The sequence below is a fragment of the Nocardioides sp. YJ-D4 genome (assembly GCF_054031495.1).
In genome coordinates this window covers 3108524-3155000 of sequence record NZ_CM132932.1, presented here as the reverse complement: position 1 = coordinate 3155000, position 46477 = coordinate 3108524, and the positions used below count along the sequence as shown (strand labels likewise).

The following is a 46477-nucleotide window of genomic DNA, read 5'->3' as shown; positions in this document are numbered from 1 at the left end:
ATTTTTGTTCTGCTTGTTTCTGCTTCGTGCTGAACCTTATCAGGCCTTCTTTCGCTTTCGCAATTCGCCGCTCTCGCGTTTCCTTGCCAGCTCCAGAAGCCTTACTTCCGGTCCTGCCCCGCAGACTTTATCAGAGCCACTCTCGCTTTACCAACTCGGCGCTTTCACGCTTTCCGCTGGATTAGCAGTTGTGTTTCTGCTTTGTCTTTCAGTACTTTAGCGGAGCTATTCTCGCTTTCGCAATTCGGCGCTTTCCGCGCTTTCCTGCTGAAAGTTTGAAGCCTTATCCGCCTCAGTCCTGGAGGACTTTAGTGGCTTTCGCTCTAATCACCAATTCGGGAAACCCGCGGTGTTTATCGCTTCAACCGGGCCCACTCATGACCGTGCTGGTCTGGTTGAACCAGACCCTGAGGTTCTTTCGCCGATTCGAAGATCAACATCTAGAACACCCTGGCTCGAGCGATGCTCGAAGAGTGGAGGTGGCCGCTCCGGGGCCGGAAGCCCGCCCGAAGACTCGCGCTTGCTTCCCGCCGCACCCTGGCGACTCGGAGAACACTACACACACCCTGACGCCGTTTCAAATCGCCAGGGCAACTTTTTTCGTGCGATGTTCTGGGCCCCACTCTAGACCCCCGACACAAGGCCCCGTGGGCCGTTTGCTCCACCCGGCACCAGGGGCCTCGTGAGCACCGGTCAGGCGGGCGTGAAGAGCTCGACCGGGTTGCCGGCCGGGTCCTCGACCACGGCCTGGGCGCCGCCCCGGCCATCGATGCGGCTGGTGCGTACCCGAGCTCCGGCCTCACTCAGACGACGGAGCTCCTGGTCGACATCGGCCACCTCGAGCTGGATACGGCTCCAGCCACCGGGGCTCGGCACCTTGCCGTCGTCAGCGGCCTGCCCTGCGCCGCCGGCACCAGGGGTGTTCAGCATCAGCCGCAGCCCGTGACCCTCGAGCATCGCGAAGCCGCCGGCTTTCGGACCGACGTCCTCGAACCCGAGCTCGCGGTAGAAGGCGACGGCGGCGGTGATGTCGTCGACGATGTAGCGGAATCCTGGAATCATCTGTCTCCCCTCTCTGCAACACTACTGTTGCATAGTAGGCTCCGCACATGGCTTCTCGTCAAGGGCGTACGGATCCCCGAGTGGTGCGCAGCCGGGAGAGGGTGCTCGAAGCGGCGCTCGCGGAGCTCGCCGAGCGGGGATACGGCGGATTCAGCATCGACGGGGTGGCGACCCGCGCCGGCGTCGCCCGGAGCACGATCTACCGACTGGGGCACGATCGGCTCAGCCTGGTCGCCGAGGCCATGGAGACGCTCAACGTGCAGCCCCGCCCGGACGCAGGCGGGCAGGACCCGCGCGCCGATGTGGTCGCGATCGTCGCCCATCTCGCCTCTGCCATGCAGTCGTCACTCATGTCCGACTGCCTCCCCGCCGTGCTCGACGGCGCCGAGCGCGACCCGGGCCTGCGGGAGCTGCACCACCGCTACAGCGCGCAGCGGCGTACGCGGCTGGTCGATGCACTCACCCGGCTGCGGGAGTCGGGGCAGGATGTCGGGGATCCGGAGCGGGCGGCAGAGGCGTTGGCCGGCGCGGTGTTCTATCGGCGGCTGATGACGCCGGTGCCGCTGCGTACGGAGGAGGTCGAGGGACTCGTCGCGACCGTTCTCGGGGAGAAGTGAACCGGCGGCCGGCTCAGCCGACGCCGATGTGCTGGTAGTCGAGGTCGATCAGGGCGACGGCGCGGTCGCCGTACGCATCGACCTCGCGCGGATAGGGCGCGCCGGTGTATCGGGTGGCGAGCTCGTCGATGATCTCCCAGCGCGTGTCGTCCTCGACCCAGCCGACGACGCGGCCGCGGAGGATCACCGGCATGAAGTCGTTCTCCGGCGGCGCCAGGGAGAGCGCGATCCGCGGGTCGGTATGGAGATTGCGGTACTTGCGGCCGCGGTTTCCGGTGAGGAAGACGACGTGGTCGCCGTGGGTGCCGATCCAGACCGGGGAGGTGCGCGGGGCGCCGTCGGGTCCGATGGTGGCGACATGGGCCAGGGCGGTCCCCTCGAGGAAGGGGCGTACGTCGGGGTTGATCATCGGTCTTCTCCTTGCTGTGGGTCAGCGGATGCCGCGGTAGTGGAGGTGGGTGACGCCGGGTGCGGGGACGACGTCGACGATCTCGAGCGAGATGTGCTCGGGAAGCTCGTGGAAGAAGCGGCGGCCGGCACCGAGGAGCACCGGGACCTGGTGGAGGACGATCTCGTCGACGAGGCCGGCCCGCAGTGCTTCGGTCACGACGCCACCGCCCATGAGCCCGACGTCCTTGCCGCCGGCCTGCTCCTTGGCGAGAGCGATCGCGTCCTCGATGGTGGTGGCGAAGGTCTGGCGGTCGTGGGTCGCAGGCGCCGGACGATGGGAGAGGACGACCAGCGGAGCGGTGGGATGCGGTGCTCCTCCCGTGTCCCAGCCGGAGTCGTCGTAGGTGTTGCGGCCGGCGAGGCTGACCCCGTCGCGAACGGCCAGGGCGTCGAAGACGCGGGCGCTCTGCTCGGAGAGCTTGAAGCCGTCGAAGACCTGACTGGGGGTGTCACCGTCGAAGTACCAGTCGAAGAGGACGCCACCGTCCCCCAGGCCGCGACCGGGTCCGGGACCACGTCCGGTGATGAAGCCGTCGACGGAGACCGAGAGTGCTGCGAGGACCTTGCTCATGATCGCTCCCTGAGGTCGGAGTTTCCTGAAGAGACTCTGTGACCGTAACACTCCGAGTTCCTTCAAGGAACCCCAAATGGTAGATTCGGTTCATGCAACGTACGAACTTCGGTGACATGGCCTGCTCGATCGCGCGGACGCTCGATGTGATCGGGGAACCGTGGTCGCCTCTCGTGCTGCGCGACATCTGGGTCGGCATGAACCGCTTCGACCAGATCCAGGCGGATCTCGGGATCTCGCGGAAGGTGCTCACCGAGCGACTCGGGCATCTGGTCGAGCACGGGGTGCTGGAGAAGCAGGCGTACGACAACCGGCCGCGCTATGAGTACGTGCTGACGGAGAAGGGGCGCGAGCTCGTCGACGTGCTGATGGTGATGGTCGGGTGGGGTGACAAGTGGCTCGCGGGCGAGGCCGGGCCGCCCGTGCTCTACCGGCATCACGCGTGCGGGGAGATCGGGCGGGTCGATCTGCGGTGCTCCCACTGCGGCGAGCCCATGCATGCCGACGACATCGAGGTGCTGCCCGGGCCGGGGGCTGCCCCGGAGCCGGCCTCAGCGGGGTAGCGGACCGGTGTAGGCCTGCCGCGCCGTCTCCACGGCCGGCATGTTCGCCTCCGACCAGTTGCCGACGGCGGCGAAGACCGGCTGGAGGCTGCGGCCGAGGTCGGTGATGTCGTACTCCACCCGGGGAGGCACCTCGGCGTGGTAGCGGCGCTCGACGAGGCCGTCGCGCTCGAGCTGGCGTAGACGCTGGGTCAGCACCTTCGAGGAGATCGTGCCGAGGCGGCGCTCCAGCTCCACGAAGCGCTGGGTCCCGAACTCGTGCAGCGTCCACAGGATCGGGGTGGTCCATCGGCTGAAGATCAGCTCCACGGCGGGGGTGATCGGACAGGCCGCCACCGGCTCGTCTGTGCTCGGACGCCAGGTCATCTCGCTCCAATACTTACCTTGGGGAACCCACTGTATCGAGGGATCTAACGTCGTTCCATCACCAGATCCCAATCACGAATGGAGACCTCGATGATCGTCATCACCGGAGCGACGGGGAATGTCGGGCAGCCGCTCGTCGAGCTGCTGGCCGACGCCGGGCACGCCGTCACGGCAGTCTCGCGCGCGACGTCCGGCGCCCTGCCCTCCCGTCCCGGAGTCGTCACCGCGGTGGCCGACCTCGCCGACGTCGCGACCCTGGCGCCGGCCCTCGCGGGTGCCGAGGCGCTGTTCCTGCTGGTCAGTGGCGCCGGCGCTCACGTCGACGGGCCGGCGCTGATGAAGCATGCCGAGGCGGCAGGCGTACGCCGTGTGGTGCTGTTGTCCTCGCAGGCCGTCAGCACCCGGCCGGGGACGCCGTCGCACGCACCGCTCGCCGAGCTCGAGGAGGCGGTGCGGGGCTCGGCGATGGAGTGGACGATCCTGCGCCCCGGTGGCTTCGCGAGCAACGCGCTCGCGTGGGTGCCGATGATCAAGGAGATGAACGCCGTCCACGCGCCGTACGGAGATGTCGCGCTTCCCGTCGTCGATCCCCTCGACATCGCCGAGGTCGCCGCGGTGGCTCTGACCGAGGACGGTCACTCGGGGCGGACGTACGAGATCACCGGCCCCACCGCGACCACGCCGCGGCAACGGGTCGAGGAGATCGCCGCGGCGATCGGGCGTCCGCTGGAGTTCGTCGAGCTGACTCCGGACGAGGCGCGCGGCCAGATGGCTGAGTTCATGCCGCCGGCCGTCGTCGAGGGGACGCTCGCCATCCTCGGGCAGCCGACCGCCGGCGAGCGGGCGGTCAGCCCGCACGTCGAGGAGGTGCTGGGCAGGCCGGCACGCGGTTTCGGGGAGTGGGCTCGGCGGTTCGCCGCTGCGTACGCCTGAGGTCAGCTACCGCCGGCGGCGCTCAGCTCCTTGAGCGCGGCGCCGTCGATGCGGTGGACCTCCCACTCGTTCTGCGGGACCGACCCGAGGGAGCGGTAGAAGGCGATCGACGGTTCGTTCCACGTCAGCACCCACCACTCGAGGCGGCGCCAGTCGTTCTCGACGCAGATCTCGGCGAGGCGTACGAGGAGAGCCTTGCCGGCGCCGGCGCCGCGGTGGGCCGGGTCGACGAAGAGATCCTCGAGCCAGATGCCGTTGCGGCCGGTCCAAGTGGAGAAGGTGACGTACCAGACCGCCATGCCGATGATCGTGCCCTCGACCTCGGCGATGAGGCAGCGGGTGGTCGGGGTGCCGGACTCGGGGAAGAGCGCCGCGGTGAAGTCGGCCTCCGTGGCCTCGACGGCGTCGGGCTCCTTCTCGTAGACGGCCAGGGCATGGACGAGGCGGAGGATCTCGGGTACGTCGGCGGGAGCTGCATCGCGGATGGTGACGGTCACGGATCGATCCTAGGACTACTCACCAGTTCAGGAATGCGCATTCCAGCGAGACGCAATCGCAATCGCGGTGCAACAAAGGCTTCCTACGTTTCGGGGCGTCCCCAACAGATTGGATACCCCCACATGACGCAGACTCAGTCACGTCGGAACTTCCTGCGCAATGTCGGCCTCGCCGGTGGCGCGGGAGTCATGTTGCACAGCATGGGTGCTCTCGGGCTCACCTCGGCTCACGCCGCGGAGACCCCCAGCTTCACTCCTCCCAAGCCTTCCGATCTCGCCCGGGCCGGCAGCAAGTCGGTGGTCATCCTCGGCGGCGGCATCGCCGGGCTCACCGCTGCGTACGAGCTGCTCAAGGGTGGCTACAAGGTCACGGTGCTCGAGGGGCGCGAGCGGCCGGGCGGTCGCAACTTCACCGTGCGCGGCGGGACCCGGGTGACCGATCTGAACGGGGTCACGCAGGTGGCCGGGTTCTCCAAGGGGCAGTACATGAACGCGGGGCCGGGGCGGCTGCCGCAGAGCCACATCACGCTGGACTACTGCAAGGAGCTGGGGGTCCCGATCGAGGCGTTCACCAACCAGAACGCCAACGCACTGCTCTACTACCCCGGCGACCACGGCATCGGCGCGGTGCAGATGCGTCACGCGAAGGCGGACACGTACGGCTATGTCTCCGAGCTGCTCGCGAAGGCGACCGACAAGGGTGCCCTGGACGAGGAGCTGACCGCCGCCGACAAGGAGGCGCTGATCGCCTTCCTGAGGAACTTCGGCGATCTCGGCTCCAAGGCGGAGGGGTACGCCTACACCGGCTCCAGCCGCGCGGGGTACACGGTCGAGCCCGGAGCCGGGCAGGAGTCGGGCACCGAGGTCGCACCGAACTCGATGAGTGCCGTCCTCGCCGCCGGGCTGGGTCAGTACTTCTCCTTCGAGTTCGGCTACGACCAGGCGATGATGATGTATCAGCCGGTCGGCGGCATGGACGCGATCCCCAACGCCTTCGCCCAGGCCATCGGGGCGCGCAACATCCGCTACGGGGCCGAGGTCATCGAGTGGAACAACACCTCGACCGGCGTCTCGGTGGCCTACAAGGCTCGCGGCAGGACCGAGACCATCAAGGCGGACTTCGCGATCAACTGCATGCCGCCGAACATCGCGGCCAAGGTCCAGCACAACCTCGGCGCCGACATCACCGCGAGCCTGAAGTCCTTCGGGCCCTCGAACGCCGGCAAGATCGGGATCGAGTACGACCGGCGCTGGTGGGAGGAGGACTTCCGGATCTACGGCGGCATCACCAACACCCGCCTCGACCTGCGCAACCTGTGGCACCCGTCGTACGGGTTCAACGGGGACAAAGGCACGATGATCGGCTACTACAACACCGGTAGCGCGGCCGACACCTACGGTGCGCTCAGCCCCGCGCAGCGGCTCTCGCGAGCGGTGGACATGGGCAAGCAGATCTTCGGGGACGTCTACGGCAAGGGCATCACCGCCTCCTACAGCCAGGACTGGAAGTCGCAGAAGTTCTCCGAGGGAGCCTGGGCCTACTCGACGACGGCCGACACCGATCCGCTCTACACGCGGCTGCTGGACGCCACCGGCAACACGTACTTCGCCGGTGACCACCTCAGCCACTCCGTGGCCTGGCAGCACGGCGCGATCACGGCCGCCCGGGCAGCCGTCGAGAAGCTGCACGCGCGGGTGACGGCATGATGTCGCCGCGTACGAAGGTGGTGGCTGTGGTCGGGTTGACCGCGGCTCTGGTCGCTCCGACGGCGGCGGTCGCCGGAAGCAAGTGGTCGGCCTTTCCGCCACGCGGCGGAGAGACGATCTCGGTACTGCCCGCAGGGCAGGACAACCCGTCGATCGCCAACGGCGTCGCGATCGGGCCGGAGGCCGCGATCTACAAGTCCAGCGGGCTCGGTCCGTCCCGGCTCAACACCGCGGCGAGCGGCGAGGCGGCCTACATCGACACCGCGGTGTTCCCCGGTGGTGAGCTGCCGCCGGGCGTGACCATCACCGAGGCCCAGGGGATCAACGTGCTGCGCCGGATCGGGGAGAACCTCGAGGCGGCGGGGCTCTCCTACGACGACGTGATCACGATGCGCGTCTTCCTGCAGAACCCCGCGGGCGAGGCGAAGATGGACTTCGCGGGCTGGAACCGGGCCTACCGGCAGTTCTTCGCGAACACGTCGGTCTCGACCGGCGAGGCGATCCCGGTGCCGTTGGGCACAGCTGCGCCGGCGGCTCCGATGGTCGTCAATCCTGCCCGGCCGTCGCGGTTCGCGCTCGAGATCGAGAACCTGCCCGTCGACGGATGGCTCGTCGAGGTCGAGGTCGACGCGGCCTATCCGGCGAAACGGAGGTAGGTCCTTCACAAACGAGATCGCCCTCTCCGAGCAATGCTCGGGGAGGGCGATTCTCGTGCAGCTCAGACGATTGTCAGAGCTTGGAAAGCTTGGGGAAGGGGCTGGCAATACGCACCAGTCGGGGACCGAAGTCGACAGTGACTGCGGCCGTTTCTTTGTTGACGACCCGACCCAGGCCGAAGGAGTCGTGGGAAACCAGGTCCCCTGACTCGAACTGCTCAATGACCGGCTCGGGATCTGCCTTGAAAGGACTCGCGGCGAAGTGTCGCCGCCGGGGGGTTGAGGTAGTCATCCCTTCGAGTATGTGGCCTCAGACACGAATTAGGGAATGCACAAGATGGTCACAATGACCCATCAGATCGTTTCAGGCCGGCGTGTAGTCGGCCTTGTCGTAGCTGGCGCTGCGGCGGTAGTGGGCCGAGATGCTGGGCCAGTTGGTGGTGATGCGGCCGTTCCGCTCGCGATACCAGGAGGTGCATTTGCTCCAGACGCTGTCGGCCAGCTTGTCCTGGATCCGCGCGTCGTAGGCCTCCTCGACCTCCGCCCGCACCTCGAGCGGGCCGGCGTCGGCGACGTGATCGGCGTACCGGCCGAGGTAGCGGGCCTGGGTCTCCAGGAAGAAGATGATCGAGCCGCCACCGGTGTTGGTGTTGGGTCCGTACATGATCAGCAGGTTGGGGAAACCCGGGACGGTCATGCCGTGGTAGGCGTGGGCGCCGTCCTTCCAATGGGTGTGCAGGTCGCGGCCCTGGGTGCCGGTGATCGTCATCGGGGCGAGGAAGTCGGTGGCCTTGAACCCGGTGCCCCAGATGATCACGTCGACCTCGTGGTGCTGCCCGTCGGCGGTCGTCAGGCCGGTCGGTGTGATCTCGACGATGTCGTCGGTGATCACGTCCACGTCGGGCTGGGCGAGGGCCGGCAGGTAGTCGTCGGCGAAGAGGATGCGCTTGCAGCCGAACGGGTAGTCGGGCCAGACCTTCTCGAAGAGTCCCGGCTTCGCCGCGGTCTGCGCCTTCATGTGGCGCTTGGACCAGGCCCGCATGACCGCACCGAACGGCTTGACGTGGAAGGACGTGGTGAGCCACTCGGCCTGGACCCAGATCTTCGCGCGGTTGAGGAGCTGCGGAATCGGACTGGCGGCGTCGGTGCGCTCGAAGTCCTTGCGCGGGACGATGTAGGGCGCCGAACGCTGGAAGAGGAGCACCTGCGCCGCGTCCTTGCGCACCTCGGGCACGAACTGGATGGCGCTGGCCCCGGTGCCGATCACCGCGACCCGCTTGTCGTGGAGGCTCAGGTCGTGGTTCCACTCGGCGGAGTGGAAGGCCTCTCCCCGGAACGTGTCGGCGCCGGGGATGTTCGGGATCGAGGGCCGGGAGAGCTGGCCGACGGCGGGGACGAACAGGTCGACCGTCTCCGTCTCGCCGGTGCTGAGCTCGAGCTGCCAGGTCTTCGACTCGTCGTCCCAGCGGGCGGCGGTCACCTCGGTGTGGAACCGGATGTGGCGGCGTACGTCGTACTTGTCGACGACCCGGTGGATGTAGTCGAGGATCGCGGGCTGGCGGGAGAACTTGTGGGGCCAGTGCGGGTTGGGCTCGAAGGAGTAGGAGTAGAGGCTGGAAGGTACGTCGCAGGCGGCGCCCGGGTAGGTGTTCTCGCGCCAGACACCGCCGACGTCTCCGGCCTTCTCGAACACGACGATGTCGTCGTGGCCGCGCTTCTTGAGCTCGATCGTGGCGGCCAGGCCGCCGAAGCCGGTGCCGATGACTGCGATGCGCAAGAGATCCTCCGAGGGCCGGGAGCGAGGTGTGACCTGGACCATACCGGGAGAATGTGAATGGTCGCCACAGGACCGAAAGGTAAGAAGTGGGACGCCCGCTCGTCTTCTTGATTAGGTTCGGCTAACCTAATCGCATGATCGTCTGCCAGTGCCGAGTCGTCACGGACCGTGACGTCGACGCCGCGCTGGCCGACGGGGCGCGCACGGTCAGCGCGATCTGCCGCTCGACGGGAGCCGCTCAGGACTGCGGCTCGTGCATCTTCTCGGTGAAGAAGCTGGTCAGCCAGCATCTCGAGCAGGAGTGCACGCACCTCGTGGCCGACGGCGCCGCGAGCTGACGTACGCAACCGGTCACAAACTGAGTCTGTCCTCACTCCCGGGGTGCCGTGCGAGTATCGGGACAGATCCCGTTACCGGAGGTACGTCATGCAGCCAGTCGATCCACGCGTCGTCGAGCTCCTCAACGAGGCGCTCACATTCGAGCTCACGGTCACCAACACGTACTTCCTGCATGCTCGGATGCTCGACAACTGGGGCCTGCCCAAGCTCGGCAAGGTCTTCTACGACCTCTCCATCGACGAGATGCGCGACGCCGACGACCTGATCAACCGGATCCTGATGTTCGACGGCCACCCCAACGTGCAGCGCCTCAACGCCATCCAGGTCGGTGAGACCGCCGAGGAGATGCTCTCCCTGGCCCTGGCGAGCGAGCGCGCCGCGGTCGCGCAGTTCAACGCCGGCGCCAAGGAATGCCACGAGCTCGGCGACCACGGCACCGCGGCCGTCTTCGAGGAGATGGTCCGCGACGAGGAGAAGCACGCCGACTGGTTCGAGGCCCAGCTCGACGCGATCGATCGCGTGGGGCTCCAGGCCTTCCTGGCTCAGCACGTCGGTGCGGGCGAGGGACCCGGCTGAGCCGAGCCCCTCTGTCCCTCTGTCATCCGGTCAGGCAGGCACCGCGTCGTCGATGCAGAGGATGTTGTCCTCGCTGTCCTTGAACCAGGCGGCATGTCCCGCCTCGCCGAGGCCGGCGACGTCACCGTCCCAGGTCATTCCGGGCATGTCGTAGTGCTCGAAGCTGACCCCCTTGGCGCGTAGGGCTTCGGTCTCCTTGCGGACGTCGGCCACGTGGAACTGGGCGATCGTGTGCCCGGCCTTGCCCGCCTGCTCGGTCTCGTAGAGGTGGAACGACGTCCCGCCGGCCGTCGTGTAGACCAGCCAGCCGTCGCTCTCCTCGCTCGGCTCGAGCCCGAGCTTGTCGGCGTAGAAACGGCGTGCCCGCCCGAGGTCGGCGGCCGGGATGTTCGCCCTCACACTGCTGTCGGTCAACATCGCGGGCCTCCTCAGGCGCTCTCGAACCAGGGGCGGTGGAGGTCGTAGTAGGTCGCGCCCTGCATCGCGTAGTCGAGCTCGCGGCGTACGTCCTCCGGGGGCTCGATCTGCTCGCCCTTGCGGGCCTCGGCCTCGCTGGTGAACGCGATGGTCTCGACGAAGCTGCCGTCCGCCTCGATCGCGAGGGTGCCGCCGAGGATCTCGGGGCGCATCTCGTGCAGCTGGGTGGTGTCGGTCGTCATCATCGCCTTGAGTCGGCTCGTGTCGTCGACCCGGCCACGGATGATCTGCACGAACCCGGCGTCGTCGGAGCCGCCGTCGAAGAGCAGCGTGACGTCGTCGCAGTCGTGGAACTCCATAGGCCCGTCCATGACCTCGGCCATCTTCGCGGCCCACTCCCCCTGCTCGGGACGGTCTGAGTTGGCCATCGCCGCCTCGCGGGACTCGAAGCGGACCACTCCGATCAACTGGCCGTCGTCGGTGAATCCGTAGGTGCCGCCCAGCCACCCGGTCGCGCCCGGCGCCAGATCGCGCCGCCACTCGTCGAGCAACTGGTGGGCCTCGTCCTGCTTGGTGCAGGGGCCCTGAATCATCTGGATGAACATCGCTGCCTCCTCGGTCGTCGTGTGCCAACAGACCGGTCGAGGCAGGTCTTGGGCCCCGGCCGGGCCCACTCGCAACGTACGTCCGAAGAGTCGCCCCGCACATACCCCAAACAGGCGGTTTTGAAACGACGCCGTCAGTCGACGTCGACCCAGTCGAGCGTGCGGTCGACGGCCTTCCGCCAGCCGGCGTACCCGGTCTCGCGCTGCTCCTCGCTCCAGGCCGGCGTCCAGCGCTTGGACTCGTTCCAGTTCTGGCGGAGCTCGTCGGTGTCCTTCCAGAAACCGACGGCGAGCCCGGCGGCGTAGGCGGCACCGAGCGCGGTGGTCTCGGCGACGACCGGGCGGCTGACCTCGACGCCGAGGACGTCGGCCTGGATCTGCATGCACAGCTCGTTGGCGGTGATGCCGCCGTCGACCTTGAGTACCTCGAGGCGTACGCCCGAGTCCTTCTCCATCGCTTCGGCGACGTCACGGCTCTGGTAGCAGATCGCCTCAAGGGCCGCGCGGGCGATGTGGCCGCTGTTGTTGAACCGGGACAGGCCGACGATCACGCCGCGGGCGTCCGAGCGCCAGTAGGGGGCGAAGAGACCGGAGAAGGCCGGGACGAAGTAGACCCCGCCGTTGTCCTCGACCGTCTTGGCCAGCGCCTCGACCTGCGTGGCGTTGCTGATCACCCCCAGCTGGTCACGCAGCCACTGCACGGCGGAGCCGGTGACGGCGATCGAGCCCTCCAGGGCGTACGTCGGTGGCTGGTCGCCGAACTGGTAGCAGACCGTCGTGAGGAGGCCGTTCTGGGAGCGTACGAGCTCCTGGCCGGTGTTGAGGAGGAGGAAGTTGCCGGTGCCGTAGGTGTTCTTGGCCTCGCCGGCGTCGAGGCAGACCTGGCCGACCATGGCGGCCTGCTGGTCGCCGAGGATGCCGGTGATCGGGACCTCGCCGCCGATCGGACCGCTCTCCAGCGTGGTGCCGTAGTCGTTGTGATCGGAGGAGGGCCGGATCTCGGGGAGCATCTGGCGCGGGATGTCGAAGAAGCCGAGGAGCTCGTCGTCCCAGTCGAGGGTCTCGAGGTCCATCAGCATCGTGCGGCTGGCGTTGGTGACGTCGGTGACGTGCACTCCCCCGGCAGGGCCACCGGTCAGGTTCCAGACGATCCAGCTGTCGGTGGTGCCGAAGATGGCGTCGCCGTTCTCCGCTGCCTCGCGGACACCGTCGACGTTCTCCAGGATCCACTGGATCTTGCCTCCGGCGAAGTACGTCGCGGGCGGGAGCCCTGCCTTGCGGCGGATGATGTCGCCACGCTCGTCCTTGTCGAGGGCCGAGGCAATCCGGTCGGTACGGGTGTCCTGCCAGACGATCGCGTTGTAGTAGGGCCGTCCGGTCCTCTTGTTCCACACCACGGTCGTCTCGCGCTGGTTGGTGACGCCGAGCGCGGCGATGTCCTTGTCCGTCAGGCCCTTGCTGCCGAGCGCGATCTGGACCACCGCCCTGGTGCGCTCCCAGATCTCCACCGGGTTGTGCTCGACCCAGCCGGCCTTCGGCAGGATCTGCTGATGCTCCAGCTGGTGGCGGGCCACCTCCTTGCCGCCGTGGTCGAAGATCATGCAGCGGGTGCTCGTGGTGCCTTGGTCGATGGCTGCGACGTAGTCGGGCATGTCGTCGGTCCTCTCTGCGTCGGGAGATCTTCCCTATCCTTTCACCCTCCTGCTCCGCGGCCCTGAAAACGCGAGTTCGACACCGGCGAGGCGCAGGTCGCGCTCCGGGGCCGGTGGCGTCACCCGGGTGAACAGACGAACCGTCGCGTACGCAGCGGCGAACCAGCCCACCAGCAGCCCGAGCATCGCGAGTCCGGCGCCGACTTCGAAGAGCGCCAGGCCGGTTGCGGAGGCGAGGGCGCTGCTGCCCGTCGCGACGGTTCCGATCGGGAACGTGAATGACCACCAGGTCGGTGCCATCGGGAGACCGTCGCGGATCTGACGTACGGTCAACGCGAGCGCCAGGATGGTCCACAGCACCGTGAAGCCCCAGACCGGGACGCCGTAGCAGACCGCGAGCATGCTGAGCGCGTGGCCGTAGTCCGGCACCACGGCGGGCGCGAGCTCGCCGAGATGGTGGACCGCCGTGGTCGACTGGCCGAGGAAGCCCAGCACGATCCAGACGGTGGGCAGTGTCGCGGGGGCGAGGGCACCGTGGCGGACGAGTCGCTGCCAGAGCTGGTTGAGCACGAGGAACCCGGCGACGACGGTGAGACCGAAGAAGGCGTAGCAGAGCATGAGGAGTGTCTCGCGTGCCTGGCCTGCCGCGAGGTGCGGCACCAGGGCAGCGCCGGTCGTCGCCGACACCATCGGCGGTACGACCGGCATCAGCCAGCCTCCCGTGGCGCTGTCGTCGCCGACCTGGTGCCGGGTGATCGCCCGGTAGGGCACCGCGATCGCGGTCCAGAGGCCGAGCACCGTGCCGGCGGTCCACAGCACAGCCGCCAGGCCCAGCGCGGTCGAGTCACCGAGGACCTCACGACCGACGCCGACCGCGCCGGCGCCGACCGTCATGAGCGCCATGGCCGGGGCGCCGTAGAAGTGGGACAGCACCGGGTCGTCGTACTGGCGGCGGAGCAGCGAGCGCTCCGTTCGGATCGCAGTCAGCATCACTGTCGCCGTCGTCACCAGCAGGAGGCACGCTGCCAGCCAGAACACCAGCGCGACCGGCGTCGCCCCCGGCACGTGAAAGGGCAGACCGGGAAGGACGAGGGCGACGATGCCGGTGCCCATGGTGGCGGTGTACCAGTTCGGGCCGTAGGGGATGCTCATGAATCCATGCTCGGCGCCGCGGCCTGACGCCGGTAGAACCCCTTTCACTGTGGAGTCACAGGGATATCCTGTGACCATGCTGCCCGATCTTCCGTCACTCCGCCTGCTGGCCGACCTCGCCCGCCTCGGGAGCATCGGGGCCGCCGGACGCGCGGCGGGGATCTCACAGCAGTCCGCCTCGCAACGGCTGCGGGCGATGGAGACGCAGGTCGGCCTGGTTCTCGTGCAGCGGGCCCATCGAGGATCAGAGCTCACCCAGGCCGGGAAGCTGCTGGTCGAGTGGAGCGGTGACCTGCTCGAACGCGCCGACGAGATCGAGATCGCCCTGCAGACGCTGCGCCGCGGCCGCTCCGACGAACTGCACGTGCACGCGTCGATGACGACCGCGGAATACCTGCTGCCGCGCTGGCTCGTCCGCCTGCGCCAGCAGCGGCGGGTGGCGGTGAGCCTGCGCGCCGCCAACTCCGAGGACGTCGTGGCCGCCGTACGCCACGGCGAGGCGGACCTGGGCTTCGTCGAGGGCCCGGTCGCCACCGACGGCCTCTCGACGGCCCCGGTGGGGAACGACGACCTCGTGCTGGTCGCGGCACCCGACGATCCCTGGGCACGACGCCGTTCGGGGATCAGCGCACGCGAGCTCGCGACACGTCCGCTGACGTGTCGCGAGCTCGGTTCGGGCACCCGCGCGGTCGTCGAGTCCGCGCTGGCCGCCGTCGGTGAGCGCCTGGCCGACCCGGAGGTCGAGTTCGCGACGAACGCCGCCATCCTCGCCGCGGTACGTGCCGGTGGGTCCCCGGCGTTCGTGTCGAGCCGGGCGACCCAGGCCGACCTCGACCTCGGCATCCTCGTCAGCGTCCCAGTCGCGGAGCTCGATCTGTCCCGGGAGTTCCGGGCTGTGTGGATCGGCGGCTCGCGCCCTCCCGCCGGTCCCGTTCGCGACCTGCTCGGGATCGCCGGCGCCTGAGCCGGGTCTCGTGGCTGTTCAGGCCATGGACCGAGCCTGGTCCTCGACCACGTTGCCGGCCCGGCGCGAGGCCAGCTCCTCGGCCAGGATCGGCACCCCGACGTTGCACGAGTGAATGCCGACCACGGTGGCGAGCTTGAGCACCTCGAGGATCTCCTCGCCGGTGACGCCCAGCTCCAAGGCGGCCCGGATGTGGCGACGTACGCCGGGGGCGTACATGTGTGTGCAGGCAGCGTCGACCGCGATGCAGAGCAGCTCGACGACCTGCGGTGAGAGGACGCCGTTGCGCCAGGACCGGGTCGCCAGTGCCAGATAGTCCTCGGTCCACTCCGGATCGAGCTCGGCCAGCTCGTCCCACAGGGCATTCCACTGCCCGGATGCACGCATCGCCGATGCCACACCGTTCGGAGGCAGCTCGTCGGGTCGGCCCTCGGGCCGCTTCCCCGATCCGCTCACGACCGCACCAGCTCGGTCCCGCCCGCCCGAGCGGAGCGATGGATCAGGTCCGCCACGAAATCGTCGACCTCGGGCCATGGGCCGTAGCCCGAGGCGGGGTTGAGGTGACCGACCTCGCCCAGGTCGACGAGGCGCGAACCCCAGGTCTCGGCCATACCGGCAACCCGCCGAAAACCGGCCAGCGGATCGTTCCGGCTTGCTGCGACCGTGGTCGGGAAGGGCAGCCGACGTCGTGGCACCGGGGCCCAGCCGTGGGCACGGAGCTCCGGCAACGTGGGATAGCCGTCGGGCAGCGGCACCTCGAAGTCGGGTGGCGCCGCCAGCAGCGCGGCCCGAACGGGCCGCGTCGCGGTCTGCGCCCAGTGCACCGCGATCAGGCAGCCGGCGCTGTGGGCCACGAGGACCACTGGTCCGTCGATCTCGTGGAGCACCTCGTCGAGGGCGGCCACCCGCGCGGCGAGACTCAGCTCGTCGCGCTCGAGGGGCGGCACGATGCGTACGTTGTCGAGCCTTTCGGCGTACAACGTCTGCCAGTGGTCGGCGACGTGGTCGCGGAGCCCGGGGACGATCACGATCGTCGGGGAGTTGGCGGAGGTCATGGGTTGCTCCTCACGGTTCGGAGGTGAGTCAGGGGGTGGTCGTGGCCGTCACGGCCTGCAGCCGTCGTACGCCTGAGGGGTGCAGGCGACGGCCGAGCAGGAGCACCGCGATGGCGGGCAGGTAGACGACCGGGGCGAACTGCAGGGCGGAGAGCAGGCCGAGCCGATCCGCAAGGACGCCCACGACGAACGGTCCGAGGGCCAGACCGAGAAGGTTGTTGGAGAGGGTCAGGGTGCCCATCGCGGTGGCCCGCACGGAGGCGTGGGTGAGGCTTGCGACCATGGCGGCGGTCGGGCCGGAGGAGCCGGCCGCGAAGAAGGCGCCCACACCGACGAGCACCGACGACGCCGTCCCGGCCTCGAGGTGGAAGCCGATCGGGAGACAGACCAGCGAGATCGTGCAGAACGCGACCGCGGCGAGCCACTTGTGGGTGACATCGCGGCGGCCCACCCGGTCGGTGATCATCCCGCAGACGACCATGCCGCTGCCGATCAGCAGGACGAAGACCGCGGCGGCCGCGGCGGCTCGGTCGGTGGCCATGTCGTGGTAGCGGTTGAAGTAGCTGGGCATCCAGGCGAGCATCACCGCGGCGGTGAACATCTGCAGGCCGCCACCGATGTAGGCGCACAGCACCGCGGGATTGGTGTAGAGGCTCGACAACGGTGCCCGCAGCCGCGGCGAGGACGTCTCCGGTTCAGCGGCCTTCTCCGCACTGTGCGCGGCCACCCTCCGCTCGGTCACCACGAGCCGGAAGACGGCGACCAGCAGCAGCCCGAAGACGCCCATGGCGACGAAGGACCATCGCCAGCCGACCTGGACGGCGATGACGCCGCCGAGGACGACCCCGACGACGGAGCCGAACGAGCCGCCGGCCATGAAGGCACCGCTCAGGGTCGCATGCAGCCGCGGCGCGAAGACACTGAGCACCAGCGCGATGCCGACGCTGCCGTAGGCGGCTTCGCCGACGCCGACCAGGAAGCGCGCGCCGAGCATCTGCTCATAGTTGGCGGCCAGCGCGCAGAGCAGGGTGGCCACGCTCCACAGCACCGCCATGATGACCAGGCTCCGAACCCGTCCCCAGCGATCCGCGACGATGGACAGCGGCAGCGTGAGCAGCCCGACCATGAGCGCGACGACGCTGCTCAGCGAGGCGAGGTGCGAGTCGGAGAGAGCCCATTCGGCCTTGAGCACAGGAAACACCGCGCTCAGAACCTGGCGCGACATGTAGTCCGAGAGCAGCAGCCCGAAGGCGAGGGCGAACACGATCCAGGCGTACGTGGTCGTCCGGGTCCGGCCCGAGGCCGGCGCCGGGACGCTCACAGCATTCTGCGTCGTCATGGCCTGTCCCTACGCGTGCTGGGTGAAGCCGACCTGGCCGGGTCGGCGGTTCGGCGCGTAGCCCAGCTTGGCCAGGGTCTCGTCGGCATCCGCGTACGTCTGGCCGATCCGGTAGATGTCGTGAGCGTCCTTGGCGTCGGCGACCTCGCGGCCGAGCTCGTCGGCGATCCGGACCAGCTGCCTGATCTGCTCGACCGAGGTGTGCTTCTCCCCCTTGCGGCCCCAGATCGTGTCCTCGTTGCCGCACCGGGTGTGCAGCCCCATCGCGATAGCCATCGCGTTGACCGGAAGTACGCTGCGCATGAGCGTCTCCAAGGTCAGGCACGCACCGTCGGGGACCCGCTGGATGAAGTTCATGATGTTGTAGGGGTTGGGGCCGTCGAAGCCGCCGCCGATGCCGACCCAGGTCAGGTTGAGCGGCCCGGTGTAGACGCCGCGGCGGATCAGTCGCTCGACGGTCTCCAGCTGGGGGATGCTGGAAAGCTGGAAGTGCGGCTGGATGCCGTTGGCCTGCAGTCGTCGCAGGTGCTCCTCGACCCAGGCGGGACCGGCCGGGACCGTCATTTCGCGGTAGGCCTCGGCGAGCTCGGGGCGCTCCATGGAGGTGCCGGCGATGTCGTCGGCGGTCATCAGCTCCATGATGTTCATCTGGCTGGTGTTGATCGCGATGGTGACCTGGTCGGGCTTCGGGTCCAGCTCGGCGAGCATGTGCCGGGTGTCGTCGGAGAGCCACTTGGCGTCCGCACCCTCGCCCTCGGGGGCGAACGAGATCGAGCCGCCCACCTGCAAGATCATCTCCGGGACGGCCTCGCGCAGGCCGGCGAGCAGCTCGTTGAACTTGGAGAGGCGCTTGGAGCCCTTGCCGTCGAGCTCGCGGACGTGGATGTGGAGGACGGTGGCACCGGCCTCGAAGCAGTCCACCGCCTGCTGGATGTGCTCCTCCATGGTCAGGGGCAGGTCCTCGCGGAAGTCGTCCGGCTCCCACTCGGGGCCGTACGGGGCGGCGGTGATGACCAGCTTGTCCTGGAGCTCGGGGAACAGGGCGTCGTCGTGGAAGTGCATGATCGGTCTCTCTTTCGGGTGAGGTGGTGTCGATTCGGGCAGAGCTCGGAGGAGCTCAGAAGGGGCGGTCGCCGACGATCCCGGCGCGCTCCATCCGCCGGACGGCGGGCCAGTAGTCCTGGACGGCGTAATGCTGGGTGGACCGGTTGTCCCAGATCGCGAAGCTGTTCTTGGTCCAGCGCCAGCGCACCTGGTACTCGGGAATGCCTGCCCGGCTGGTGAGGTAGCGGAGCAGCTCGCCGGCGCCCGGCGCGTAGTCGATGCCGGTGCGTACGTTCTCGGCGGTGTGGAAGTTGGTCAGGTGTGTGGTGAAGCTGTTGACGAACAGGATCTTTTCGCCGGTCTCCGGATGGGTGCGCACCACCGGATGCTCGGCGTCGGGAAACCGTTCCTTGAGCGCGAGCCGGTCCTCGATCGGCAGGCGGGCGCCGAAGGTCGCCTCGATGCTGTGCCGCGCCCGGAGGCCGGCGATCTTGGCCTTGACCTCCTCGGGCAGCTGCTCGTAGGCGAGCGCCATGTCGACCCAGATCGTGTCCCCGCCGACCTCGGGTCCCTCGATGCAGCGCAGGACTGCTCCCATCGGCGGGTTCATCCGCCAGGTGGCATCGCAGTGGTAGGCGTTCTCGAACCGCTCGGGCGGGCTGTCGAGGTCCTTGTAGATCCGGACCAGGCCGGGATGGTCAGGGTCGGAGCCGACGACCGGGTGGTCCTCGAGCCGCCCGAACCGCTCGGCCAGTGCGACGTGGTCGGCGCGAGTGATGTCCTGCTCTCGGAAGAAGACGACCTTGTGGCGCAGCAGCAACGCCTTGAGCTCGCCGAAGAGGGCGTCGTCGTGGGCGACCTCGGCGAGATCGACTCCGGACAGCTCCGCGCCGATGCTGCAGGTCAGCGGCTCGACCTCGAACCTGGAGCCGGGCTCGTCGGCCGTCGCGAGGCGGTCGGGGTAGGTGGTGGACATGGTTTCTCCCCTGTCTGTGGGTAGGGCTGTCTGTGGGTAGGGCTGACCGCCGGCGTGGCGGGGCCACGTCGTGTGCGGTGTGGATGGATGTCGGCCGGGGCCTCAGACCTTGAAGACCGAGGAGCCGACGGTGCGGCCGGCCTCGAGGTCGTGGTGGGCCTCGACGCAGTCGGCCAGGTCGTAGCGCTGGTTGATCTCGACGCGGATCCGGCCGGATCCGACGTGGTCGAAGAGCTCTCCGGCCAGCGCGGCGCGCTCGGCCGAGTCGGCGATGTAGTCGGCCAGCGCCGGCCGGGTGACGAACAGGGATCCCTTGACGGCGAGCTTCATCGCGTCGATCTGGGGGATCGGGCCGGAGGCTGTGCCGAAGCAGACCAGTAGGCCCCGGCGAGCCAGCGAGTCCAGGGATGTCTCGAAGGTGGTCGCACCGATGCTGTCGTAGACCACCGGCACACCCGCGCCGTCGGTGAGACGGCGTACCTCGGCCGCCACATCCTGCTCGCGGTAGACGATGACCTCGCTGCAGCCGTGGGCGCGAGCGACCTCGGCCTTCTCGTGCGTCGAGACGGTCCCGATCACCCGGATCCCGAGCAGCGCGGCCCACTGGCAGAAGAGCAGACCCACCCCGCCGGCCGCGGCATGGAGCAGGACGGTGTCCCCGGCCTCCAGCGGATGGATGCGACGAAGCAGGTAGGCGGTCGTCAGGCCGCGCATCGTCATCGCCGCCGCGGTCTCGAAGTCGATGTTGTCGGGAAGCCTGATCAAGGAGTCGGCCGGCATCACCCGCGCGGTGCTGTACGCACCCAACGGGCTGCCGGTGTAGGTCACCCGGTCGCCCGGCTCGAAGTCGGCGACCCCCGGTCCCACGGCCTCGATCACCCCGGCGCCCTCGACACCGAGGCCGTTCGGGAGCGGAGCCGGGTAGAGCCCGGTGCGGAAGTAGGTGTCGGCGAAGTTGAGCCCGACCGCTGCATGGCGAATCCGGACTTCGCCCGGCCCGGGGTCGCCCACCTCGACGGGCACCCAGCGCATGACCTCGGGGCCTCCGGTCTTCTCGATCCGTACGGCATGTTCCATGTGAAACCTCCTCCGACCAGCAATGTGACGCACGCAACACTAGGGATCGAAGTCGGTCGTCGCTTATCCTGACGGGACATGTTGCTTGTCATTCAGGGACACCCGGAGGACGTGTGAAGCCACTCGCTCGCTATGCAGCCCTCAACGGGTACGCCGACCTCAGCAGGTCGCTCGGGCTCGATCCGAGCGACCTGCTCAGGCGCTGCGGCCTCGACCCGGCCGGGCTCGGAATGCCGGACCGGTGGGTTCCCGCGGTCGCCGTCGCCACGCTCCTGGAGCTGTCGGCGCGGGAGTCGAACCACGCCGACTTCGGGCTACGGCTCGCAGAGCTGCGCCGATTCTCCAACCTGGGACCGGTCAGCCTGGTCGTCCGGGAGGAGCCGGACGTACGCAGCACCCTGCGCATCCTGAGCCGCTACGAGCACATGTACAACGAGTCGCTGCGCACCCGGCTCACCGAGTCCGGCGGGACGGCGACGATCCGGGTCGACCTGGACCTCGGGGAGCCGGCGGAGTCACGCCAGGCGATCGAGCTGGCCGTCGCTGTGCTGCACCGTCTGCTCAGCGGATTCCTGGGTTCTGGGTGGCGTCCGCTCGCGGTCTGCTTCGCCCACCATCCGCCGGCCGACATCGCGACCCATCGGCGCATGTTCGGCACGGCGGTCACCTTCGACCATGAGTTCCACGGCCTGGTCTTCTCCGCGGCGGACCTCTCGACCCCGAACAGGATGGCCGATCCGGGCCTTCACCAGTACGCCCACCAACTCCTGGAGTCGCTCGAACCCTCGCGCGTGGGCACGGTGCCGGACCGGGTTCGCGAGCTGATCGAGGTCTTGCTACCGACCGGACGGTGCTCGATCGAACAGGTTGCGCGCAGTCTCGGAGTCGACCGCCGCACGGTGCATCGGCGGCTCGCGGCGTACGACCTGACCTTCTCCTCGCTGCTCGATGAGACCCGCTCAGCGCTCGCCGAGCGTATGCTCGCCGGCGGGCGCTACACGCTGACCGAGATCTCCGAGCTCCTGTCCTTCTCGGCCCCGAGCAACTTCACCCGGTGGTTCCGCGGCAGGTACGGCTGCAGCCCGAGCAACTGGCGCTCGGACCAGTCGCGGCGTACGTCGTCTATTCCTTGATGCGCTCGAGCTTGGTCCAGCCGGTGTAACCACGCTTCTCGACCAGGCGCATGAGGTCGCGGGCGACAGGGACCTGCTCGACGAACATGGCGTCGAGCAGGGCGGCGAGCTCGTCGGGCATGGCCTGGTCGCCGTCGACGTAGGCGGCCCAGTCCTCGTCGGATACCGCGTCCATCTGGGCGACGATCTGGTCGGCGATGGTCTCGAGACGAGGGTCGCCGGGCTCCCAGTCGAGCATGGCCTCCATCTCGCGATAGGTCTCCACGACGGAGGGGTCGTCGAGCTGGCCGACCTTGTTGCGGATGAAGGCCTCCATGCTCTGCGGCTGCTGGGCGGCGACGAGGATCCAGGCGTCGCGTTCACCCTCGATCATCCGCTCCGGGATGCCGAGCTCCCGCATCCGTTCCAGGTAGGCGACCGCCTCGGGCGGGAGGGCCAGCCCGTCGCCGTGGACGAGCCGGGCGATCCGCTCGCGGTGGCCCTGGCGCTCGCGGATCTCGAGCCGAAGGCGCTTGTCGATCTCGGCGACCGCGGTCTTGAAATCGTCGTCGCCGGCGTCCAGCAGCTCCTTGACACGGGAGAGCGGGACGCCGGCGTCGGCGAGGATGCGGATCTTGATCAGGTCGACCACAGCAGCGGCGTCGTAGCGTCGGTAGCCCGAGTGGTCGCGCTCGGGCTCCACCAGCAATCCTTTGGCGTGGTAGTGGCGCACGGCCCGAACGGTGACCCCGGCGTAGGACGCCAGCTGGCTGATCGTGAGCATCCCCGAATGGTGCCCTCGACCAGCCGTCGCTGTCTTATGAATTTGTCGGATAGTTCGGATGGTTCGGATCGGTCAGGCGAACTTGCGGCGGTAGGCGCTGGTGGCCAGGACGTACGCGACGACCAGGAGGCCGACGCACCAGGCCAGTGCGATCCAGAGCTCGTTGCCCAGCTCCTGACCGGAGAAGATCGCCCGGATGGAGTCGACGATCGAGGTGACCGGCTGGTGCTCGGCAAAGGCTCGCACCGGGCCGGGCATGGTGTCGGTCGGCACGAACGCCGAGCTGAGGAAGGGCAGGAAGATCAGCGGGTACGAGAACGCGCTGGCTCCCTCGACCGTGCCGGCGGTCAGGCCCGGGATCACCGCGAGCCAGGTCAGCGCGAGGGTGAACAGGGCCAGGATGCCGACGACCGCGAGCCAGTCGAGCACGCTCGCGCCGGTGCGGAAGCCCATCAGCAGGGCGACCAGCACCACCACGACCAGCGAGATCATGTTCGCGACCACGGAGGTGAGCACGTGACCCCACAGCACCGCGGACCTGGCGATCGGCATCGACTGGAACCGGTCGAACATGCCGCCGTTCTTGTCCTGGAACAGACGGTAGGCGGTGTAGGCGATGCCGGAGGCGATGGTGATCAACAGGATGCCGGGTAGCTGATAGCTGACGTAGCTCTCGTGCGAGCCGGTGTCGATCGCGCCGCCGAAGACGTACACGAACATGAGCATCATCGCGACCGGTGTGATCGCGGTGGTGACGATGGTGTCGGGGCTGCGGCCGATGTGTCGCAGGGAGCGGCCGAGCAGGACGGCGGTGTCGCCGAAGAATCGGGTGGTCATCGTGACTCCTTCACGTTGTTCGTGCTGGCGGACGTGCCGTTGGACTTGCTGGTGATGGCGAGGAAGATCTCCTCGAGGGACGGCTGCTTCTCGACGTACTCCTGCTTGGCCGGCGGGAACATCGCCTTGAGTTCGGCGAGGGTTCCGTTGGCGATGATGCGGCCCTCGTGGAGGATCGCGATCCGATCGGCGAGCTGCTCGGCCTCTTCGAGGTACTGGGTGGTGAGCAGGACCGTCGTGCCGCCGTCGGCGAGCTCCTTGACCGCCTGCCACACCTCGATCCGGGCCTCCGGGTCGAGACCGGTGGTCGGCTCGTCGAGGAAGATCACCGGCGGGTTGCTGATCAGGCTCATCGCGATGTCGACCCGGCGGCGCATGCCACCGGAGTACGTCGCGACCTTGCGGTTGCCGGCCTCGGTGAGCGAGAACCGGGCGAGGAGCTCGTCGGCGATCGCGCCCGGGTTCTTCTGGCGGAGCAGCTTGGCGATCAGGATGAGGTTCTCGCGACCGGTCAGGATCTCGTCGACGGCGGCGAACTGGCCGGTGAGGCTGATGGAGCCACGTACGTCGTTCGCCTGAGTCGCGACGTCGAAGCCGTTGACCGTCGCCTGGCCGCCGTCCGCCTTGAGCAGCGTGGCCAGGATCTTCACGGTCGTGGTCTTGCCGGCGCCGTTGGAGCCGAGGAGGGCGAAGATGCTCCCCTTCTCGACGCTCATGTCGACGCCCTGGAGGACGTGTACGTCGCCGTAGGACTTGGTCAGTCCGGCGATCTGGATTGCTGGTGTCGGGTTCATGTCGAATAGCGTCGAGGGTTGACGCTGGGTCAAGGTCAAGCGGAAGTTTCGATCTTTTTCCGCTGGGCCTGATCGGACCCGACAGGAACGCGAAATGCGCTGGTCGCGGGGGTCAGCCCTTCTGCAGGCGGCGCCAGCCGCCGGCCCGGTTGTTGGCGACGATGGCGCGCAGCAGCTCGGTCAGCGCCGGACGGTCGATCGGCTCGTCCCGGTAGATCTGGATGGCTCGCCCGGTGGCGTTGCCGTGGCCCTGGTTGATGATCCCCGCCGGATCGGGGACGGTCGGGTCGTAGAGGAACAGGTTGACGTGGTCCTTGGTGGCGAGAAGCGCGCACACGTTGCCCTGCAGCACGAAGTAGGGCTGGACCGTCCGCTTGATCGTCTCCTCGATCTCGGGGTCGGCGTCGTGGATGATCTCGCGCAGCTGGCGGCAGATGTCGCGCTGCCACTCCGGCAGACCGTCGAGGTAGCTGTCGACGCCGGCATGGGTGCGGATGGCCATGATCGCAATGTACGCCCGGCTCTCGGGCGCCCGGCAAGCCAAATACACAAGTCGATAAATCATCCCTTTGACTTCAAGTACTTGAAGTTCTTAGCGTCATCGGCGTGACTGCATCAACGACTCGGACGTACACGATCCGAGAGGTGGCGACGCTGACCGGACTGCCGGCCAGCACCTTGCGCTACTACGAGACGATCGGGCTGATCTCGCCGGTCAGCCGCGGCGCGAGCAGCGGCCACCGGGTCTATGACGAGACCGACCTGGACCAGCTGACCGGCGTCGCCTGCCTGGCCGCGATCGGCCTCTCGATCGACGACATGAGGACGTACGTCACCAACAGCCGCCTCGGTCGCGACGGTGCCGCCGAGCAGATCGACATGCTCACCGAGCACGCCGCACACCTCGCCCGCGAGGCCGAGAACCTCGAGCTGCGTCGGACGTACGTCGGTCTCAAGACCGACTACTGGCGAGCCGTCGCGGCCGGCGACGAGGCGCGCGCCGAGGAGATCGGCGCGCAGGCACACACGCTGGCCGATCAGATCCGCGGCCGCGAGAACCACTGATCCACACCCATCTCAGACTCAGGAGAACCCCATGCGCGTCAACGCGTACGCAGCACCTTCCGCCGGCGAGCCGCTGGCCCCGACCACCATCGAGCGCCGTGAGGTGGGCGCCAACGACGTCCTCATCGCGATCGAGTTCGCCGGCATCTGCCACTCCGACATCCACACCGTCAACGGTGACTGGGGCCCGCAGCCGTTCCCGGTCGTCCCGGGCCACGAGATCGTCGGTCGCGTCACCGAGGTCGGCTCGTCGGTCACCAACCACCAGGTCGGCGACCGCGTCGGCGTCGGCTGCTTCGTGAACTCGTGCCGCGAGTGCGACAACTGCCGCAACGGCGACGAGCAGCACTGCTCGACCCCGGGCGGCGGCGTCGGGACGTACGCCGCGAAGGACCGCGACGGTTCGTTCACCCAGGGCGGCTACTCGACCCACGTCGTCGTCGACGCCCACTTCGCGCTCAAGGTGCCCGAGGGCATGGACGCGGCGGCCGCGACGCCGCTGCTGTGTGCCGGCATCACCACGTACGCGCCCCTGAAGAAGTGGGGCGCCGGCCCCGGCAAGAAGGTCGCGATCGTCGGTCTCGGCGGGCTGGGCCACATGGGCGTCCAGATCGCCCACGCGATGGGCGCCGAGGTCACCGTGCTCTCGCAGTCGCTGAAGAAGCAGGAGGACGGGCTGCGGCTCGGCGCGGACCACTACTACGCCACCTCCGACCCGGCGACCTTCGAGCAGCTGGCCAGCTCGTTCGACCTGATCGTGAACACGGTCAGCGCGAAGATCGACCTCGACGCCTACCTCGGCCTCCTCGCCGTGGACGGCACGATGGTCAACGTCGGCGCCCCCGCGGAGCCGCTGAGCGTCAACGTGTTCTCGCTGATCACCAACCGGCGCAACTTCGCCGGCTCGATGATCGGCGGCATCGCGCTGACCCAGGAGATGCTCGACTTCTGCGCCGAGCACAACATCGGCTCCGAGATCGAGGTGATCTCGGCAGACCAGATCAACGAGGCGTACGCCCGGGTCCTGGCCTCCGACGTGCGCTACCGCTTCGTGATCGACACGGCCACGCTGGCCTGATCCGTCACGACCACGCGAGAGCGGCAGCCGGATCCAGGCTGCCGCTCTCGCCCGTTTTCCAGGGTGTCGTCTATCTCCAGTGCGCCGGGCGGGCGAGGCCGTCCGGCAGGCGCGTGCTCGCGTCTCCACGCATGGCGTTGACCTGCGCCTGGCCGAGGAAGAGCGCGCGGGTCAGGTCCGCACCGGCGACCGCGGCATCGCGGAGGTCGGCGCCGAGCAGGTCGGCATCGGCCAGGTCCACGCGGCTCAGGTCGGCGGAGATGAGGAGAGCGCTCCGCAGGTCAGCGCGCCGCAGGTCTCGCCGGCGCAGGTCCCGGCCGACGAGATCGGCACCGCTCAGCGCAGGGCCGGCGGGGCGGCGTACCTCCGCACTCACCTGCCGGAGCGCAGTCCCGACGACCGTGCGGAGGGCAGGGATGTCGGTGGCGAGGACCTGCTCGGCGGCGCCGCCCGCCGCCGCGGACACCAGCTCGGTCGCCTCGGAGAGGTCGGTCGCGGTGCCGCGCCATGCTGCCTCCTCGAGCAGGGCTAGCATCTCGTGGAGCTGCCGCATCACGTCGAAGACGTCGAACATGCTCTGCCGCAGGTCTGGCTCCGTACGCCAGTCCGCGCCGCCGAAGGTCACCTGGGTGACCTGCTGACCGGCGCCGGAGCACTCGAAGACCGTGCATCCGTTGTAGCCGCGGTCGCGCAGCCGGTCGTGGATCCCGCACCCGAAGTCGGGGCCGAGGTGGCGACACGGATCGCCGGCCGCCTTGTCCTCGGGGAAGTCCGCCGAGCGGGTGAAGGACAGTGCGACGCAGCACAGGCCGGCGCATCGTGAGCAGTCCGAGCGGTACGCGGAGTCGGGGCGGGTCACCTCCCCATCCTCCCTCAGCGCCGGTTCGGTGGTGACACGGCCGCGATGCCACGGACCGCGTGCTCGAGGGCATGCCGAGCAAGCGGGTCGGTGATGCGGTCGGCGTTCAGCAGCAGTGCCCCGGGCAACGTGACCACGCAGTGACGCACACTCGTGACTGCGGCACGGTCGTCCCGCTCCCACAGCGCGGAGGCGAGCTCGACGAGGAGGGCACCGAGCTCCTTCTGGAGGCCGAGCAGCTGCGTACGTCCCTCCTCGTCGAGCTCCGAGGTCAGCAGATCGTCCGCGGTCGCGGCCAGCAGGAGCCGGGCGCCGTCCTCGTCGTCCGTCGCGTACGCCGCGGGGGCGAGTGCGGCCGCGACCAGCGCCTCGGTCGCATCGCCCTCCCGCATCGCCTCCGCGACTCGGTCGCGCTGGAACGTGAGGAAGCGGCCGGCCTCCTCGGCCCAGACCCGGGCCAGGAGGCCGTCGCGCGACCCGAACGCGTGGTAGACCGCTCCGTTGGACGCACCCGACGCCGCGCTCAGCGCTCGGATCGTCAGGCCGTCGACGCCTCGCCCGATCCAGAGATCCCGGGCATGCGCGAGAAGGTCGGCGAGGTCGTACTGCCGTGGGCGCCCCATGCCGGGATCAGGCAGGGTCGCCGTTGCCGGCGCCGAGCGCCGTGACGACATCTGCGAACATCCGGGCCTTGATCGTGCCGAGGGTGGCGCGGTCCTTGCCCGCCAGATCGCGTACGAAGCCGGCGGCCGCCTCGAACAGCTTCTCCGACGAGGCGGTGGCGTCGATGATGCCCACCGCCGCGGCGTCAGCTCCGCCGTAGCGGCGCCCGGTCGCCATCGCGTCGAGCGCCGTGCGCGGGGTCAGCTTGCTGGTGACGAGGGCATTCATCCCCACGGTGAAGGGGATGTGGATGTCGACCTCGGGGAAGCAGAAGTAGCCGCGGTCCTCACGCATCACGCGGTAGTCATGGGCCATCGCCAGCATGGCACCCGCGCCGAACGCGTGTCCGTTGACCGCGGCGACCGTCGGGACCGGCAACGTGAGGATGCGCGCGAAGAGGTCCTGGACCCGGGCGACGTACGCATCGTGCTGGTCGAAGTTCTGCCCCAGCCACTCCAGGTCGAGCCCATTGGAGTAGAACTTGCCGCCGCCGATCGTGACCAGCACCGCCGGCTCGGTCGCCGACTCGATCTGGTCGAGCGCCGAGCCGACCGCCTCGAGCCAGTCGGGCGAGAAGCGGTTCTCGTCGTCCCCGAGGTCGAGTGTCCATACCGGTCCGTCGCTGGAGATGGTGACCACGATGCTGCTCCTTCGTTCGAGACCCGTACGTCATCCCGCCGGGTTCTGGCTGCTCCGACAGTAACAGAGCAGCGCTCTGAAATCCCCCTCGGGACTAAGGTGAGAGACATGAGCATCCCGGTCGCGCTGCCCGATCTCGCCTCGACCCTCGAGCGGTTCGGCAGCGGCTTCCTGCTGACCACCGCGGGCGAGCGGATCAAGGTCGTGGTCGTCGACCCGGTCGTCGAGGGCTCGACGCTGCGGATCTCGGATCCCGGCGGCGGCACCCGTGCCAACCTGGCCGCGAACCCGGTCCTGACCCTGACGTACGCCCCGCTCACGCCGCGCGACCATGCGCTGATCGTCGACGGCACCGGCCGTGTCGAGGGATCCGACGTCCTCGTGACGCCGACCGGCGCCGTGCTGCACCGGCCGGCATCGCACGCCTCTGGACCCGTGCCCGAGGACGGCTGCGGACAGGATTGCCGACCGGTCGACCCGTCGCGTCCGTAGGCTCGACCCCATGGAGACCTCGCCCACCGTGCTCGTCACCGGCGCGACCGGCTTCATCGGTCAGCGGCTGGTCGCGGAGCTGACCCGACGCGGCACCACGGTGCATGCGATGACCCGGCGCCCGGACGACTACGACGGCCCCGGCGTACCGGTGGGGGCCGACGTCAACGACCCCGCCACCCTGACGACCGCGCTCGACGGTGTCGATGTGGCGGTCTATCTGGTGCACTCGCTCGACCACGACGACTTCGAGGAGCGCGACGCCCGGGCCGCACGGTCCTTCGGGGCGGCCGCAAAGCGGGCCGGGGTGCGCCAGATCGTCTACCTGGGCGGCCTCGGCGACGATGACGGGGATCTCTCTCCCCACCTGCGCTCCCGCCGCGAGGTCGAAGCCCTGCTCGGCGAGGCCGGCGTCCCGGTCACGGTGCTGCGGGCCGCGATCGTCGTCGGGCACGGCGGCGTCTCCTGGGAGCTCACCCGGCAGCTGGTCAAGAACCTCCCCGCCATGGTCGTGCCGAGGTGGACCGCCACCCGGACCCAGCCGATCGCCGTCGACGACGTGATCCGCTACCTCGCGGGTGTCATCGACAACGAGGACGCGGTCGGCGAGATCTTCGATATCGGAGGTCCCGAGGCGATGACGTACGTCGACATGCTGACCGTCGCTTCCGAGGTGGCCACCGGCCGAACGACCCCCATCGTCCCGGTGCCGGTGCTGACGCCTCGACTGTCGTCGTACTGGCTGGCGCTGGTCACCGACATCGACCTGACCACCGGGCGCAACCTGATCGACTCGATGAGCACCGAGGTGGTCGCGCGGGACCGGCGCATCCTTGAGGTCGTACCCGGCGAGCCGTTGCCCTATCGCGAGGCCGTGCGACGCGCCCTGGCCGAGCGGCTGGCCGAGGGCAAGGGCGTCTGAGTCCTCAGCCGAAGAGCAGCGGCAGCGCCAGCAGCATCGACAGCGACCACGCACAGTGGGTGAGGATCGGCGCGAGTACGCCGCCGGACGCGCGCCGTTCGAGCCCGACCACGACACCGAGCAGGATCGCGGCGAAGGCCAGCATCACGTTGCCGGTCGCGAGCGTCGCGATCACGTAGGCCACCGACGTCCAGGCGACCGGATGGCGAGGTAGGGCGGCGTAGACCGCGCCGCGGAAGAACAGCTCCTCCGCCACCCCGTTGACGGCCGTCACCACGACCAGGATCGGGAGCGAGCCCTGGTCGGCGAAGTCGAGCACCGAGCGCACCTGCCGGTCCAGCCACGGGATCTCGCGCACGACCAGGCTGCCGATCACGAAGACCCCGGCCAGACCGAGGCCGAGCAGGATCGGCGGCAGCACGGGGCGTACGAACCGGCGCTCTCCCTGCCCCCGCCGGCGCCATGCGTCGATCCGGCCGAGATGGAGCGGCCCTGACGCGAAGGCACCGACGGCCCACACCCCGGCGAGAGCGAAGGTCGCCGGGTAGAACCAGACGCTGCCCGGCTCGATCCGCAGCGAGATCCCGAGCACGACGGCGCCGAGCAGGACGAAGCCGACCGTGACCAGCTGGCGGCGACGTAGCGCGGCGTCACCCTGCCGGTGATCGCGCGGGACGACGTCCCACAAGGACCTGCGCACCCAGCGGCGCACGGCACTCCCCTCGCTCCGGTGACGGCTGCGTTCACCGTCCAACCTAGCGGGCGATCGAAGCACCGATCAGATGATCGCGACGGCGTTCGCCGGTGAGCCGGTGGCGCCGGTGACGTTGAGCGGCTTGACGCTGAGGAAGGCCTCCCACCGCTGCAGCGCGTCCATGCGGCGGGCCAACGGTCCGAGCCGCCACAGCTCCCCGAGCGGCATGCCGAGCTTGGCCAGGAACTCCTGGTGCATCATGCCGCGGTCGTTCGGCGCCGACTGGACGAAGGGCGACCCCGGCACGGGCGGCAGGCACTCGACCGCGAACGTGTCCGCCGCGAGCAGGGCGAGACCGGAGTCCCACGCCCAGTCGAGCACCTCCTCGCTCTGCTCGATGCCCGTGGCGCGGCCGAGGGCCTGCTGAGCCAGCTTCTGCTCGGCGGTGAGCTCGAGGAACCACTCGCACCACCCGGTGTGGAGCATGACGATGTCACCGGCACGCAGCTCGATCGCCTGCGCGGTGAGGGCCTGGTCGATGTAGTCGTACGGGATCGGCTGACCGGCCTCGTGATCGAGCGTCTCCTCGCGCCGGGCGAGGAGGCCGGCGATGTCCACCAGGACTCCCCGGCTGACGATGGGGCGATCTGCCCAGACCTGGATGCCGATCTCCTCGGTCCCCGGGATGACCAGCTCGTCAGCGGTGCCGGCGTAGAAGCCGACGTCGTCGGCCCGCCGGTGACGCAGCCCGTCGACCTGGGTCGAGGACTGGAAGTAGTAACGGTCGAGGTAGTCGGCTCGGTGAGCCGGGTCGTTGCCGTAGATGACGTGCTCGGCCGGCTTCTCGGTCCTCGACATGCCGGGCATGAAGGCGTCGATCGGGTAGTCCAGCCCGTAGGCCTCGCCCAGCTGGACGAGACCGGCCGCGGCTACCACGGCCTCCTCGTCCGCGAAGGACGGCGTCCCGCGCGACGGGTCGTCGAAGAGCTCCCAGGAGGTGCCCCGCAGCGATCCGGGCCGGTCGTGGAGCTCGGCCCTGCTCGGGCGGTCGTGCGTGGTCATGGTGGTGTCCGTTCGTCTCTCAGACCGGCTGGATGCCGTGCCCCCACGCGGCTCGCCTCAGTATCTCGCGCTTCGCCCTGCCCTAGGGTCATTTCTGTGCCCGACAACTGGCTGAACGAGACCCGCGAGTCGTACGACACCGATGCCGCCGGCTATGCCGAGAAGGTACGCGGCCTGCTGGACGATCGTCCGTACCTCCGCGCCGGCCTGGCGGTGTTCGCCGAGGCTGTGCGCGAGGGCGGGCCGGTGGCCGATGTCGGCTGTGGCCCGGGGTACGTCACCCGGCATCTGCACGACCTCGGTGTCGACGCGTTCGGGATCGACCTCTCCCCCGAGATGATCGCCATCGCCCGGCAGGACCATCCCGACCTCGGGTTCGAGGTCGGGTCGATGACCGATCTGCCGCTGGCGGACGGATCTCTCGGCGGCGTACTCGCGTTCTGGTCGGTCATCCACATCCCCGACGCGGCGGTGCCCGGAGTGTTCGAGGAGTTCCGGCGGGTGCTGCGGCCCGGCGGTTCGGTGCTGGTCGGGTTCCATGTCGGCGACGAGACTCGGCGTTCGACCACCGGCTACACCGGGCGCGCGATCAACGTCGACACCCATCGCCGTACGCCCGAGCAGATCTCGCAGTGGCTACGCGAGGCCGGGTTCAGCATCGAGGCCGAGCTCCTCATGCGGCCCGATGACGATGTCCCGGGCGCGATCGTCTTCGCCCAGAAGCCTCTCTCCGACTGATCAGGAACGAAGAAGCGTACGGAGCCTCTGCCTCCTTAGGCTCGTCTCAACGGACCCGATAGGAAGGAAGACCGATGGCGAAGAGCACCACGTTCACCGAGGAAGAGAAGGCAGCCATGAAGGAGGCCGCGGCCGAGCGCCGTACGGCCGCCAAGCGTGGAACCGGCAGCAAGAAGGCCGAGGCCGACCTCGCCGACTGCCTCGAGAAGATCGAGGCGATGGACGACAACGACCGTGCGATCGGCGAGACGCTCCACCGGATCGTCACCACGCACGCGCCCGACCTCGCCCCGAAGACCTGGTACGGCATGCCCGCCTACGCCAACTCCGACGGCAAGGTCGTGGCGTTCTACAAGTCCGCCGGGAAGTTCAAGATGCGCTACGCCGAGGTCGGCTTCCAGGAGTGGGCGAACCTCGACGACGGCGACATCTGGCCGACCGTCTTCGCTGTCACGTCGATGACCCCGGCCGTCGAGGAGAAGCTCACCGAGCTGGTGAAGCGAGCGGTGCGCTAGCCGGCGTGATGCTCGCGGTAGCGCCGGTAGAGCCGTTCCAGGAACCCATCGAGCTCGGCGGCCATCTCCTCGTCCAACGTGGGAAAGGAGAAGGTCGCCTTGCCCGTACGCCGCTTGCGGAACGCCTCCGACGAGCCCTCGAGCGCCTCCGGCCAGGTGTCGACGGCGATCGCGTAGAGGCTCACCTTCTGCGCGCTCCGCTTGACCGCCGCGAAGTAGTCATGGGCGCCCGAGCCCGGCCAGCGCAACGACGGCATCCCGTAGATCGTCGCGTCCTCGAGCTCGTTGCGGTAACGGGCGAGAAGCGCCCAGATCCGGTCTTCGACGGCATCGAGGTCGGCCATTGAGCGAGCGTACCGAACGCGCGGCGCTCGCCGAGGCGCTCAGCGACGGCGGAAGAGCCGGAACCGACGGCGTCGCCGATCATCCGTGCGTGCCGGTTCGCGAGGTCTCCTCTGTCGCGCCGCGCGGCGGGCGGCCCATTCGGCCACCGTGGTGTCGGGGTCGCGTGGCATCGTGATCAGCGGCGGGCCCGCCGGCGGTTCATAGCGGGCGCGGATCACCTGCGCGTTGAAGTCGTCGATCTCGCGGCGTACGGCCTTCTCGTCTGCCAGCTCATCCAGGCGCGCGTCCAGCGCGGCGTCGTCCTTGCGGAGCTGGATCGACGGTGGCAGCAGCACAACGTGCTCACGCTCGATGAGGCTCCTGATCCACCACTCCGGATCGTGCTGGTCCGGTAGGTCGATCGGCTCACCGCTGCCGGGCAGGTCGTCGAAGTCGCCGCGTGCGATCGCCTTCCGGACCTGGAAGTCGGCGAGGAGGGCGACGGCGACCGCGTCGTCGATCGCGAAGGCGTACGGGTCGTGGGGCATCACCGTCGGCCACCTCCCTCTGCGGATATAAGTCACGTGTATTATGTCACGCGTATTGAAACGAGAAGGGACCGAGGGATGCCGAAGCAGGTCGACCACCGCGAGCGACGAGAGGCGATCGCGCACGCGCTGTGGCGGGTGGTCGAGCAACAGGGCTGGCCGCGAGCGACCATGCGCGAGGTCGCCCGCGAAGCAGATGTCTCTCTCGGGCAGCTTCAGCACTACTTCTCGTCCCGGGCCGCGATGCTGACCTTCGCGATGGAGTTCGCCGCCGAACAGACCTCGGACCGGGTCGCGCGCGCCCTGACCGGGGTCGCGCAGCCGCCACATCCCCGCGACGTACTCCGGGTGGTGCTCACCGAGATGCTCCCGCTGCACCCGGATGCTCGCGCCACCAGCCGCATGAACGCCGCGTACGTCCTCGAGGCGCTGCACGACCCCGAGCTGCGCGAGGTGGCCGGCGTCGGCCTGCGCCAGGGTCGCGACACGGTCGAGCGTCTCATCCGAGAGGCGATGGCCGATGGGCACATCTCCGCCGACCGCGACCTCGCGATCGAGACGGATCTCGTCCTCTCGCTGACCGGATTCACGCCGCTGCTGGAGCTCGGCGTGATCGAACCCGAGGCCGCGCTCGCGGCCATCGACCAGCACCTGGACCGGCTCTTCTCGCCCGCATCGTGACCGTCGGCCCGGACGTACCGCGAACCCGGGAGTCACAGATCTCACCGCTGTCCGGTCTACCGAGTGCACCGTTCATCGAGGAGGACTCCCATGTCATTGACCGTGCTTCAGGAAGCGAAACCGCCCTTCATCCCGGAGGGGGCGCACGCGATGACGATCGTCATCGAGTACCCGCCGGGCGACCCCGGCACCCCGCCGCACCGCCACTCCGGGCCGGCCTTCGGCTACGTACTGGAGGGCGAGATGGTGTTCGAGCTCGAGGGCGAGCCGCCGCGGGTCGTCCGTGCCGGCGAGACCTTCTGGGAGCCGGGCGGGGACGTCATCCACTACCAGGACGGCAACAACCGCGACGACATCCCGGTGCGGTTCACCGTCACGATGCTCTGCGAGCCGGGCAAGCCGATGCTCGAGTTCGTGTCCGAGCAGGAGCTCCAGGCGAAGGGCTGGTCGCGGAGCTGAACTGAGCTGACCGGGCCCGCACGGCACACGCCGTGCGGGCCCGGTCAGCTGCGGTGCCAGTCGCCCAGCTTGGCCGGGTTGAGCACGATCCACAGCGTCACGATCTCGTACCCGGCCGTCTCCGCGCCGATGACCGCGACGGCGCGAGAGCCATGGCGCAGGACCAGGCCGGCGCGGCCGTTGACGGACTCGACTGCCAGGTCGACACCGGTCTGTCCGCACAGCATCGTGACCAGGCGGGCGACCTCTGCCTGACCGTGCAGAGGCCCGTCAGGGGCGGGTACGAGTCCGCCGGCGTCGCAGGTGCCGACGACCTCGACGCCCAGGACGGCGGTGAGTGCGGTGACGTCCCCCCTGCCACAGGCTTCGGCGAACCTGCGGACGACCAGGTCGTGTCGATCGAGCGGACCCCAGGATGTGCGCACATCGTGCCCCGTTCTTTCGCGGTCGCCTGGTGTGTCCTCGGCGACTCAGCCTGCGGCGGACACGCCCTTGTTCTTCTCGGGGTTGACCAGCCAGAGCACCTGATCGATGCCGTCGACGGTGGCGTCGACGGTGACCAGGCCGTACGCGGAGCCGTCGCGGACGAGTACGGCGGACGTCTGTCCGTTCGTGGTCGTCCAGCGCACCTCGACGCCCTCCCAGAACCAGGTGGAGATCGCCTTGAGGAACTTCGCGACCCGCTCGGCGCCGACGAGCGGCGTACGGGCGACACCCGTCCGGCCGTTGCCGTCGGACAGGCTGGTCACATCCGGCGTGAAGAGTCGCTCCAACGCGGCCAGATCGCCGGCGCGGGCAGCGGTGAGGAACGTGGTCAGCAGCTCCCGCTGCTCTTCCGCGGCCACCGGCGCCCGCCGCTCGCCGGCGATGTGCTTGCGTGCCCGGCTGACCAGCTGACGTACGGCTGGTTCGGTCGAGGACAGGATGTCCGCGATCTGCGCGTAGGAGTACTCGAAGGCTTCTCGCAGGACGTAGGCGGCGCGTTCGCTCGGGGTGAGCCTCTCCATCAGCAGCAGAGACGCGAACTGCAGAGCCTCGGCCCGCTCGGCACCCAGGTACGGGTCCGCCCCGGTGTCAACCGGTTCGGGCAGCCACGGCCCGATGTAGGTCTCACGCCGTTTCCGCGCCGACTGCAGGACGTTGATGGCCAGCCGGGTGGTGGTGGTCGCCAAGAATGCCTCCGGGTTGGCCACCGTGGATCGGTCGTACGCCTGCCAGCGCAGCCACACGTCCTGCACCAGATCCTCGGCCTCGGTGACGCTGCTGAGCATGCGATACGCAATCCCGAACAGGCGCGGTCGCACCCGGGTGAAGACAGCGGTCGCCGCCTCGAGATCCTCAGCGTCACCGAGATCACGCACCTCGGAATCCGTCATCCCACGCCCCCACCGTCGAGTCTCGGTCGCCGTCCGGCACCAGCCAAACTCTAGAGGCTCTCAGAGTGCCGCCGCGCGACGATCGTGATCGGTGCTGGTCACTTCGCCGGCGGCGGGTTCAGCGGCAGCCAGTCGGCGAACCGGGTGGTCGCCAGCTGCGCGTCGGGGCCAGGCAAGAGCATGTCCTTGTCCAGCAGGGCACCGAAGTAGCGCGCCTCCGGGTCGGTGACGACCTCGCGGGCGTCGCCGCGGTAGCTCAGCCCGGTGCGAATCAGCTCGTCGAGACCGAACTGCTCGGGCCCGGCCACCTCGAGCGTGCCGTTCAGCGGCGTACCCACGGAGACTCGGCCAACCGCGGCGGCCACATCCTCGCCTGCGATGGGCTGGATCCGCGCGTCGGACAGACGGACCGTGTTTCCCTCGGTCGCCGCTTGGGCGATGCTGCCCACGAACTCGAAGAACTGCGTGGCGTGCACGATCGAGTACGGCCGTCCAGACTCCTTGATCAGCCTCTCCTGCTCGATCTTCGCGCGGAAGTAGCCGCTCTCGGCGAGACGCTCGGTGCCGACCACCGACAAGGCCACGTGGTGTCCGACCCCAGCCTTCTCCTCGGCGGCGAGGAGGTTCCCGGTGGACGTACGGAAGAAGTCCAGCCCGGCATCGTCGGCGAACGAGGGCGAGTTCGAGACGTCCACCAGGACGTCAGCGCCCTCCAGCACCTCGGCCAGCCCTTCGCCGGTCAGGGTGTTCACGCCCGAGTTGGGTGACGCGGACACCGCTTCATGGCCGTGCTCGGCCAGCTTCCGGACGAGCTTCGAGCCGATCAGGCCAGTTCCGCCGATCACGACGATCTTCATGGTGTTCCTTCCATCTCGCGTTCCGGCCGATCCGGAACGGCGCTCATCAGTGAGGACCGGACAGGCCTGCGGTTTGTGACAGGAGGATCGACGGCGGATGCGATCGGCCGTCCTCTTCCGGTCGTCGTCACAAACCGAGCGCCGATCCGGTCCTGAATGGAGACACCGACCTGACGAACCGAGGTACCTCATGGACACCCATGGCGCCCACGCCATCGACACGATCGACGATCTCCGACGCCACCTGCAGTGGGCGATCGAGCTCGAGCACGCGACGATTCCTCCCTACCTGTGCGCGCTCTACTCCCTGGACCCGGCCCGCAACCCCGAGGCCGCCCAGGTCGTGGGCACGGTCCTTGCCGAGGAGATGATCCATCTGGCGCTGGCCGCGAACCTGCTCAACGCCGTCGGCGGCTCTCCCGTGCTGGACGCGCCGGAGCTGCTCCCGGCGTACCCCCATCCGCTGCCGCACGGCGACCGGTCCGTCCACGTCCATCTGGTCCCGTTCGGTCCCGAGGCGCTCGAGCTGTTCCTGCGCATCGAGCAGCCGGCGTCCGTCGACGCGCCGCCGCAGGGTGACGAGTATCAGACGATCGGGCAGTTCTACGCCGCGATCGAGACCGGCCTGCGCGCCCTGTGCGACCAGCTCGGCGAGGAGAACGTGTTCAGTGGCGACCCGGCCCGGCAGATCGGCGAGTACCACCTCAGGGGCGGAGGTGGCGAGGTGCTGCCGGTCGTCGACCTGAAGTCCGCTTCGGCCGCGCTGGCGGAGATCGTCGAGCAGGGCGAGGGTGCCGCGCGTACGAACGTGTGGGACGGCGATCGCGACGTCTTCCACCCGGACCGGGACGAGGTCGCGCACTACTACAGGTTCCAGGAGCTCCGCCTGGGCCGCCGCTACCAGACCGGGGACACACCGCAGTCCGGCCCGACCGGCAAGGAGATCGCGATCGACTTCGACGGTGTGCTGCCGATGCGGCCCAACCCGCGTACCGCGGACTATCCGGAGGGCAGCCCCATCCGCGTCGCCCAAGAGGAGTTCAACCAGACCTACAGCCTGGTGCTGTACCTGCTCGAGCAGGCCTTCAACGGCGATCCCAGCCAGATGCAGGACGCTGTCGGCGCCATGTTCGGGCTCCGCAAGCAGGCGATGGCGCTGATGAAGATGCCTACCGGCGACGGGAAGACGACAGCCGGTCCGACCTTCGAGTACGTGCCGCTCGAGCAACGGAGCTGAAGCTCTGGAGGGTCTGTCTCACCCGATCACTTGCAGGACCAGGTCTCGGGCGCGCTCCAGCTCGGCGTCGTCTCCGAAGAGCTGGCGGTTGTTGTTGCCCGCATTGAGGAAGGCGTCGATCCGGAAGGCATCACCACTCGGGTCGTCCGAGTGAGCGGCCGTCAGCTCAGCGGCCAGGAAGTCGAGCCATTGGCGCTTCAGCTCGCGCACCGCCTCGGCGACCGCTCCCTCGCGGTGACCGTATTCGACGGTGGTCGCGGCGATGAAGCACCCGCCCGGGAAGGTGTTGGCCCTCAGGTAGGCGACCCAGGCGTCGACCAGTGCTCGCAGGCGGTCCTTGCCCGGTTCGCTCGGCAGTGCCGGTGCGACGACCGTTTCGCGATAGACGCGCGACGCCTCACGCACCGCCGCGACCTGGATCGACTCCCGGTTGTCGAAGACGGTGAGGATGCCGCTCTTGCTCACCCCGACCTGTGTGGCCAGTGACCCGACGGTGATCGAGTCCAACCCGTGGGTGGTCGCGATATCTGCCGCCTTGCGCGCCACCTTGCGCCGGGTCGCGTCACCTCTGGCACGTCGTCCGTCCGCGGAGCCCTCAGAAGTCACGTAGGACATTCTATACGTCCGACTGGACGTAAATCTCTCTGCGTCGCTAGAGTCGGGAAGCACGACCGATCGGTCGCACAACTAGGGGGTTGCCGTGCCCGAGGACTACGAACCGCTGCTCCAGGACTCCGTCGAGATCGCCGCCGCGCCCGCCCGGGTCTGGGAGCTCGTTCAGGACGTACGCAGCATCCCGCAGTGGAGTCCGCAGGTGGACTCCACCCGACTCCGAGACGGGTACGAGCGGGTCGAGCTCGGCGCGCAGTTCACCAATCGGAACAGTCTCGGCGATCTGGAGTGGACCACTCACGGGGAGATCGTTCGGTTCGAGGCCGAGCAGGAGCTGGCCTTTCGGATCCAGGAGAACTGGGTGGTCTGGTCCTTCCGCCTCGAACCGACGAGCCACGGCGGCACGCGACTCACCCAGCGGCGCGAAACACCCGACGGCATCTCCGACATGTCGCTGAAGCTCACCGATGGCTTCTTGGGAGGGCAGGCGACGTTCACCGAGGTCCAGCGCGCGGGAATGCGGCAGACACTGGAAGGGATCAAGGCTGCGGCGGAAGGCCGACCCTCGAGCGACGCGGCCGGATCCTGACCATCGGCGGAGGTCAGTCTCCGCTGCGTCTCAGCGACGTGTCCCGCGCTCAGTGGGCCATGTCGACGAAGCGGCTGTAGTGACCCTGGAAGGCGACGACGAGGTCGCGGGTGGGGCCGTTGCGGTGCTTGGCGATGATCACGTCGGCCTCGCCGGGGCGGGTCGACTCCTTCTCGTAGACGTCGTCGCGGTGGAGGAGGACGACCATGTCGGCGTCCTGCTCCAGCGAGCCTGACTCACGGAGGTCAGAGACGGCCGGGCGCTTGTCGGCGCGCTGCTCGGAACCACGGTTGAGCTGCGACAGCGCGATGATCGGGACCTCGAGCTCCTTGGCCAGCAGCTTGATCTGACGGGAGAACTCGGAGACCTCGAGCTGACGGGACTCGACCTTCTTGCCGGAGCTCATCAGCTGCAGGTAGTCGATGACGATGAGCCGGAGATCGTGGCGCTGCTTGAGCCTTCGGGCCTTGGAGCGGATCTCCATCATCGTCATGTTGGGGCTGTCGTCGATGAACATCGGCGCGCTGGAGACCTCGCCCATCTTGCGGGCCAGCTTGTTCCAGTCGTCGTCGGACATGTTGCCGTTGCGGATGTGGTTGAGCGGCACCTTGGCCTCCGCGCTCAGGAGACGCATGGTGATCTCGGAGCGGCTCATCTCCAGGCTGAAGAAGACGCTGGTCAGGTTGTTGTGAATCGAGGCCGCACGACAGAAGTCGAGAGCCAGGGTCGACTTACCCATCGCGGGTCGGGCCGCGACGATGATCATCTGGCCGGAGTGGAAGCCGTTGGTGAGCTCGTCGAAGTCGGCGAAGCCGGTGGGGACGCCGTAGAGGCCGGCCTCGCGGTTGGAGATCGCCTCGATCTCGTCGAGGACGCCATCCATGATGTCGGCGAGCGGGGAGTAGTCCTCACCGGAGCGCTTGTCGGTGAGCTTGAAGACCTCGGCCTGGGCCTCGTCGACGATGTTGTCGACCTCGCCCTCGCCGGCGTAGCCGATCTGCACGATCTTGGTGCCGGCCTCGACCAGGCGGCGCAGGACCGATTTCTCGCGGACGATCTCGCCGTAGTAACCGGCGTTGGCGGCGATCGGAACGTTGGAGGCGAGCGTGTGCAGGTAAGGAGCGCCACCGATGCGCTCCAGCTCACCCTTGCGGCGCAGCTCGTCGGCGACGGTGACCATGTCGGCGGGCTCACCACGACCGTAGAGATCGATGATCGCGTCGTAGATGGTCTCGTGCGTCGGGCGGTAGAAGTCGGTGCCGCGCAGTGTCTCGGAGACGTCGGCGATGGCGTCCTTCGAGATCAGCATCGAGCCGAGGACAGCCTGCTCGGCAGCCATGTCCTGCGGTGGCGTGCGGTCGTTGACCGCGCGCGGGGCGTTGCCCGGTTCGTACGCCGCGGGGCCGTCGCCCCACTCCTCGAACGGCGGCTCCGGGAAGTCGCCCGGACCGCCCATCGAGCCGGTCTCAGTGACGCTCATTCCCTTGCCCCTCCGTGGTCTGCGGATCGTCGCGGCGTGATCTCGGTCGATTCGGTTCCACGCTACGGGTGGGCACCGACAGTTCTGCTCCCGCAGTCCTGGGCCGACCCTCGACGACACCCTCAAGTCTCCGTGACCCTACGTCGCATCCCACATCGGCGACAGCAGGTTATCCACAGGCCCTGGGGATAACCGGGGGATAGCGGTGGACGACACCCTGGTCAATGTGAACAGCCTGGGGAACTGCCTGTGCATAACTAGGGTCATCCGATTGGTAAAGCCACTCTGACCTGGGACTTTGTTGTCCATAGGCTGTGGACGAAAGAAAGTCGGCAGCCCATCGGGGTTCATCGCCGAGATCGTCGTGCACCCTTGGGCGTTTTGTCGACATAGCGCCGCAACGACGTTTTCCACAGGTTTTCCACTTGCCCTGAACAACGCCTCGCGCCGACGGTGTTTAACCTTGAGACCGTGACGAGCCGGGCGGATGCGAAGAGCTACTCGAAGACCGACCGCCGAGGCCTCGACAAGGAGATCTGGCGGCTGGCGATCCCCGCCTTTCTGGCCCTCGTCGCCGAGCCGCTCTTCCTGCTGGCGGACTCCGCGATCGTCGGCCACCTCGGCACGCGCGAGCTCGCCGGCCTCGGTGTCGCGGGCGTCGTGCTCCAGACGATCGTCGGGCTCTGCGTCTTCCTCGCGTACGGCACCACGGCATCGGTCGCCCGCCGCATCGGCGCCGGGGACACCGCCGGCGCGCTTCGACAGGGCATCGACGGGATCTGGCTCGCGGTGATCATCGGGGTCGTCGTCACGATCCCGGTGATGGTTCTGGCCGAGCCGCTCAGCCGGGCGGTCGGCGCAGGTGACGAGGTGGTCGGCCCCGCGACCACCTACCTCCGGATCGCCGTCCTCGGGGTGACACCGCTGCTGATGATGCTCGCGGCCACCGGTGTGCTCCGTGGGCTGCAGGACACCAAGACCCCGCTGGTCGCGGCGGTCGTGGCCAACGTACTCAATATCGTGCTCAACCTCGCCCTCGTCTACGGCGCCGGGCTCGGCATCGCCGGCTCGGCGATCGGCTCGGTGATCGCACAGGTGCTGGCGGTCGGGATGCTGACGTACGTCGTGGTGCGGGCCGCCCGCGGCCAAGGCGTACCGCTGCACCCGGATGCGTCCGGGATCCGGGCCTCCGCGCGGGCCGGCGTGGCCCTCGTGGTTCGCACGCTGACGCTGCGCATCGCGCTGCTGGTCACGACGTACGCCGTCACCCACCTCGCCGTCGGCGACCAGGCTGTCGCCCTGGCGACCCACCAGATCGCCTTCACGCTGTGGACGTTCCTGGCGTTCGTGCTCGATGCGATCGCGATCGCCGCCCAGGCGCTGACCGGGCGGTCGCTCGGGGCGGGCGACACCCGGGAGACCCGCGCCATCACGGCCCGGATGGTGTGGTGGGGCGTCGTGATCGGCGTCGTGGCAGGCGTACTCCTGGCTGCTCTCGCTCCGTTCCTCGGCGCACTCTTCACCGAGGACCAGGCGGTGCGGGAGCTGTTGGTGCCGGTGGTGATCGTGGCGGCGATCGCGCAGCCGATCGCGGGCGTCGTCTTCGTGCTCGACGGGGTGCTCATCGGCGCCGGCGACGGGCGCTATCTGGCCTGGGGTGGGGTCTGGACCCTTGTGGCGTATGTCCCGCTCGTCGCGCTGGCCGTCGCTCTCGGCGGTGGGCTGGTGTGGGTGTGGATCACCTTCGCGGTCGGTTTCATGGGCGCCCGCTTCGTGGTGCTGACGCTCCGTGCCCGCAGCGACCGCTGGCTGGTCACCGGCGCCTGAGCCTCACCCACATACTCGGTTGCGCTGCGCCCGGGTTGGCGTCAAGGTCAGGACATGCCCGCCGATCCGAAGAGCACCCTGAAGACGTACATCGATGCCCGCCGCGAGGCGCTGATCTCCAAGGTCGAGGGCCTCTCGGAACGGGAGGCGCGGCTGCCGCGTACGCCGACCGGCACCAACCTGCTCGGCATCATCAAGCACGTCACCGGGGTCGAGGCCGTCTATCTCGGGTCGACGTTCGGGCGTCCCTTCCCGCATCCCGAGGAGCTGATCTCGGAAGAGCAGTGGGACATCGACCCGCAGGCGGACTGGTACGCCACCGAGGACGAGACGATCGAGGGCATCATCGACCTCTACCGCCGGGTCATCGCCCACGGTGACGAGACGATCGAGGCGCTCTCGCTGGACACCGTCGGGCACGTGCCGCACTGGGGCAACGAGGAGGTCACCCTGCACCAGATGCTGGTGCACCTCTTCGCCGACCTCGCCGGTCACGGCGGACAGGCCGACATCCTTCGTGAAGAGGCCGACGGTGCCGTCGGCTGGCGCCGGGCGGGCGACAACATCCCGCCGGAGTACGACTGGCCGGCGTACGTCGCGAAGCTGACCGACATCGCCAACAAGTTCTGACCCGAGGCGTCACTCGCGTCGGCCGAGATGGCATTCAGGTGCCCGGTCGAACGACCTGAGTGACGTCTCGGCCGACGTACCTGACTTCTCGGCGAAAACGAACAGGCCCGCCTCCCGGAGGAGGCGGGCCTGGGTGAATCCCTAGATCAAGCGGGGACCACGTTGAGGGCCAGCTTGGCGGACACCTCGTCGTGGAGCTTGACGGAGACCTCGTGAGCACCGAGCGCCTTGATCGGGTTGCCCAGCGCGATGGTGCGCTTGTCGATCGACTCGCCGGTGGTCTCGGAGACCGCGGAGGCGATGTCGGCGGCGGTGACGGCGCCGTAGAGGCGGCCGTCCTTGCCGGCGCGGACCTTCACGTTGACCGTGTTGGCCTCGAGCTTGCCCTTGATCTCGGCGGCGTGAGCCTCGTCGCGCACGGAGCGAGCCGAGCGCGCAGCCTTGATCGAGTCGGCCTGCGACTCGGCGCCGCGGCTCCAACGGATGGCGTCGCCACGCGGGATCAGGTAGTTGCGGGCGTAGCCGTCCTTGACCTCGACGACGTCACCGGCGGAACCCAGCCCGGTGACCTCCTGCTGAAGGATGATCTTGGTAGCCATGTCGATCCTCCTCAGCGACCGGTGGAGGTGTAGGGCAGCAGAGCAACCTCGCGCGCGTTCTTGACGGCGATGGCCACGTCGCGCTGGTGCTGGACGCAGTTGCCGGTCACGCGACGGGCACGGATCTTGCCGCGGTCGGAGATGAACTTACGGAGGAGGGTGGCGTCCTTGTAGTCGACACCGGTCGCCTTCTCCTTGCAGAACTGGCAAACCTTCTTCTTAGGCTTGCGAATCACTGCCTTGGCCATTGTGGTGCTTCCTTTCTAGAAGCCCGGCAAGCGCCGGAATGGTTGAGGGATTCGGAATGTGGATCTGTTGATCAGAAGGGAGGCTCGTCGTTGCCCACGCCCGGGGTCGCCCACGGGTCGTTGGCCGGCGCGCCGCCGCCCGCGTTGGCGGGCTGCTGCGGAGCCGGCGAGGCCCACGGGTCGTTGCCACCGGCCGGAGCCTGCTGGCCACCGCCCTGGGGGCCGCCGTAGCCACCACCCTGGTTGTAGCCACCGCCGCCGCCCTGGTTGTAACCGCCGCCGCCACCCTGGCCGCCGGACTGGCGGCTGGCCTTGGTGACCTTGGCGGTCGCGTAGCGGAGCGAGGGACCGATCTCGTCGCACTCGAGCTCGAAGACAGTGCGCTTCTCGCCCTCACGCGTCTCGTAGGACCTCGACTTCAGGCGACCCTGAGCGACGACACGCATGCCGCGCTGCAGGGACTCGGCGACGTTCTCAGCAGCCTGGCGCCAGATCGAGCAGCGCAGGAAGAGGGTCTCCCCGTCCTCCCACGCGTTGGTCTGACGGTTGAAGCTGCTGGGCGTCGAAGCAATCGTGAAGTTGGCAACGGCTGCACCGGACGGCGTGAAGCGAAGCTCCGGGTCGTCGGTGAGGTTGCCGATCACGGTGATGACGGTGTCGCCTGCCATGAGATCTCCCTTGAGTCTGATCTGGGTGTCGGTGTCGGTTCAGGAGCTATTTCCCGTATGGGCCCAAACATAGGACCCCGCACCGACAATTACCGACGGTGACATCCGCGTCACTTGGACGGACGGATGACCTTCGTACGCAGGATCTGCTCGTTGAGGCCAAGCTGGCGGTCGAGCTCCAGAACGGTCTTGGGCTCGGCGGTCAGGTTGACGACGGCGTAGATGCCCTCGGCGTTCTTGTTGACCTCATAGGCCAGACGACGGCGTCCCCAGACGTCAACGTTCTCGACGGTGCCACCATCAGTGGTGACGACCTTCAGGAACTTGTCAAGGGTCGGGGCGACGGTGCGCTCATCGAGGCTGGGCTCGAGGATCACCATTACTTCATAGGCGCGCATAGCGTTCTCCACCTCCTACGGACTCGGCGGCCATGGTCTCTCCATGGCAGGAGGGCTGATGCGATGTCCCATCTCCGTCTGTGGAGAGGGACGAGTCAGGGTATCAACCAGCGGTTTCCGTGGCCGAATCCACGGCCTCGACCGTGAACGGCACCGTGATCACCTCTCCGTCGCCGAGCCGGAACTGGGCCCAAAGGCGGTAGAGACCCGCCTTCGGTACATCCAGATGCAACCCGAGCTCGGGCCCGAAGGAAGCGCCGGGGACCGCCAGCTCGTCGCCTTCGGCGTGGCCGTGCACGAACGTCTCGCCGTCCGCGCTCATGACCACGACGTGGCCGGCCGCCCCGAGGTAGGGCTGTAGATCGTCGACAACCTTCCCGGTGCTGTCCTCGAAGCGGAAGTGCAGGTCGCTCTGCTGGTCGGCGACCGGCGTGCCCTCGAGCGTGACGGTCAGATTGTCGACAGTCGACGATCTCGGGCTCGCCTCCAGCGGGACGGCCGGGGGCTGCGTACCTTCGACGGTGAGCTGCTGCCGGTCGAGCACGTCAGCCATGTCGGCTCGGCGCCGGAACTCGGTGTCGACGCGGTAGGTGCCGCCGGCAGGGAAGGTCACGTCGGTCTCGAGCTCGCCCGGCCGGCCGGTCGGCTCGGCGTGGAGGTGGCGGAACCAGGAGAGGTCCTGGCTGGTCACGATCACGTGCATCCAGGCCTGGTGGGTGCGGCCGAGGTCGGTGACCGGGTCGCCGGTCGCGGCGTCCGTGACGAGGAACCGGAGCCCACCCTCACGTTGCGTGATCGCGACGTCGATGCCCGACTCCTCGGAGGCGACAGGGGCGATGTCGACCTCGTGCATCTCCGTCATCGACGGACGCATCGGGCTCATCCCCTGCGCCCATTCCAGGATGCCGTTCATCCCGCGCTGAGCGGGCTCGGTGCGGCTCAAGTAGGTCAGGCCGGCACCGATCGAGATCGCGATCACGGCCGTGACCAGCAGGTATCCGCCGTCGCGGACGCGGGTGACGAAGCCCCGACCGGCGTACGCCTCGGGGGTCTCGGGGCGGCGGAAGCCGCGCAGGCGCAGCGCGTTGGTGACCACGCTGACCGAGCTCATCGCCATCGCGGCGCCGGCCAGGACCGGGTCGAGAAGGGCGAGCGCGGCGACGGGGATGAGGAGCACGTTGTAGGCGAACGCCCAGAACAGGCCCTGCTTGATCGTCGCGACGGTACGCCGGGAGAGCGCCAGCGCGGTCACCACGCCGCGGAGGTCGCCGCCCACGAGGGTGATGTCGGAGGCT

General features: G+C 68.6%; 58 protein-coding genes (1 of these 58 only partly in view). 21 read left to right on the top strand and 37 right to left on the bottom strand.

Translation table 11 applies throughout. From position 1 onward, the window contains the following. Window positions 1-693 precede the first annotated feature (693 nt). Window positions 694-1062, bottom strand: coding sequence for a VOC family protein (locus ACW14X_RS15010; RefSeq protein WP_350717697.1), 369 nt, complete (start codon window positions 1060-1062; stop codon window positions 694-696). A 47-nt stretch (window positions 1063-1109) separates the two neighbouring features. Between ACW14X_RS15010 and ACW14X_RS15005 the strand changes: the two genes are divergently transcribed. Next, window positions 1110-1679 (top strand): TetR-like C-terminal domain-containing protein, encoded by a 570-nt coding sequence (locus tag ACW14X_RS15005; RefSeq protein WP_457162507.1) that lies wholly within the window; start codon window positions 1110-1112, stop codon window positions 1677-1679. Between the two features lie 13 nt (window positions 1680-1692). On the opposite strand, the gene ACW14X_RS15000 is transcribed toward ACW14X_RS15005, so the two are convergent. Both ACW14X_RS15000 and ACW14X_RS14995 read right to left on the bottom strand, forming a co-directional pair. Beyond that, window positions 1693-2088: a TIGR03618 family F420-dependent PPOX class oxidoreductase gene (locus ACW14X_RS15000; RefSeq protein WP_350837844.1), complete on the bottom strand. Its 396-nt coding sequence runs from the start codon at window positions 2086-2088 to the stop codon at window positions 1693-1695. 21 nt (window positions 2089-2109) lie between these two features. Next, window positions 2110-2700, bottom strand: a complete 591-nt coding sequence (locus tag ACW14X_RS14995) for a dihydrofolate reductase family protein (RefSeq protein WP_457162506.1) — start codon at window positions 2698-2700, stop codon at window positions 2110-2112. A gap of 92 nt (window positions 2701-2792) precedes the next feature. Between ACW14X_RS14995 and ACW14X_RS14990 the strand changes: the two genes are divergently transcribed. Further along, entirely contained in the window at window positions 2793-3263 is a 471-nt protein-coding gene (locus ACW14X_RS14990) for a winged helix-turn-helix transcriptional regulator (RefSeq protein ID WP_457162505.1), read from the top strand. On the opposite strand, the gene ACW14X_RS14985 is transcribed toward ACW14X_RS14990, so the two are convergent. Beyond that, window positions 3252-3629 carry a winged helix-turn-helix transcriptional regulator gene (locus tag ACW14X_RS14985; protein ID WP_350717688.1) on the bottom strand — a complete coding sequence of 126 codons (378 nt, stop codon included), beginning with the start codon at window positions 3627-3629 and terminating at the stop codon, window positions 3252-3254. The genes ACW14X_RS14990 and ACW14X_RS14985 overlap by 12 nt on opposite strands. A gap of 90 nt (window positions 3630-3719) precedes the next feature. Between ACW14X_RS14985 and ACW14X_RS14980 the strand changes: the two genes are divergently transcribed. Further along, entirely contained in the window at window positions 3720-4562 is an 843-nt protein-coding gene (locus ACW14X_RS14980; RefSeq protein ID WP_457162504.1) for an NAD(P)H-binding protein, read from the top strand. Window positions 4563-4564: 2 nt separating this feature from the next. Here ACW14X_RS14980 and ACW14X_RS14975 read toward each other — a convergent pair whose 3' ends face one another. Beyond that, window positions 4565-5059: a GNAT family N-acetyltransferase gene (locus tag ACW14X_RS14975; RefSeq protein ID WP_350837836.1), complete on the bottom strand. Its 495-nt coding sequence runs from the start codon at window positions 5057-5059 to the stop codon at window positions 4565-4567. Window positions 5060-5182: 123 nt separating this feature from the next. Here ACW14X_RS14975 and ACW14X_RS14970 point away from each other — a divergent pair, with 123 nt between their 5' ends. After that, the gene (locus ACW14X_RS14970) at window positions 5183-6766 is read left to right on the top strand and encodes a flavin monoamine oxidase family protein (RefSeq protein WP_350717682.1); all 1584 of its coding nucleotides are present in this window, start codon (window positions 5183-5185) and stop codon (window positions 6764-6766) included. A 26-nt stretch (window positions 6767-6792) separates the two neighbouring features. Beyond that, a complete protein-coding gene (locus ACW14X_RS14965) occupies window positions 6793-7422 on the top strand; it encodes a Rid family hydrolase (protein WP_457162503.1) in 630 nt (209 codons plus the stop codon). A gap of 364 nt (window positions 7423-7786) precedes the next feature. On the opposite strand, the gene ACW14X_RS14960 is transcribed toward ACW14X_RS14965, so the two are convergent. Further along, the gene (locus ACW14X_RS14960) at window positions 7787-9199 is read right to left on the bottom strand and encodes a flavin-containing monooxygenase (RefSeq protein WP_457162502.1); all 1413 of its coding nucleotides are present in this window, start codon (window positions 9197-9199) and stop codon (window positions 7787-7789) included. Window positions 9200-9333: 134 nt separating this feature from the next. Here ACW14X_RS14960 and ACW14X_RS14955 point away from each other — a divergent pair, with 134 nt between their 5' ends. After that, on the top strand, window positions 9334-9537 hold the full coding sequence (locus ACW14X_RS14955; protein ID WP_141801929.1) for a (2Fe-2S)-binding protein: 204 nt from the start codon (window positions 9334-9336) through the stop codon (window positions 9535-9537). A gap of 88 nt (window positions 9538-9625) precedes the next feature. Next, on the top strand, window positions 9626-10114 hold the full coding sequence (bfr, locus tag ACW14X_RS14950; protein WP_457162501.1) for a bacterioferritin: 489 nt from the start codon (window positions 9626-9628) through the stop codon (window positions 10112-10114). A 30-nt stretch (window positions 10115-10144) separates the two neighbouring features. On the opposite strand, the gene ACW14X_RS14945 is transcribed toward bfr, so the two are convergent. The 4 genes from ACW14X_RS14945 to ACW14X_RS14930 all read right to left on the bottom strand — a co-directional run bounded on the left by ACW14X_RS14945 (window position 10145) and on the right by ACW14X_RS14930 (window position 13940). Continuing rightward, window positions 10145-10531, bottom strand: coding sequence for a VOC family protein (locus tag ACW14X_RS14945; protein WP_350837829.1), 387 nt, complete (start codon window positions 10529-10531; stop codon window positions 10145-10147). A gap of 11 nt (window positions 10532-10542) precedes the next feature. Next, window positions 10543-11136 (bottom strand): hypothetical protein, encoded by a 594-nt coding sequence (locus ACW14X_RS14940; RefSeq protein WP_457162500.1) that lies wholly within the window; start codon window positions 11134-11136, stop codon window positions 10543-10545. Between the two features lie 134 nt (window positions 11137-11270). Further along, window positions 11271-12788, bottom strand: a complete 1518-nt coding sequence (gene glpK, locus ACW14X_RS14935; protein WP_457162499.1) for a glycerol kinase GlpK — start codon at window positions 12786-12788, stop codon at window positions 11271-11273. A 33-nt stretch (window positions 12789-12821) separates the two neighbouring features. Then, on the bottom strand, window positions 12822-13940 hold the full coding sequence (locus ACW14X_RS14930) for a TDT family transporter (RefSeq protein ID WP_457162498.1): 1119 nt from the start codon (window positions 13938-13940) through the stop codon (window positions 12822-12824). A gap of 76 nt (window positions 13941-14016) precedes the next feature. Here ACW14X_RS14930 and ACW14X_RS14925 point away from each other — a divergent pair, with 76 nt between their 5' ends. Beyond that, on the top strand, window positions 14017-14904 hold the full coding sequence (locus ACW14X_RS14925) for a LysR family transcriptional regulator (protein ID WP_457162497.1): 888 nt from the start codon (window positions 14017-14019) through the stop codon (window positions 14902-14904). 18 nt (window positions 14905-14922) lie between these two features. Here ACW14X_RS14925 and ACW14X_RS14920 read toward each other — a convergent pair whose 3' ends face one another. The 6 genes from ACW14X_RS14920 to ACW14X_RS14895 form a co-directional block, all read right to left on the bottom strand. Then, entirely contained in the window at window positions 14923-15360 is a 438-nt protein-coding gene (locus tag ACW14X_RS14920) for a carboxymuconolactone decarboxylase family protein (protein WP_457162496.1), read from the bottom strand. Continuing rightward, window positions 15357-15959, bottom strand: a complete 603-nt coding sequence (locus ACW14X_RS14915) for an alpha/beta fold hydrolase (protein ID WP_160026183.1) — start codon at window positions 15957-15959, stop codon at window positions 15357-15359. The genes ACW14X_RS14920 and ACW14X_RS14915 overlap by 4 nt, the downstream gene beginning before the upstream one ends. A gap of 28 nt (window positions 15960-15987) precedes the next feature. Continuing rightward, window positions 15988-17298, bottom strand: a complete 1311-nt coding sequence (locus ACW14X_RS14910; RefSeq protein ID WP_457162495.1) for an MFS transporter — start codon at window positions 17296-17298, stop codon at window positions 15988-15990. A 9-nt stretch (window positions 17299-17307) separates the two neighbouring features. Beyond that, on the bottom strand, window positions 17308-18360 hold the full coding sequence (locus tag ACW14X_RS14905) for a BKACE family enzyme (protein WP_350837817.1): 1053 nt from the start codon (window positions 18358-18360) through the stop codon (window positions 17308-17310). A 55-nt stretch (window positions 18361-18415) separates the two neighbouring features. Continuing rightward, the gene (locus ACW14X_RS14900; RefSeq protein ID WP_160026180.1) at window positions 18416-19318 is read right to left on the bottom strand and encodes a TauD/TfdA family dioxygenase; all 903 of its coding nucleotides are present in this window, start codon (window positions 19316-19318) and stop codon (window positions 18416-18418) included. Between the two features lie 102 nt (window positions 19319-19420). Further along, window positions 19421-20395: a quinone oxidoreductase family protein gene (locus ACW14X_RS14895; protein ID WP_457162494.1), complete on the bottom strand. Its 975-nt coding sequence runs from the start codon at window positions 20393-20395 to the stop codon at window positions 19421-19423. 113 nt (window positions 20396-20508) lie between these two features. Here ACW14X_RS14895 and ACW14X_RS14890 point away from each other — a divergent pair, with 113 nt between their 5' ends. Then, window positions 20509-21528, top strand: coding sequence for an AraC family transcriptional regulator (locus ACW14X_RS14890; RefSeq protein ID WP_160026178.1), 1020 nt, complete (start codon window positions 20509-20511; stop codon window positions 21526-21528). Here ACW14X_RS14890 and ACW14X_RS14885 read toward each other — a convergent pair. The 4 genes from ACW14X_RS14885 to ACW14X_RS14870 all read right to left on the bottom strand — a co-directional run bounded on the left by ACW14X_RS14885 (window position 21518) and on the right by ACW14X_RS14870 (window position 24424). Further along, entirely contained in the window at window positions 21518-22291 is a 774-nt protein-coding gene (locus ACW14X_RS14885; protein ID WP_350837809.1) for a MerR family transcriptional regulator, read from the bottom strand. The two genes, ACW14X_RS14890 and ACW14X_RS14885, sit on opposite strands and share 11 nt — an antisense overlap. Before the next feature lie 72 nt (window positions 22292-22363). Continuing rightward, the gene (locus tag ACW14X_RS14880) at window positions 22364-23128 is read right to left on the bottom strand and encodes an ABC transporter permease (RefSeq protein ID WP_350717659.1); all 765 of its coding nucleotides are present in this window, start codon (window positions 23126-23128) and stop codon (window positions 22364-22366) included. After that, complete coding sequence (locus tag ACW14X_RS14875; RefSeq protein ID WP_160026175.1) at window positions 23125-23922, bottom strand: ABC transporter ATP-binding protein; 798 nt, start codon at window positions 23920-23922, stop codon at window positions 23125-23127. Before ACW14X_RS14875 ends, ACW14X_RS14880 begins: the two co-directional genes overlap by 4 nt. Before the next feature lie 112 nt (window positions 23923-24034). Beyond that, window positions 24035-24424: a DUF1801 domain-containing protein gene (locus tag ACW14X_RS14870; protein WP_457162493.1), complete on the bottom strand. Its 390-nt coding sequence runs from the start codon at window positions 24422-24424 to the stop codon at window positions 24035-24037. Between the two features lie 104 nt (window positions 24425-24528). Between ACW14X_RS14870 and ACW14X_RS14865 the strand changes: the two genes are divergently transcribed. Continuing rightward, on the top strand, window positions 24529-24987 hold the full coding sequence (locus tag ACW14X_RS14865) for a MerR family transcriptional regulator (RefSeq protein WP_350837804.1): 459 nt from the start codon (window positions 24529-24531) through the stop codon (window positions 24985-24987). A 31-nt stretch (window positions 24988-25018) separates the two neighbouring features. Next, window positions 25019-26065: an NAD(P)-dependent alcohol dehydrogenase gene (locus ACW14X_RS14860; RefSeq protein ID WP_350837802.1), complete on the top strand. Its 1047-nt coding sequence runs from the start codon at window positions 25019-25021 to the stop codon at window positions 26063-26065. A gap of 70 nt (window positions 26066-26135) precedes the next feature. Here the strand turns inward: ACW14X_RS14860 and ACW14X_RS14855 are convergent, their stop codons facing one another. Genes ACW14X_RS14855 through ACW14X_RS14845 form a run of 3 tightly spaced genes read right to left on the bottom strand, consistent with a single transcriptional unit; the run spans window position 26136 to window position 28226 of the window. Then, window positions 26136-26924 carry a pentapeptide repeat-containing protein gene (locus ACW14X_RS14855; protein WP_457162492.1) on the bottom strand — a complete coding sequence of 263 codons (789 nt, stop codon included), beginning with the start codon at window positions 26922-26924 and terminating at the stop codon, window positions 26136-26138. Window positions 26925-26938: 14 nt separating this feature from the next. Beyond that, window positions 26939-27547: a TetR/AcrR family transcriptional regulator gene (locus ACW14X_RS14850; protein WP_457162491.1), complete on the bottom strand. Its 609-nt coding sequence runs from the start codon at window positions 27545-27547 to the stop codon at window positions 26939-26941. Between the two features lie 7 nt (window positions 27548-27554). Beyond that, complete coding sequence (locus tag ACW14X_RS14845) at window positions 27555-28226, bottom strand: enoyl-CoA hydratase-related protein (protein ID WP_457162490.1); 672 nt, start codon at window positions 28224-28226, stop codon at window positions 27555-27557. 108 nt (window positions 28227-28334) lie between these two features. Between ACW14X_RS14845 and ACW14X_RS14840 the strand changes: the two genes are divergently transcribed. Then, window positions 28335-28718, top strand: coding sequence for a pyridoxamine 5'-phosphate oxidase (locus tag ACW14X_RS14840; protein WP_160026168.1), 384 nt, complete (start codon window positions 28335-28337; stop codon window positions 28716-28718). 10 nt (window positions 28719-28728) lie between these two features. After that, window positions 28729-29640, top strand: a complete 912-nt coding sequence (locus tag ACW14X_RS14835) for an NAD(P)H-binding protein (protein ID WP_160026167.1) — start codon at window positions 28729-28731, stop codon at window positions 29638-29640. A gap of 4 nt (window positions 29641-29644) precedes the next feature. On the opposite strand, the gene ACW14X_RS14830 is transcribed toward ACW14X_RS14835, so the two are convergent. After that, window positions 29645-30352, bottom strand: a complete 708-nt coding sequence (locus ACW14X_RS14830; protein WP_457162489.1) for a CPBP family intramembrane glutamic endopeptidase — start codon at window positions 30350-30352, stop codon at window positions 29645-29647. 66 nt (window positions 30353-30418) lie between these two features. Then, complete coding sequence (locus ACW14X_RS14825) at window positions 30419-31396, bottom strand: cyclase family protein (RefSeq protein WP_457162488.1); 978 nt, start codon at window positions 31394-31396, stop codon at window positions 30419-30421. Window positions 31397-31492: 96 nt separating this feature from the next. On the opposite strand from ACW14X_RS14825, the gene ACW14X_RS14820 reads away from it, so the two are divergent. Together ACW14X_RS14820 and ACW14X_RS14815 are read left to right on the top strand one after the other, a co-directional pair. Beyond that, window positions 31493-32134 carry a class I SAM-dependent methyltransferase gene (locus ACW14X_RS14820; protein WP_400458369.1) on the top strand — a complete coding sequence of 214 codons (642 nt, stop codon included), beginning with the start codon at window positions 31493-31495 and terminating at the stop codon, window positions 32132-32134. Between the two features lie 74 nt (window positions 32135-32208). Continuing rightward, window positions 32209-32649, top strand: a complete 441-nt coding sequence (locus tag ACW14X_RS14815; RefSeq protein ID WP_350717635.1) for an iron chaperone — start codon at window positions 32209-32211, stop codon at window positions 32647-32649. Here ACW14X_RS14815 and ACW14X_RS14810 read toward each other — a convergent pair. Together ACW14X_RS14810 and ACW14X_RS14805 are read right to left on the bottom strand one after the other, a co-directional pair. Further along, a complete protein-coding gene (locus ACW14X_RS14810) occupies window positions 32646-32993 on the bottom strand; it encodes a hypothetical protein (protein WP_457162487.1) in 348 nt (115 codons plus the stop codon). The two genes, ACW14X_RS14815 and ACW14X_RS14810, sit on opposite strands and share 4 nt — an antisense overlap. A 39-nt stretch (window positions 32994-33032) precedes the next feature. After that, a complete protein-coding gene (locus ACW14X_RS14805; RefSeq protein ID WP_457162486.1) occupies window positions 33033-33521 on the bottom strand; it encodes a DnaJ family domain-containing protein in 489 nt (162 codons plus the stop codon). A gap of 78 nt (window positions 33522-33599) precedes the next feature. Here ACW14X_RS14805 and ACW14X_RS14800 point away from each other — a divergent pair, with 78 nt between their 5' ends. Then, window positions 33600-34202 (top strand): TetR/AcrR family transcriptional regulator, encoded by a 603-nt coding sequence (locus ACW14X_RS14800; RefSeq protein ID WP_457162485.1) that lies wholly within the window; start codon window positions 33600-33602, stop codon window positions 34200-34202. Window positions 34203-34292: 90 nt separating this feature from the next. After that, entirely contained in the window at window positions 34293-34661 is a 369-nt protein-coding gene (locus tag ACW14X_RS14795) for a cupin domain-containing protein (RefSeq protein WP_400458374.1), read from the top strand. A 44-nt stretch (window positions 34662-34705) separates the two neighbouring features. Here the strand turns inward: ACW14X_RS14795 and ACW14X_RS14790 are convergent, their stop codons facing one another. The 3 genes from ACW14X_RS14790 to ACW14X_RS14780 all read right to left on the bottom strand — a co-directional run bounded on the left by ACW14X_RS14790 (window position 34706) and on the right by ACW14X_RS14780 (window position 36894). Further along, window positions 34706-35086, bottom strand: a complete 381-nt coding sequence (locus ACW14X_RS14790; RefSeq protein ID WP_457162484.1) for a hypothetical protein — start codon at window positions 35084-35086, stop codon at window positions 34706-34708. Between the two features lie 45 nt (window positions 35087-35131). Beyond that, window positions 35132-36037 carry an RNA polymerase sigma-70 factor gene (locus tag ACW14X_RS14785; RefSeq protein WP_457162483.1) on the bottom strand — a complete coding sequence of 302 codons (906 nt, stop codon included), beginning with the start codon at window positions 36035-36037 and terminating at the stop codon, window positions 35132-35134. 98 nt (window positions 36038-36135) lie between these two features. Further along, on the bottom strand, window positions 36136-36894 hold the full coding sequence (locus ACW14X_RS14780) for an SDR family oxidoreductase (RefSeq protein ID WP_457162482.1): 759 nt from the start codon (window positions 36892-36894) through the stop codon (window positions 36136-36138). 190 nt (window positions 36895-37084) lie between these two features. Here ACW14X_RS14780 and ACW14X_RS14775 point away from each other — a divergent pair, with 190 nt between their 5' ends. After that, window positions 37085-38131 carry a ferritin-like domain-containing protein gene (locus ACW14X_RS14775; protein ID WP_457162481.1) on the top strand — a complete coding sequence of 349 codons (1047 nt, stop codon included), beginning with the start codon at window positions 37085-37087 and terminating at the stop codon, window positions 38129-38131. An 18-nt stretch (window positions 38132-38149) separates the two neighbouring features. On the opposite strand, the gene ACW14X_RS14770 is transcribed toward ACW14X_RS14775, so the two are convergent. Next, complete coding sequence (locus tag ACW14X_RS14770; RefSeq protein WP_457162480.1) at window positions 38150-38737, bottom strand: TetR/AcrR family transcriptional regulator; 588 nt, start codon at window positions 38735-38737, stop codon at window positions 38150-38152. A 94-nt stretch (window positions 38738-38831) separates the two neighbouring features. Between ACW14X_RS14770 and ACW14X_RS14765 the strand changes: the two genes are divergently transcribed. Continuing rightward, window positions 38832-39332, top strand: coding sequence for an SRPBCC family protein (locus ACW14X_RS14765; RefSeq protein ID WP_457162479.1), 501 nt, complete (start codon window positions 38832-38834; stop codon window positions 39330-39332). A gap of 49 nt (window positions 39333-39381) precedes the next feature. Here ACW14X_RS14765 and dnaB read toward each other — a convergent pair whose 3' ends face one another. Continuing rightward, window positions 39382-40812, bottom strand: coding sequence for a replicative DNA helicase (dnaB, locus tag ACW14X_RS14760; RefSeq protein ID WP_160026145.1), 1431 nt, complete (start codon window positions 40810-40812; stop codon window positions 39382-39384). Between the two features lie 471 nt (window positions 40813-41283). Between dnaB and ACW14X_RS14755 the strand changes: the two genes are divergently transcribed. Together ACW14X_RS14755 and ACW14X_RS14750 are read left to right on the top strand one after the other, a co-directional pair. Further along, complete coding sequence (locus ACW14X_RS14755) at window positions 41284-42639, top strand: MATE family efflux transporter (protein ID WP_457162478.1); 1356 nt, start codon at window positions 41284-41286, stop codon at window positions 42637-42639. A 54-nt stretch (window positions 42640-42693) separates the two neighbouring features. After that, a complete protein-coding gene (locus ACW14X_RS14750) occupies window positions 42694-43269 on the top strand; it encodes a DinB family protein (RefSeq protein ID WP_457162477.1) in 576 nt (191 codons plus the stop codon). A 146-nt stretch (window positions 43270-43415) separates the two neighbouring features. Here ACW14X_RS14750 and rplI read toward each other — a convergent pair whose 3' ends face one another. From rplI to ACW14X_RS14725, 5 genes are all read right to left on the bottom strand, one after another. Beyond that, the gene (gene rplI / locus ACW14X_RS14745) at window positions 43416-43868 is read right to left on the bottom strand and encodes a 50S ribosomal protein L9 (RefSeq protein ID WP_160026142.1); all 453 of its coding nucleotides are present in this window, start codon (window positions 43866-43868) and stop codon (window positions 43416-43418) included. Window positions 43869-43879: 11 nt separating this feature from the next. Beyond that, window positions 43880-44116 carry a 30S ribosomal protein S18 gene (rpsR, locus tag ACW14X_RS14740; RefSeq protein WP_008355445.1) on the bottom strand — a complete coding sequence of 79 codons (237 nt, stop codon included), beginning with the start codon at window positions 44114-44116 and terminating at the stop codon, window positions 43880-43882. Window positions 44117-44187: 71 nt separating this feature from the next. After that, window positions 44188-44784 (bottom strand): single-stranded DNA-binding protein, encoded by a 597-nt coding sequence (locus ACW14X_RS14735; protein WP_160026141.1) that lies wholly within the window; start codon window positions 44782-44784, stop codon window positions 44188-44190. 110 nt (window positions 44785-44894) lie between these two features. Next, on the bottom strand, window positions 44895-45182 hold the full coding sequence (rpsF, locus tag ACW14X_RS14730; RefSeq protein ID WP_091044123.1) for a 30S ribosomal protein S6: 288 nt from the start codon (window positions 45180-45182) through the stop codon (window positions 44895-44897). 103 nt (window positions 45183-45285) lie between these two features. Then, a protein-coding gene (locus tag ACW14X_RS14725) for a heavy metal translocating P-type ATPase (RefSeq protein WP_457162476.1) crosses the window boundary here: on the bottom strand, window positions 45286-46477 show its end. Its footprint extends 1985 nt past the window's final position; 1192 of the gene's 3177 nt are visible here — the last part of the coding sequence; its start codon lies beyond the right edge, outside the window; the stop codon is at window positions 45286-45288.

Excerpts from the sequence above, each read along its gene's own strand:
- ACW14X_RS15010 (WP_350717697.1), bottom strand. The coding sequence starts at position 1,062 with ATGATTCCAGGATTCCGCTACATCGTCGACGACATCACCGCCGCCGTC.
- ACW14X_RS15005 (WP_457162507.1), top strand. The coding sequence starts at position 1,110 with ATGGCTTCTCGTCAAGGGCGTACGGATCCCCGAGTGGTGCGCAGCCGG.
- ACW14X_RS15000 (WP_350837844.1), bottom strand. The coding sequence starts at position 2,088 with ATGATCAACCCCGACGTACGCCCCTTCCTCGAGGGGACCGCCCTGGCC.
- ACW14X_RS14995 (WP_457162506.1), bottom strand. The coding sequence starts at position 2,700 with ATGAGCAAGGTCCTCGCAGCACTCTCGGTCTCCGTCGACGGCTTCATC.
- ACW14X_RS14990 (WP_457162505.1), top strand. The coding sequence starts at position 2,793 with ATGCAACGTACGAACTTCGGTGACATGGCCTGCTCGATCGCGCGGACG.
- ACW14X_RS14985 (WP_350717688.1), bottom strand. The coding sequence starts at position 3,629 with ATGACCTGGCGTCCGAGCACAGACGAGCCGGTGGCGGCCTGTCCGATC.
- ACW14X_RS14980 (WP_457162504.1), top strand. The coding sequence starts at position 3,720 with ATGATCGTCATCACCGGAGCGACGGGGAATGTCGGGCAGCCGCTCGTC.
- ACW14X_RS14970 (WP_350717682.1), top strand. The coding sequence starts at position 5,183 with ATGACGCAGACTCAGTCACGTCGGAACTTCCTGCGCAATGTCGGCCTC.
- ACW14X_RS14955 (WP_141801929.1), top strand. The coding sequence starts at position 9,334 with ATGATCGTCTGCCAGTGCCGAGTCGTCACGGACCGTGACGTCGACGCC.
- bfr (WP_457162501.1), top strand. The coding sequence starts at position 9,626 with ATGCAGCCAGTCGATCCACGCGTCGTCGAGCTCCTCAACGAGGCGCTC.
- ACW14X_RS14945 (WP_350837829.1), bottom strand. The coding sequence starts at position 10,531 with ATGTTGACCGACAGCAGTGTGAGGGCGAACATCCCGGCCGCCGACCTC.
- ACW14X_RS14940 (WP_457162500.1), bottom strand. The coding sequence starts at position 11,136 with ATGTTCATCCAGATGATTCAGGGCCCCTGCACCAAGCAGGACGAGGCC.
- glpK (WP_457162499.1), bottom strand. The coding sequence starts at position 12,788 with ATGCCCGACTACGTCGCAGCCATCGACCAAGGCACCACGAGCACCCGC.
- ACW14X_RS14930 (WP_457162498.1), bottom strand. The coding sequence starts at position 13,940 with ATGAGCATCCCCTACGGCCCGAACTGGTACACCGCCACCATGGGCACC.
- ACW14X_RS14925 (WP_457162497.1), top strand. The coding sequence starts at position 14,017 with ATGCTGCCCGATCTTCCGTCACTCCGCCTGCTGGCCGACCTCGCCCGC.
- ACW14X_RS14915 (WP_160026183.1), bottom strand. The coding sequence starts at position 15,959 with ATGACCTCCGCCAACTCCCCGACGATCGTGATCGTCCCCGGGCTCCGC.
- ACW14X_RS14910 (WP_457162495.1), bottom strand. The coding sequence starts at position 17,298 with ATGACGACGCAGAATGCTGTGAGCGTCCCGGCGCCGGCCTCGGGCCGG.
- ACW14X_RS14905 (WP_350837817.1), bottom strand. The coding sequence starts at position 18,360 with ATGCACTTCCACGACGACGCCCTGTTCCCCGAGCTCCAGGACAAGCTG.
- ACW14X_RS14900 (WP_160026180.1), bottom strand. The coding sequence starts at position 19,318 with ATGTCCACCACCTACCCCGACCGCCTCGCGACGGCCGACGAGCCCGGC.
- ACW14X_RS14895 (WP_457162494.1), bottom strand. The coding sequence starts at position 20,395 with ATGGAACATGCCGTACGGATCGAGAAGACCGGAGGCCCCGAGGTCATG.
- ACW14X_RS14885 (WP_350837809.1), bottom strand. The coding sequence starts at position 22,291 with ATGCTCACGATCAGCCAGCTGGCGTCCTACGCCGGGGTCACCGTTCGG.
- ACW14X_RS14880 (WP_350717659.1), bottom strand. The coding sequence starts at position 23,128 with ATGACCACCCGATTCTTCGGCGACACCGCCGTCCTGCTCGGCCGCTCC.
- ACW14X_RS14875 (WP_160026175.1), bottom strand. The coding sequence starts at position 23,922 with ATGAACCCGACACCAGCAATCCAGATCGCCGGACTGACCAAGTCCTAC.
- ACW14X_RS14870 (WP_457162493.1), bottom strand. The coding sequence starts at position 24,424 with ATGGCCATCCGCACCCATGCCGGCGTCGACAGCTACCTCGACGGTCTG.
- ACW14X_RS14860 (WP_350837802.1), top strand. The coding sequence starts at position 25,019 with ATGCGCGTCAACGCGTACGCAGCACCTTCCGCCGGCGAGCCGCTGGCC.
- ACW14X_RS14850 (WP_457162491.1), bottom strand. The coding sequence starts at position 27,547 with ATGGGGCGCCCACGGCAGTACGACCTCGCCGACCTTCTCGCGCATGCC.
- ACW14X_RS14840 (WP_160026168.1), top strand. The coding sequence starts at position 28,335 with ATGAGCATCCCGGTCGCGCTGCCCGATCTCGCCTCGACCCTCGAGCGG.
- ACW14X_RS14835 (WP_160026167.1), top strand. The coding sequence starts at position 28,729 with ATGGAGACCTCGCCCACCGTGCTCGTCACCGGCGCGACCGGCTTCATC.
- ACW14X_RS14825 (WP_457162488.1), bottom strand. The coding sequence starts at position 31,396 with ATGACCACGCACGACCGCCCGAGCAGGGCCGAGCTCCACGACCGGCCC.
- ACW14X_RS14815 (WP_350717635.1), top strand. The coding sequence starts at position 32,209 with ATGGCGAAGAGCACCACGTTCACCGAGGAAGAGAAGGCAGCCATGAAG.
- ACW14X_RS14810 (WP_457162487.1), bottom strand. The coding sequence starts at position 32,993 with ATGGCCGACCTCGATGCCGTCGAAGACCGGATCTGGGCGCTTCTCGCC.
- ACW14X_RS14805 (WP_457162486.1), bottom strand. The coding sequence starts at position 33,521 with ATGCCCCACGACCCGTACGCCTTCGCGATCGACGACGCGGTCGCCGTC.
- ACW14X_RS14800 (WP_457162485.1), top strand. The coding sequence starts at position 33,600 with ATGCCGAAGCAGGTCGACCACCGCGAGCGACGAGAGGCGATCGCGCAC.
- ACW14X_RS14795 (WP_400458374.1), top strand. The coding sequence starts at position 34,293 with ATGTCATTGACCGTGCTTCAGGAAGCGAAACCGCCCTTCATCCCGGAG.
- ACW14X_RS14785 (WP_457162483.1), bottom strand. The coding sequence starts at position 36,037 with ATGACGGATTCCGAGGTGCGTGATCTCGGTGACGCTGAGGATCTCGAG.
- ACW14X_RS14780 (WP_457162482.1), bottom strand. The coding sequence starts at position 36,894 with ATGAAGATCGTCGTGATCGGCGGAACTGGCCTGATCGGCTCGAAGCTC.
- ACW14X_RS14775 (WP_457162481.1), top strand. The coding sequence starts at position 37,085 with ATGGACACCCATGGCGCCCACGCCATCGACACGATCGACGATCTCCGA.
- dnaB (WP_160026145.1), bottom strand. The coding sequence starts at position 40,812 with ATGAGCGTCACTGAGACCGGCTCGATGGGCGGTCCGGGCGACTTCCCG.
- ACW14X_RS14750 (WP_457162477.1), top strand. The coding sequence starts at position 42,694 with ATGCCCGCCGATCCGAAGAGCACCCTGAAGACGTACATCGATGCCCGC.
- rplI (WP_160026142.1), bottom strand. The coding sequence starts at position 43,868 with ATGGCTACCAAGATCATCCTTCAGCAGGAGGTCACCGGGCTGGGTTCC.
- rpsR (WP_008355445.1), bottom strand. The coding sequence starts at position 44,116 with ATGGCCAAGGCAGTGATTCGCAAGCCTAAGAAGAAGGTTTGCCAGTTC.
- ACW14X_RS14735 (WP_160026141.1), bottom strand. The coding sequence starts at position 44,784 with ATGGCAGGCGACACCGTCATCACCGTGATCGGCAACCTCACCGACGAC.
- rpsF (WP_091044123.1), bottom strand. The coding sequence starts at position 45,182 with ATGCGCGCCTATGAAGTAATGGTGATCCTCGAGCCCAGCCTCGATGAG.